The organism is Mesorhizobium sp. M1365 (assembly GCF_040317865.1).
Classification (GTDB): Bacteria; Pseudomonadota; Alphaproteobacteria; order Rhizobiales; family Rhizobiaceae; genus Mesorhizobium.
Genome location: NZ_JAMYLG010000006.1, coordinates 55,925 through 110,980 on the forward strand (window position 1 = coordinate 55,925; position 55,056 = coordinate 110,980).

The 55,056-nt window shown below is 62.4% G+C and carries 56 protein-coding genes and 1 tRNA gene (2 of these 57 only partly in view); 35 read left to right on the plus strand and 22 right to left on the minus strand.

Annotation, left to right across the window (positions count from 1 at the left end):
* The 3 genes in view from NKH04_RS09625 to NKH04_RS09635 are tightly spaced (at most 40 nt apart) and all read right to left on the minus strand, a layout consistent with a single transcriptional unit that may run on beyond the window.
* Positions 1–224: the start of an NAD(P)/FAD-dependent oxidoreductase gene (locus tag NKH04_RS09625; protein WP_353044336.1), read on the minus strand. The gene continues 1,006 nt to the left of window position 1, outside the view; only the first 224 of its 1,230 coding nucleotides appear in the window; it begins with the start codon at positions 222–224; the stop codon falls past the left edge of the window.
* A gap of 2 nt (positions 225–226) precedes the next feature.
* The gene (locus NKH04_RS09630; RefSeq protein ID WP_352472320.1) at positions 227–541 is read right to left on the minus strand and encodes a MocE family 2Fe-2S type ferredoxin; all 315 of its coding nucleotides are present in this window, start codon (positions 539–541) and stop codon (positions 227–229) included.
* Positions 542–581: 40 nt separating this feature from the next.
* Complete coding sequence (locus NKH04_RS09635) at positions 582–1,730, minus strand: fatty acid desaturase family protein (protein ID WP_502907883.1); 1,149 nt, start codon at positions 1,728–1,730, stop codon at positions 582–584.
* 116 nt (positions 1,731–1,846) lie between these two features.
* On the opposite strand from NKH04_RS09635, the gene NKH04_RS09640 reads away from it, so the two are divergent.
* From NKH04_RS09640 to NKH04_RS09670, 7 genes are all read left to right on the plus strand, one after another.
* Complete coding sequence (locus tag NKH04_RS09640; RefSeq protein ID WP_023677522.1) at positions 1,847–2,878, plus strand: LacI family DNA-binding transcriptional regulator; 1,032 nt, start codon at positions 1,847–1,849, stop codon at positions 2,876–2,878.
* A 309-nt stretch (positions 2,879–3,187) separates the two neighbouring features.
* Positions 3,188–4,129, plus strand: a complete 942-nt coding sequence (locus NKH04_RS09645; RefSeq protein WP_352614967.1) for a sugar ABC transporter substrate-binding protein — start codon at positions 3,188–3,190, stop codon at positions 4,127–4,129.
* Between the two features lie 113 nt (positions 4,130–4,242).
* The gene (locus NKH04_RS09650; protein WP_353044273.1) at positions 4,243–5,319 is read left to right on the plus strand and encodes an ABC transporter permease; all 1,077 of its coding nucleotides are present in this window, start codon (positions 4,243–4,245) and stop codon (positions 5,317–5,319) included.
* Positions 5,320–5,321: 2 nt separating this feature from the next.
* Positions 5,322–6,089 carry an ATP-binding cassette domain-containing protein gene (locus NKH04_RS09655; protein ID WP_023677519.1) on the plus strand — a complete coding sequence of 256 codons (768 nt, stop codon included), beginning with the start codon at positions 5,322–5,324 and terminating at the stop codon, positions 6,087–6,089.
* Positions 6,090–6,157: 68 nt separating this feature from the next.
* The gene (iolG, locus tag NKH04_RS09660; protein ID WP_353044274.1) at positions 6,158–7,159 is read left to right on the plus strand and encodes an inositol 2-dehydrogenase; all 1,002 of its coding nucleotides are present in this window, start codon (positions 6,158–6,160) and stop codon (positions 7,157–7,159) included.
* A 23-nt stretch (positions 7,160–7,182) separates the two neighbouring features.
* Complete coding sequence (locus NKH04_RS09665; RefSeq protein ID WP_353044275.1) at positions 7,183–7,977, plus strand: SDR family oxidoreductase; 795 nt, start codon at positions 7,183–7,185, stop codon at positions 7,975–7,977.
* A 339-nt stretch (positions 7,978–8,316) separates the two neighbouring features.
* Positions 8,317–9,408 carry a 3-deoxy-7-phosphoheptulonate synthase gene (locus tag NKH04_RS09670; protein WP_353044276.1) on the plus strand — a complete coding sequence of 364 codons (1,092 nt, stop codon included), beginning with the start codon at positions 8,317–8,319 and terminating at the stop codon, positions 9,406–9,408.
* A gap of 211 nt (positions 9,409–9,619) precedes the next feature.
* Here NKH04_RS09670 and NKH04_RS09675 read toward each other — a convergent pair whose 3' ends face one another.
* The gene (locus NKH04_RS09675) at positions 9,620–10,729 is read right to left on the minus strand and encodes a Gfo/Idh/MocA family protein (RefSeq protein WP_353044277.1); all 1,110 of its coding nucleotides are present in this window, start codon (positions 10,727–10,729) and stop codon (positions 9,620–9,622) included.
* Between the two features lie 153 nt (positions 10,730–10,882).
* Between NKH04_RS09675 and NKH04_RS09680 the strand changes: the two genes are divergently transcribed.
* On the plus strand, positions 10,883–11,728 hold the full coding sequence (locus NKH04_RS09680) for a MurR/RpiR family transcriptional regulator (protein WP_353044337.1): 846 nt from the start codon (positions 10,883–10,885) through the stop codon (positions 11,726–11,728).
* Here the strand turns inward: NKH04_RS09680 and NKH04_RS09685 are convergent.
* Positions 11,725–12,615 (minus strand): AraC family transcriptional regulator, encoded by an 891-nt coding sequence (locus NKH04_RS09685; RefSeq protein WP_353044278.1) that lies wholly within the window; start codon positions 12,613–12,615, stop codon positions 11,725–11,727. The two genes, NKH04_RS09680 and NKH04_RS09685, sit on opposite strands and share 4 nt — an antisense overlap.
* Positions 12,616–12,752: 137 nt before the next feature.
* Here NKH04_RS09685 and NKH04_RS09690 point away from each other — a divergent pair, with 137 nt between their 5' ends.
* From NKH04_RS09690 to phnN, 9 genes are all read left to right on the plus strand, one after another.
* Positions 12,753–13,481 carry an SDR family oxidoreductase gene (locus NKH04_RS09690; protein ID WP_353044279.1) on the plus strand — a complete coding sequence of 243 codons (729 nt, stop codon included), beginning with the start codon at positions 12,753–12,755 and terminating at the stop codon, positions 13,479–13,481.
* A 200-nt stretch (positions 13,482–13,681) separates the two neighbouring features.
* Positions 13,682–15,616: a bifunctional 5-dehydro-2-deoxygluconokinase/5-dehydro-2-deoxyphosphogluconate aldolase gene (locus NKH04_RS09695; RefSeq protein WP_352453012.1), complete on the plus strand. Its 1,935-nt coding sequence runs from the start codon at positions 13,682–13,684 to the stop codon at positions 15,614–15,616.
* Between the two features lie 34 nt (positions 15,617–15,650).
* Complete coding sequence (gene iolD, locus NKH04_RS09700) at positions 15,651–17,495, plus strand: 3D-(3,5/4)-trihydroxycyclohexane-1,2-dione acylhydrolase (decyclizing) (protein WP_353044280.1); 1,845 nt, start codon at positions 15,651–15,653, stop codon at positions 17,493–17,495.
* Between the two features lie 44 nt (positions 17,496–17,539).
* Entirely contained in the window at positions 17,540–18,457 is a 918-nt protein-coding gene (gene iolE / locus NKH04_RS09705; RefSeq protein WP_352472331.1) for a myo-inosose-2 dehydratase, read from the plus strand.
* Between the two features lie 41 nt (positions 18,458–18,498).
* Positions 18,499–18,717 (plus strand): hypothetical protein, encoded by a 219-nt coding sequence (locus tag NKH04_RS09710; protein ID WP_023677508.1) that lies wholly within the window; start codon positions 18,499–18,501, stop codon positions 18,715–18,717.
* A gap of 2 nt (positions 18,718–18,719) precedes the next feature.
* A complete protein-coding gene (iolB, locus tag NKH04_RS09715) occupies positions 18,720–19,532 on the plus strand; it encodes a 5-deoxy-glucuronate isomerase (protein WP_353044281.1) in 813 nt (270 codons plus the stop codon).
* 148 nt (positions 19,533–19,680) lie between these two features.
* Positions 19,681–20,388: a DUF1045 domain-containing protein gene (locus tag NKH04_RS09720; protein WP_353044282.1), complete on the plus strand. Its 708-nt coding sequence runs from the start codon at positions 19,681–19,683 to the stop codon at positions 20,386–20,388.
* Between the two features lie 96 nt (positions 20,389–20,484).
* Positions 20,485–21,624: an alpha-D-ribose 1-methylphosphonate 5-triphosphate diphosphatase gene (locus tag NKH04_RS09725; RefSeq protein WP_353044283.1), complete on the plus strand. Its 1,140-nt coding sequence runs from the start codon at positions 20,485–20,487 to the stop codon at positions 21,622–21,624.
* Positions 21,621–22,250: a phosphonate metabolism protein/1,5-bisphosphokinase (PRPP-forming) PhnN gene (gene phnN, locus NKH04_RS09730; protein WP_352614989.1), complete on the plus strand. Its 630-nt coding sequence runs from the start codon at positions 21,621–21,623 to the stop codon at positions 22,248–22,250. The genes NKH04_RS09725 and phnN overlap by 4 nt, the downstream gene beginning before the upstream one ends.
* A gap of 91 nt (positions 22,251–22,341) precedes the next feature.
* On the opposite strand, the gene NKH04_RS09735 is transcribed toward phnN, so the two are convergent.
* The 4 genes from NKH04_RS09735 to NKH04_RS09750 all read right to left on the minus strand — a co-directional run bounded on the left by NKH04_RS09735 (position 22,342) and on the right by NKH04_RS09750 (position 26,664).
* Positions 22,342–22,872 carry a DUF2231 domain-containing protein gene (locus tag NKH04_RS09735; RefSeq protein ID WP_352472336.1) on the minus strand — a complete coding sequence of 177 codons (531 nt, stop codon included), beginning with the start codon at positions 22,870–22,872 and terminating at the stop codon, positions 22,342–22,344.
* A 153-nt stretch (positions 22,873–23,025) separates the two neighbouring features.
* Positions 23,026–24,021 (minus strand): ABC transporter permease, encoded by a 996-nt coding sequence (locus NKH04_RS09740; RefSeq protein WP_023677502.1) that lies wholly within the window; start codon positions 24,019–24,021, stop codon positions 23,026–23,028.
* 23 nt (positions 24,022–24,044) lie between these two features.
* On the minus strand, positions 24,045–25,589 hold the full coding sequence (locus NKH04_RS09745; RefSeq protein ID WP_352614992.1) for a sugar ABC transporter ATP-binding protein: 1,545 nt from the start codon (positions 25,587–25,589) through the stop codon (positions 24,045–24,047).
* Between the two features lie 112 nt (positions 25,590–25,701).
* Positions 25,702–26,664: a sugar-binding protein gene (locus NKH04_RS09750; protein ID WP_352819570.1), complete on the minus strand. Its 963-nt coding sequence runs from the start codon at positions 26,662–26,664 to the stop codon at positions 25,702–25,704.
* Positions 26,665–27,123: 459 nt separating this feature from the next.
* On the opposite strand from NKH04_RS09750, the gene NKH04_RS09755 reads away from it, so the two are divergent.
* Together NKH04_RS09755 and NKH04_RS09760 are read left to right on the plus strand one after the other, a co-directional pair.
* Entirely contained in the window at positions 27,124–28,230 is a 1,107-nt protein-coding gene (locus tag NKH04_RS09755) for a LacI family DNA-binding transcriptional regulator (RefSeq protein WP_352819572.1), read from the plus strand.
* Positions 28,231–28,299: 69 nt separating this feature from the next.
* Complete coding sequence (locus NKH04_RS09760; RefSeq protein ID WP_352472339.1) at positions 28,300–29,442, plus strand: alpha-hydroxy acid oxidase; 1,143 nt, start codon at positions 28,300–28,302, stop codon at positions 29,440–29,442.
* A 46-nt stretch (positions 29,443–29,488) separates the two neighbouring features.
* Here the strand turns inward: NKH04_RS09760 and NKH04_RS09765 are convergent, their stop codons facing one another.
* The 3 genes from NKH04_RS09765 to NKH04_RS09775 all read right to left on the minus strand — a co-directional run bounded on the left by NKH04_RS09765 (position 29,489) and on the right by NKH04_RS09775 (position 32,315).
* Positions 29,489–29,803, minus strand: a complete 315-nt coding sequence (locus NKH04_RS09765; RefSeq protein WP_352472340.1) for a DUF718 domain-containing protein — start codon at positions 29,801–29,803, stop codon at positions 29,489–29,491.
* A gap of 647 nt (positions 29,804–30,450) precedes the next feature.
* A tRNA-Arg gene (locus tag NKH04_RS09770) sits at positions 30,451–30,527 on the minus strand.
* A 300-nt stretch (positions 30,528–30,827) separates the two neighbouring features.
* Positions 30,828–32,315, minus strand: coding sequence for an ATP-binding protein (locus NKH04_RS09775; protein WP_352455990.1), 1,488 nt, complete (start codon positions 32,313–32,315; stop codon positions 30,828–30,830).
* A 335-nt stretch (positions 32,316–32,650) separates the two neighbouring features.
* On the opposite strand from NKH04_RS09775, the gene rpmH reads away from it, so the two are divergent.
* The 5 genes from rpmH to yihA all read left to right on the plus strand — a co-directional run bounded on the left by rpmH (position 32,651) and on the right by yihA (position 36,426).
* Positions 32,651–32,785: a 50S ribosomal protein L34 gene (gene rpmH / locus NKH04_RS09780; protein WP_008833937.1), complete on the plus strand. Its 135-nt coding sequence runs from the start codon at positions 32,651–32,653 to the stop codon at positions 32,783–32,785.
* Between the two features lie 23 nt (positions 32,786–32,808).
* Entirely contained in the window at positions 32,809–33,162 is a 354-nt protein-coding gene (gene rnpA, locus NKH04_RS09785) for a ribonuclease P protein component (RefSeq protein ID WP_352769640.1), read from the plus strand.
* A 13-nt stretch (positions 33,163–33,175) separates the two neighbouring features.
* On the plus strand, positions 33,176–34,987 hold the full coding sequence (gene yidC / locus NKH04_RS09790; protein ID WP_353012358.1) for a membrane protein insertase YidC: 1,812 nt from the start codon (positions 33,176–33,178) through the stop codon (positions 34,985–34,987).
* A gap of 144 nt (positions 34,988–35,131) precedes the next feature.
* Positions 35,132–35,770, plus strand: coding sequence for a CatB-related O-acetyltransferase (locus tag NKH04_RS09795; RefSeq protein ID WP_353044284.1), 639 nt, complete (start codon positions 35,132–35,134; stop codon positions 35,768–35,770).
* Entirely contained in the window at positions 35,767–36,426 is a 660-nt protein-coding gene (yihA, locus tag NKH04_RS09800) for a ribosome biogenesis GTP-binding protein YihA/YsxC (protein WP_352472343.1), read from the plus strand. Before NKH04_RS09795 ends, yihA begins: the two co-directional genes overlap by 4 nt.
* Positions 36,427–36,447: 21 nt before the next feature.
* On the opposite strand, the gene NKH04_RS09805 is transcribed toward yihA, so the two are convergent.
* The gene (locus NKH04_RS09805; RefSeq protein ID WP_352539958.1) at positions 36,448–37,197 is read right to left on the minus strand and encodes a TetR/AcrR family transcriptional regulator; all 750 of its coding nucleotides are present in this window, start codon (positions 37,195–37,197) and stop codon (positions 36,448–36,450) included.
* Positions 37,198–37,340: 143 nt separating this feature from the next.
* Here NKH04_RS09805 and NKH04_RS09810 point away from each other — a divergent pair, with 143 nt between their 5' ends.
* Both NKH04_RS09810 and NKH04_RS09815 read left to right on the plus strand, forming a co-directional pair.
* Positions 37,341–38,519 carry an HlyD family secretion protein gene (locus tag NKH04_RS09810; RefSeq protein ID WP_352819580.1) on the plus strand — a complete coding sequence of 393 codons (1,179 nt, stop codon included), beginning with the start codon at positions 37,341–37,343 and terminating at the stop codon, positions 38,517–38,519.
* Positions 38,520–38,586: 67 nt separating this feature from the next.
* Positions 38,587–40,140, plus strand: coding sequence for a DHA2 family efflux MFS transporter permease subunit (locus NKH04_RS09815; protein WP_245274730.1), 1,554 nt, complete (start codon positions 38,587–38,589; stop codon positions 40,138–40,140).
* 126 nt (positions 40,141–40,266) lie between these two features.
* Here the strand turns inward: NKH04_RS09815 and msrB are convergent, their stop codons facing one another.
* The 4 genes from msrB to NKH04_RS09835 all read right to left on the minus strand — a co-directional run bounded on the left by msrB (position 40,267) and on the right by NKH04_RS09835 (position 42,944).
* Positions 40,267–40,767 (minus strand): peptide-methionine (R)-S-oxide reductase MsrB, encoded by a 501-nt coding sequence (msrB, locus tag NKH04_RS09820; protein ID WP_023677487.1) that lies wholly within the window; start codon positions 40,765–40,767, stop codon positions 40,267–40,269.
* Between the two features lie 174 nt (positions 40,768–40,941).
* Positions 40,942–41,499 (minus strand): fasciclin domain-containing protein, encoded by a 558-nt coding sequence (locus NKH04_RS09825; protein WP_023677486.1) that lies wholly within the window; start codon positions 41,497–41,499, stop codon positions 40,942–40,944.
* 204 nt (positions 41,500–41,703) lie between these two features.
* Positions 41,704–42,408 carry an anti-sigma factor gene (locus tag NKH04_RS09830; RefSeq protein ID WP_352769632.1) on the minus strand — a complete coding sequence of 235 codons (705 nt, stop codon included), beginning with the start codon at positions 42,406–42,408 and terminating at the stop codon, positions 41,704–41,706.
* Positions 42,405–42,944 (minus strand): sigma-70 family RNA polymerase sigma factor, encoded by a 540-nt coding sequence (locus tag NKH04_RS09835; protein WP_352501141.1) that lies wholly within the window; start codon positions 42,942–42,944, stop codon positions 42,405–42,407. Before NKH04_RS09835 ends, NKH04_RS09830 begins: the two co-directional genes overlap by 4 nt.
* Positions 42,945–43,070: 126 nt before the next feature.
* Here NKH04_RS09835 and NKH04_RS09840 point away from each other — a divergent pair, with 126 nt between their 5' ends.
* Together NKH04_RS09840 and argB are read left to right on the plus strand one after the other, a co-directional pair.
* Entirely contained in the window at positions 43,071–44,567 is a 1,497-nt protein-coding gene (locus tag NKH04_RS09840) for an amidase (protein ID WP_352472349.1), read from the plus strand.
* A 96-nt stretch (positions 44,568–44,663) separates the two neighbouring features.
* Positions 44,664–45,557 carry an acetylglutamate kinase gene (gene argB, locus NKH04_RS09845; RefSeq protein WP_352472350.1) on the plus strand — a complete coding sequence of 298 codons (894 nt, stop codon included), beginning with the start codon at positions 44,664–44,666 and terminating at the stop codon, positions 45,555–45,557.
* A gap of 19 nt (positions 45,558–45,576) precedes the next feature.
* On the opposite strand, the gene bchE is transcribed toward argB, so the two are convergent.
* Both bchE and NKH04_RS09855 read right to left on the minus strand, forming a co-directional pair.
* Positions 45,577–47,115 (minus strand): magnesium-protoporphyrin IX monomethyl ester anaerobic oxidative cyclase, encoded by a 1,539-nt coding sequence (gene bchE, locus NKH04_RS09850; protein WP_353044285.1) that lies wholly within the window; start codon positions 47,113–47,115, stop codon positions 45,577–45,579.
* Between the two features lie 102 nt (positions 47,116–47,217).
* Entirely contained in the window at positions 47,218–47,694 is a 477-nt protein-coding gene (locus NKH04_RS09855; RefSeq protein ID WP_352455982.1) for an Lrp/AsnC family transcriptional regulator, read from the minus strand.
* 140 nt (positions 47,695–47,834) lie between these two features.
* Between NKH04_RS09855 and phhA the strand changes: the two genes are divergently transcribed.
* On the plus strand, positions 47,835–48,668 hold the full coding sequence (gene phhA, locus NKH04_RS09860; protein WP_352455981.1) for a phenylalanine 4-monooxygenase: 834 nt from the start codon (positions 47,835–47,837) through the stop codon (positions 48,666–48,668).
* A gap of 8 nt (positions 48,669–48,676) precedes the next feature.
* Here the strand turns inward: phhA and NKH04_RS09865 are convergent, their stop codons facing one another.
* The gene (locus tag NKH04_RS09865; RefSeq protein ID WP_352455980.1) at positions 48,677–49,162 is read right to left on the minus strand and encodes a MarR family winged helix-turn-helix transcriptional regulator; all 486 of its coding nucleotides are present in this window, start codon (positions 49,160–49,162) and stop codon (positions 48,677–48,679) included.
* A gap of 93 nt (positions 49,163–49,255) precedes the next feature.
* Here NKH04_RS09865 and NKH04_RS09870 point away from each other — a divergent pair, with 93 nt between their 5' ends.
* Positions 49,256–49,423: a hypothetical protein gene (locus NKH04_RS09870; protein WP_353044286.1), complete on the plus strand. Its 168-nt coding sequence runs from the start codon at positions 49,256–49,258 to the stop codon at positions 49,421–49,423.
* A 49-nt stretch (positions 49,424–49,472) separates the two neighbouring features.
* Here the strand turns inward: NKH04_RS09870 and NKH04_RS09875 are convergent, their stop codons facing one another.
* Positions 49,473–50,234, minus strand: coding sequence for a GGDEF domain-containing protein (locus NKH04_RS09875; RefSeq protein ID WP_353044287.1), 762 nt, complete (start codon positions 50,232–50,234; stop codon positions 49,473–49,475).
* Positions 50,235–50,395: 161 nt separating this feature from the next.
* On the opposite strand from NKH04_RS09875, the gene NKH04_RS09880 reads away from it, so the two are divergent.
* On the plus strand, positions 50,396–51,103 hold the full coding sequence (locus tag NKH04_RS09880) for a pyrimidine 5'-nucleotidase (RefSeq protein WP_352455977.1): 708 nt from the start codon (positions 50,396–50,398) through the stop codon (positions 51,101–51,103).
* A 34-nt stretch (positions 51,104–51,137) separates the two neighbouring features.
* Here NKH04_RS09880 and NKH04_RS09885 read toward each other — a convergent pair whose 3' ends face one another.
* Entirely contained in the window at positions 51,138–51,977 is an 840-nt protein-coding gene (locus NKH04_RS09885; protein ID WP_352455976.1) for an LOG family protein, read from the minus strand.
* A 145-nt stretch (positions 51,978–52,122) separates the two neighbouring features.
* Here NKH04_RS09885 and dapD point away from each other — a divergent pair, with 145 nt between their 5' ends.
* The 4 genes from dapD to NKH04_RS09905 form a co-directional block, all read left to right on the plus strand.
* Positions 52,123–52,977 carry a 2,3,4,5-tetrahydropyridine-2,6-dicarboxylate N-succinyltransferase gene (gene dapD / locus NKH04_RS09890; RefSeq protein WP_352455975.1) on the plus strand — a complete coding sequence of 285 codons (855 nt, stop codon included), beginning with the start codon at positions 52,123–52,125 and terminating at the stop codon, positions 52,975–52,977.
* A gap of 30 nt (positions 52,978–53,007) precedes the next feature.
* Positions 53,008–53,385 (plus strand): DUF805 domain-containing protein, encoded by a 378-nt coding sequence (locus NKH04_RS09895; RefSeq protein WP_352539950.1) that lies wholly within the window; start codon positions 53,008–53,010, stop codon positions 53,383–53,385.
* A gap of 21 nt (positions 53,386–53,406) precedes the next feature.
* Complete coding sequence (locus NKH04_RS09900; protein ID WP_352769612.1) at positions 53,407–54,195, plus strand: hypothetical protein; 789 nt, start codon at positions 53,407–53,409, stop codon at positions 54,193–54,195.
* A gap of 335 nt (positions 54,196–54,530) precedes the next feature.
* Positions 54,531–55,056, plus strand: partial view of a GGDEF domain-containing protein gene (locus NKH04_RS09905; RefSeq protein ID WP_352813998.1) — the beginning only. Its footprint extends 575 nt past the window's final position; 526 of the gene's 1,101 nt are visible here — the first part of the coding sequence; the start codon lies at positions 54,531–54,533; its stop codon lies beyond the right edge, outside the window.

A 55,056-nucleotide genomic window follows, 5' to 3' on the forward strand; every position in this document is an offset into this window, starting at 1 on the left:
ATATGCCTGATCGATCTTTCGGCCAGAACCGCCTCACTGGCGATCGCCTTGATCAGGGGCGCGTCGGCAACCATCGCGTCTTTCGACAGCGGCGGGCGCTCATAGGGCAGATGCGGCTCGTCGCCGACCAGCGTCACCGGGCCATCATAGCCGAGCTCGCGCAGCGCAAGGGCGGCGCGCCCGCCGCATTCGCCGGCGCCGATGATGACCATTCCCTTCGTCATCATCAACCGATCCGGACAAGGACTTTGCCGGCGTCGACTTTGACCGGATAAGTTCTTAGATCGACGCAGACCGGCGCGCCCCTGGCAGCCCCTGTCTTGTAGTTGAAGCGGCCATTATGCTTCGGGCACTCGATGACGTCGTCCATGACCAGCCCGTCCGCCAGATGCACCTTCTCATGCGTGCAAAGCCCGTCGGTGGCGAAATACCCGTCGTCGGGGCTGCGATAGATGGCAAAGGTGCGGCCGCCATGGTCGAAGCGCATCACGTCTTCTTCGTCGATGTCCTCGGCGTCACAGGCCTCGACCCAGTCGCTCATTTACGGGTCCCTCGATGTTTGGTGCGTTGGCATGGGCTTGTCATTCAGCAGCCACCGCAACAGCAGCGTTATCGCTGTGGAAATCCTCGCGATAGGGCCGCGCCGTCGGCGGCAGTTCGCGCTTGATGAAATAATCCTCATTGCGCAGCTGGCGCAGGAAAGCCGGTATCATCTCGCGGTAGCCGGCCAGGATGGATGGTGTCGGCGCCGGCAGATCGTGCTTGATCAGTTCGTGCAGCCTGGGCAGCGCGTGATAGGGCACCATGGGAAACATGTGATGCTCGACGTGGTAGTTCATGTTCCAGTAGATGAAGCGGCTTATCGGGTTCATGTAGACGGTGCGGCTGTTGAGCCGGTGATCGGTGACGTTTTCAGCCAGGCCGCCATGCTGCAGCAGGCCGACCATGACATGGTGCCAGGCACCGTAAAGCCTGGGCAGACCGACCAGCATCAGCGGCAGGAACGAGCCGGTATAGAGCGCCAGCGCAATGGTCGCGGCATAGATTGTCGTCCAGATGCGGGCAATGCGAATTGCCTTCGGCTGCTCCTGGTCGGGAATGAAGGTTCTTTCGGCCGGACTGACGATACCGGCTGCATTGCGCAGCATGTCGCTCATCGCATGCCAGGCGTCGAGAATGCCGACGAAGTTGAGCACCACGCGCAGCAGATCGGGCGGACGCATCACCGAGATCTCCGGATCGCGGCCGACTATGATGGTATCGGTATGATGTCGCGTGTGGCTCCAGCGCCAGGTCACCGGGTTGCGCATGATCATGAAGCAGGCGACCTGATAGACCACGTCGTTCATCCACTGCGTCCTGAAAGCGGTGCCGTGGCCGCATTCGTGCCAGCGTGAGTCGGTGGAGGAACCGTAGAGGACGCCGTAGACGAAGAAGAACGGCACGCACCACCAGCTGCCCCAGAACCAGGCGGCGCCGGCGCCGCTGAGGATCATGGTGCCGAGCCAGATGATGGTGTCGCGGATCGCCGGGCCGTCGGAGCGCTGCATCAGCTCCTTCATCTGCTTGCGCGGCACGTCGGTGTGATACCACTCGGCCGCCGCCAGCCCGCTCTCGACGGCAAGCTTCGCGTCGCGGCCGATCAGGCTGTAGTCGCGTCGGGACGCTGCTGCGGAGCTCGTATTCCCGGTTCGGAGTCCAATATCCACCATAGCGGAGGCCTCGATCATATTCGGTCAGCGTTCAAAATAACGCCGAGCCCTGACAGGCTCAATATCACAAAGATAGTTTCTATCATTTTCCATCAGAATGGTGTAAAAGGGCCAAACAGTGGAATGAGGCAGCGATGGCGAAACGGCCGACGATCACCGACCTGGCGCGCATTTCGGGGGTCAGCGTTGCCACCGTCGACCGGGTGCTGAACAACCGCTTGCCGGTGCGCGAGGAAACCGCGCGCCGCGTCTATGAGGCCGCGACCAGCATCGGCTATCACGCAGCCGGATTGATCAAGCAGCGGATGCGCCATGAATTGCCCGAATACCGGCTCGGCTTCCTGCTGTTGAGGCGGGAGGACGTCTTCTACAGCGAATTTGCCCGCGAGCTTGAACTGGCGGTATCGCAGTCGCCGCGCTTTCGCGGCGTGGCCACCATCGACTTCGCCGCTTCGCTGGCGCCGGACGAGATCGTCGAGCGGATGCGCAAGCTGGCCGCCAAATCCAGGGCCGTCGCCCTGGTCGGGCCTGATCACCCGACGCTGACGGTCGCCGTCGAGGCTCTCAAAGCCAATGGCGTACCGGTGTTCTCCCTGCTTTCCGACTTTGCGTCCGGTATTCGCGAGGGCTATGTTGGCCTGGACAATCGCAAGGTCGGCCGCACCGCTGCCTGGATGATCTCGAAGGCCGCGAAGAGACCTGGCAAGGTTGCCCTCTTCGTCGGCAGCCATCGCTTCCATGGCCATGAGCTTCGCGAGATCGGTTTTCGCTCCTTCTTTCGAGAGCAGGCGCCGGAATTCACTCTCCTCGAGACGTTGGTCAATCTGGAAGCGAACCAGATCACGCATGATGCAATGATCGAGCTTCTGGCCCGCCACCCTGATCTCGCCGGTTGCTATGTCGCCGGTGGCGGCATGGAAGGCGCGATCTCGGCGCTGAGGGAGGCAAAGCCGGCTGAGATGCCGGCGGTCGTCTGCAACGAGATCACGCCCGACTCCCGCGCGGCGCTGGCGGATAATTTCCTGACCATGGTGATCTCGACGCCACTGGCGGCGCTTTGCCGCGAGCTTGTCGGGCTGATGGCGCATGCCATTGAGACCGGCGCTGCGAATGCGCCGGGCCAGACCTTTCTGCCCTTCGACATTTATCTGCCAGAAAACATCTGACGTCGCGGTCATCGGCGGCAGACATGATGTAATCTATCAGAATGCTTTCAGGCCTCGCTTGCCTGAGCGTCCGTCCAAAAGCGCTCGAAATGCCGAAAATCCATTCCTCATGGCGAAATCTCGCTTGACGCCCACGCGAAATGGAATAAATATTTCACCATCTGAGCATTTTGGTTCTTTCGTTCCGGAAGATCTGTTTCAGGCAAATGCCTCTGGAACCAAAAATGGCAATCGGGAGAGAATTCCCTGCGAGATCGGGGATTCCGGGTAGATCGGTGCAGCCGGACACCAATGTGGAGGAGAAATAAAATGAAAAAACTGCTTTTGGGCGTCGCGTTCGCGGCGCTGATGAGTTCGTCCGCCTTTGCCGCCAAGATCGGCGTGTCGATGGCGTTGTTCGACGACAATTTTCTCACCGTGCTGCGCAACGGCATGATTGAACAGGCTAAAGGCATGGACGGCGTCGAGCTGCAGGTGGAGGATGCGCAGAACGACGTCGCCAAGCAACTCGACCAGATCAAGAACTTCGCCGCCTCAGGCGTCGACGCCATCATCGTCAACCCGGTCGACACCTCGGCGACCCAGGCAATGTCGGACGCAGCCGCCGCTGCCAAGATTCCACTGGTCTATGTCAATCGCGAGCCGGTCAACGTCGACAAGCTGCCCGAAAACCAGGCCTTCGTCGCCTCGAACGAAGCCGATTCCGGCACGCTCGAGACCAAGGAGGTCTGCCGCCTGTTCAAGGAGGCCGGCAAGACTGAAGCCAACGTCTATGTGATCATGGGCGAGCTGTCGAACCAGGCAGCGGTGCAGCGCACCAAGGACATTGACGACGTGATCGCCACGCCGGAGTGCAGCTTCATCAAGATCATCGACAAGCAGACGTCGAACTGGAAGCGCGAAGAAGCGCAGAACCTGATGACCAACTGGCTGTCGACCGGCAAGCCGTTCGACGGCGTCATCGCCAATAATGACGAAAGCGCCATCGGCGCCATCCAGGCGATGAAGGCCGCCAACATCGACATGAAGTCGGTTGTCGTCGGCGGGGTCGACGCTACCCAGGATGCGCTTGCCGCGATGCAGGCGGGCGACCTCGATGCGACGGTGTTCCAGGACGCGGCCGGCCAGGGTGCCGGCGCGCTTGACGCGGCGCTCAAGCTGGCGAAGGGCGAGAAGGTCGAGCACAAGGTCTACATCCCGTTCCAGCTGGTCACGCCGGCAAATATCGACAAGTTCCTGAAGAAGAACTGAGGCGGACCTGTCCGATACGGAGCGGCGCGCCAAAGTAAGACAGCGCCGCTCTGCTTTTCCCTCTCGGCCTGAACAGCGCCGAGTGGAGACCGTGGCTGACGGAGGAAGCACGATTGGCACAGACATCTCACGGCGTCGGCGGGCTCAGCTATGATGCGAAACGGCGCGCATGGCCGGCCGAATTCAACGTCTTCCTGGCGCTCGTCATCCTGGTCGGCGCTTTCGAGCTGATCGGCCGGGTTTTCCTGGGCGACAGCTTCCTTTTCAATACCCGCAACAATATCGATGCGATCTTCAACGAAGCGCGCCTGCAGATCATCATCCTGCAGGTGTCGATCGTCGGCATTATTGCCATCGGCGTGACGCAGGTGATCATTACCGGCGGCATCGACCTGTCCTCAGGTTCGATCGTCGGCGCCACGGCGATGATAGCCATGAGCTTCGCCCAGGTAGCGACGGTCAACGGCAACCCGAACCCCAAGGCGATGTTCATCGCCCAGGGCTGGACCGACCTGCCGGTGATCGTGCCCGTGCTGGTCGCGATCGGCTGCGGCCTGCTGGCCGGCCTGGTCAACGGCGCTTTGATCGCCTACACGCGCATCCCACCGTTCATCGCCACGCTCGGCATGATGGTCACCGCGCGCGGCATCGCCAAATGGTGGTCAAAGGGGCAGCCGATCTCGTTTCCGACCGAGAGTTTCGCCGCCATCGGCAAGGGGCTGATGCCGGTCATCATTTTCATATCGCTCGCAGTGCTGTTCCAGCTGATCCTGAGTTACACCAAATATGGCAAGCACTGCTATGCGATCGGCTCCAATGAGGACGCCGCGCGCATGTCCGGCATCAACATCGCCAACCACAAGATCCTCGTCTACGTCATTGCCGGCGTCCTCGCCGCGCTCGCCGCCGTGGTGCTGAGCTCCAAGAATCTCACCGCCCAAGCCGGCATGGGTGTAATGTACGAGCTCGATGCGATCGCCATGGCGGTTATCGGCGGTGTCTCGCTGTCGGGCGGCCGCGGCTCGATCATCGGAACGGTGATCGGCTCGCTGATCTTCGGCGTGATCATCTCCGGCTTCACCTTTCTGCGCCTCGACGCCTATTATCAGGAGATGGTCAAAGGCGTGATCATCGTCGGCGCAGTCGTTCTCGACCAGTGGCGCCAACGCCTGCGGGCAATGAGGGCTTGATCATGTCGGACATCGTCCTGAAGACCGAAAACCTGACCAAGTATTATGGCGGCGTCCATGCGCTGGAGGGTGCCGACTTCGAGCTGCGCAAGGGCGAGCATGTCGCTATCATGGGCGACAACGGCGCGGGGAAATCGACCTTCGTACGCCAGATCACCGGCGTCGAGCAGCGCACCAGTGGCAGGATGTGGTTCGACGGCAAGGAAGTGAATTTTGCCGGCCCCATCGAAGCCCGCGAGGCAGGCATCGAGACGGTGTTCCAGAACCTGGCGCTCGCCGACGACCTCGACGTGCCGTCGAACCTGTTCCTCGGCCGCGAGCGGGTGCTGTTCAATCTCGGGCCCTTCTCGATCCTCGATCGCAAGTTCATGCGCAAGGCGACCGAGGCAGCCTTGGTCCGCACAGCGGTCAAGATCCCCAATCTTTCCAACACTATCCGCCACATGTCGGGCGGCCAGCGCCAGTGCGTAGCAATTGCCAGAACCGCGACCTTTGCTTCCAAGCTCATCATCATGGATGAGCCGACGGCGGCACTCGGCGTGCAGGAGACGATGCAGGTCGAAAACATCATCCGCACGCTGAAGGAGAATGGCGAACCGCTGATCCTGATCTCTCACAACATGCGCCAGGTGTTCGACCTGGTCGACCGCATCGTCGTTTTCCGGCGCGGCCGCATCGTCGCCAATTTGCGCAAGCAGGACACCGACGGCAACGATATCGTCTCCTACATCACCGGCGCCAAGACCGGGCAGGCGGAACTTGCGGCGTAACGGCCAACGCCGAGCCACAGGCGCTGACACGCCCTCCCTTCCGAACCATCCTCAAAGGAAAACTCTTCATGCCTCTTCGCTTTGCTCTTCTCGGTGCCGGCCGTATCGGCAAGGTCCATGCTCGCGCCGTCGGTTCCAATCCTGAGGCCAGGCTGGTCGCAGTTGCCGACGCCTTCGAGAAGGCGGCGACCGATCTGGCCTCTGCCTACGGCGCCGAAGTGCGCAGCATCGATGCCATCGAGAAGGCCGGCGATATCGATGCGGTCGTCATCTGCACGCCGACCGATACCCATGCCGATCTGATCGAACGCTTCGCCAAAGCGGGCAAGGCGATTTTCTGCGAAAAGCCGATCGATCTCGACGCCGGCAGAGTGGAAGAATGCCTGGCCATCGTCGACAAGGCCGGCGCCACCCTGATGGTCGGCTTCAACCGCCGCTTCGATCCGCATTTTGCCGCCGTGCGCAAGGCGATCGACGACGGCGCCATCGGCACTGTCGAAATGGTGACAATCACCTCGCGCGATCCCGGCCCGCCGCCGCTCGACTATATCGGCCGCTCGGGCGGCATCTTCCGCGACATGACCATTCATGATTTCGACATGGCGCGCTTCCTGCTCGGCGAGGAGCCGGTGGCGGTCAGCGCGCATGCTTCGGTGCTGGTCGACAAGAAGATCGGCGGGGCCGGCGACTTCGACAGCGTCAGCGTCATCCTCGAAACTGCCTCCGGCAAGCAATGCGTTATCTCCAACTCGCGCCGCGCCACCTACGGCTACGACCAGCGCATCGAGGTGCATGGCTCGAAAGGCATGATTGCGGCCGAGAACCAGCGGCCGGTGTCGATCGAACTGGCCAATGAGAAAGGCTATACGCGGCCGCCGCTGCACGATTTCTTCATGACCCGTTATCTCGACGCTTATGCCAACGAGATCGCTGCCTTCATCGCGGCAGCGACGTCAGGCAAGAAGGCGGCGCCGAGCGGCAAGGACGGGCTGGTGGCGCTCAGGCTGGCGGATGCGGCGCTGAAATCGGCCAAGGAAGGCAAGACCGTCCGCCTCGACAAAACAATCTGACTATCAAGCACAGGAGCAAGGCGATGAACGGTTCCGCCGGTCGCAATTCCGAAACACGCGCCATCGTCACCGGCGGCGCACAAGGCATCGGCTTTGCCGTCGCCGAAGCGCTGGCCGATGAGGGTTGCCGGGCGCTGGCGCTGATCGGCCGCTCGCAGGAGAAGGGCGACAAGGCTGTCGCCATCCTCAAGGGGGCAGGCGTCGATGCCATCTTCATCAGCGCCGACGTCTCAAAAGTGGCCGACTGCAAGCGTGCGGTCGAAACGGCGATTGGCCATTTTGGTACCGTCAACGCGCTGGTCAACGCCGCTGCCACCTCGGCTCGCGGCTCGCTGGTCGAGACCTCCGAGGATCTGTTCGACCAGATATTCCAGACCAATGTGCGCGGCCCGTTTTTCCTGATGCAGGGCGTGGTGGCGCATTTGCTGGCGCGCCAGGCACCGGGCTCGATCGTCAACGTGCTGTCGATGTCGGCGCATTGCGGCCAGTCGTTCCTGGCGCCTTATTCGTCAAGCAAGGGAGCGCTGGCGACACTCACCAAGAATGTCGCCAATGCCTATCGCGGCAATCGCATCCGCTGCAATGCGGTGCTGCCCGGCTGGATGGACACCGAGGGCGAGGCGATCGTGCAGAAGAAATGGCACGACGCGCCGGACGACTGGCTGGAAAGGGCCGAGGCCGCGCAGCCGATGGGTCAATTGGTGAAGCCGGCACAGCTTGCCCGGTTGATCAGCTATATGATCAGCCCGCAGTCCGGCGTCATGACCGGGTCGCTGGTCGATTACGACCAGAGCGTCGCCGGGGCGTCACCGGAATAACGCCGGCAAGTCTAGCGGAACGCTTCGTCATCCACGGGCGGAGCAAGGAGCGCAGCGACGCGGCGCAGACCCGAGGATGACGAAGTTCGGGGGGCTTCAGCCAATCGCGAATGGGCTGGAGTAAACCTCCTCCTCACCAGACACGTGACAAGCGCCTACGCTTCGACTATATGAACCGGATGATCCACCTGACCGCCTCGTTTTGGTACTTTAGCTACTCGCTGGCGGCGGGAGGATTGCGCTCGATCTGAAGATTGCAGCAACAATATCCGAACAGCCGCCAGACCTGGCGGCTTTTTTGTTTCAGCCGGCAGGTCTCCCCAATCAGGAGCATAAGCCGTGTTGACGACCACAGACGATCTTCGGGTCAAGGAAATCAGAGAACTGAGCACACCCGACGAGGTGATGCGGGAAATACCGCGCACGCTGACGGCGACGCGCACCGTTGCCGCGTCACGCAATGCGATCCACGCGGTGCTGACCGGCACCGACGATCGGCTGGTGGTCGTCGTCGGCCCCTGTTCAATCCACGACCCGGCCGCCGCCGTAGACTATGCCAGCCGTTTGGCATCGCTGCGTGAAAACCTGTCGGACCGGCTGGAGATCGTGATGCGGGTTTATTTCGAGAAGCCGCGCACGACGATCGGCTGGAAGGGCCTGATCAACGATCCCGACCTCGACGGCAGCTTCAACATCGACAAGGGTCTGCGGATGGCCCGCAACGTGCTCTCGGCGGTCAACAATCTCGGCCTTCCCTCAGCGACCGAGTTCCTCGACATGACAACTCCGCAATACATTGCCGACCTCGTCGCCTGGGGCGCGATCGGCGCGCGCACGACCGAGAGCCAGATCCACCGCGAACTCGCATCAGGCCTGTCCTGCCCGGTCGGCTTCAAGAACGGCACCGACGGCAATTTGCGGATCGCGGCCGAGGCGGTGAAATCCGCCGCCCAGCCGCACCATTTCATGGCGGTGACGAAAGGTGGGCGCAGCGCCATCGCGACGACCACCGGCAACGAGGACTGCCACGTCATCCTGCGCGGCGGCATTGTGCCCAACTACGACGCGGCAAGCATAGCTGCTGCCTCCGCTGAGCTCGGCCGGATCGGCGTGGCACCTCGGCTGATGATCGATGTCAGTCATGCCAACAGCAACAAGAAGCCGGAAAACCAGCCGCTGGTGGCGGCTGACGTGGCGGGCCAGATCGCGGCAGGCGACGAGCGCATCATCGGCGTCATGATCGAGAGCAATCTGGTCGCCGGCCGGCAGGACGTCATGCCCGGCAAGCCGCTCGTCTATGGCCAGAGCATCACCGATGGCTGTATCGACTGGGAAACCACCGAAACGGTGCTGCACGGCCTTGCCGACGCCGTCGAGCAGCGCCGGTCGGCGCGACGCGCCATGATCGCTGGCCGTCCGGGAGCCGCCTGAGCACCTCCTTCTCCCCTTGTGGGAGAAGGTGGATCGGCGGGCAGCGCCGAGCCGGATGAGGGGTGCTGGAAGAAACTTGGCGTAAAATATTGAGGGATTTTAAGCGGTTATTTCTTCGCTGTAGCGATCCGTCCAACACCCCTCATCCGACCGAGCTTCGCTCGGTCTCCCCTTCTCCCACAAGGGGGAAGGGGAGACCAGCGCGGGCTTACTACCGCACCTCCATCCAGCGCTGTTCCGCGAACGAGCGCGCCATCGCGTGCACCGTGCGCTCGATCTCCAGGCCTTCGTCGAAATCGATGATCCGCGCCGGCTTGCCGGCAAGTCGCGTCAACAGTTCCCGGCATTCGATAATCTTGAGGTCATTAAAGCCAAGGCCGTGGCCGGGCGCCGGCAGGAAGGCGTCATAAGGCTTATGATGCGGCGCCACCAGGATGGTGCGGTAGCCTTGCTCGGTCGGTCGGTCGGCCGTCAGATAGAGCTGGAACTCATTCATCCGCTCCTGGTCGTACAGGATCGAGCCCTTCGAGCCAAAAATCTGGATGGCGATCCGGCCTTTGCGGCCCCAGGCCGAACGGTTGACCAGCAGCGTGCCGGCGATGCCGTTTTCGAGATGCATCAGGATGCTGGCGATGTCGTAGGTCTCGACCGCGCGGCGCCCGCCCGAGGCGACGCGGCGGTCGGCATAGGGTTTGGCCATGTCGCACATGACGCGGGCAACGCGGCCGAACAGTACGGCGATGAGCGACAGCGGGTGCACGGCGAAATCGTCGAGCGCGCCGTAGCCGGACGCCGCCTCGTGCTTCCAGAAGAACAGCGCCTCCGGATCGGCCATGAAGTCCTCGTCCATCTCGATACGCAGATGGTTGACCTCGCCGATGATCTTTTCGTCGAGCAGCGCGCCGATATGGCGGATCGCTGGGTTCTGAATATAGTTATAGCCAAGCGCGGCCACCTTGCCGGACTTTTGGGCCGCCACAGCCATTGCTTGCGCCTCCGCAAAACTCGGCGCCATCGGTTTTTCACACCACAGATGCTTGCCGGCTTCGAGGATGGCGATGGCCATTTCCGGGTGGAACTGGTTCGGCGTGGTCAGCGAGATGACATCGACATCCGGGTCGTCGACGACGGCGCGCCAGTCACCGGACGCCTTGGCGAAGCCGAATTCGCTGGCACGGCGTTTGGCAAGATCCTCGTTGACCTCGCCCAGATGGACCAGCCTTGGCTTGGCCACATCGGGAAAGACGGTGCCGACCGCGTTCCAGGCAATGGCGTGGCACTTGCCCATGAAACCCGTGCCGATAAGACCTACCCCGACCATCCGCTTGCCTCCCTGTGCGCAAAATTTGTGTGGATGAATTAGTCCATTTTGTCTGCAGATGGAACGCTTGTCTCATTTTTTATGGTGTTCTTGCACAGGCCCGCTATGATGGGCCACAGAGGGAACCAGACGATGAGCCTGGGCGGAGCGACGATGGACGAACGGGTGCCGCGCGATTTCGAGACGCTGCGGGCGACGATACTGGAGCGGCGTCAGAGCCTGCCGAAACGTATCGCCCAGATCGCCGCCTATGCGCTCGACAACCCAGACGATATCGCCTTCGGCACCGCTGCCAGCATCGCCGCTTCCGCCGGTGTCCAGCCTTCGACCCTGATCCGCTTTGCCCAGCAGCTTGGTTTTGATGGTTTCACCAGCCTGCAGTTGGTGTTTCGCGAGCGCCTGCGCGAGCGCAACTCATCCTATGATGAAAGGCTGGCGGCATTGCGCGCCAAGGCCGAGGAAGGCGCCGGCCACCGCGCGATTTTCGACGGTTTTGTTGCCGCAGCCAGTACCTCGCTCAACGACATTTCGCACACGCTGAATGAAGACCATTTCGAAGATGCGATCACCGTGCTGGCCAAGGCCGAAACCATTTACGTGCTGGCCAAGCGGCGCTCCTACCCGGTCGCCTCCTATATCGCCTATGCATTGGGCAAGCTCAAGATCCGCAACCAGCTGATCGAATCGGCCGCCGGCCTCAATGCAGAGATGATCGGCTTTGCCTCTCCAAGGGACGCCGTGATCGCCATCAGCTTTTCGCCCTATGCCCCGGCCACCATCGAGGAGGCGCGCGTTATTTCGGAGCAAGGCGTGCCGATCGTGGCGATTACCGACAGCTCCTTTTCGCCACTCGCCCAATTCGCCAGGGTCTGGTTCGAGGTCGCCGAGGCCGATTTCGCCGGCTTCCGCTCGCTGTCGGCGACGATGGCTTTGGCTATGGCGCTGACCGTCGCGGTCGGCGAGAAGCGGCGCGACAGCGGCCGCAAGCGCAAGCCTTAGATCACCTCTATTGCCGTTTCGCCTTCTGCCGAAAGCCGCGCTGCGTCGCGTGCGGGCGGCGACCCGAACTGGCGGGCATACTCCCGGCTGAACTGGGAAGCACTCTCATAGCCGACGGCGAAGGCGACACGTGCGACGTTGCCCGGCTGGGCAATCAGCAGATGGCGGGCTTCCAGCAAGCGGATTTGCTTTTGATACTGGATTGGGCTCATGGCCGTCGCCGCCTTGAAGTGACGATAAAACGCAGCACTGCTCATACGGGCAATCTCGGCCAGATCGCCGACCCGGACCGGCTGATGGGGATGCGAACGGATCCAGGCGATCGCCCGGCCAATCCGGGACAGATGGCCATCGGCGCGCGCAAGTTCACGGAGCTTTCCGCCTTGGGGGCCTTGCAGGAGCCGAAACAGCATCTCTCGCTCGATCATGGTCGCGAGCACGGGAATCTCCGCTGGCCGGTCAAGCAGCCGCATCATTCGACGCAACGCGTCGAGCAGGTCGTCATCAGCGGGAGAGGTGGAGAAACTGTCGCCACTGAGGGCCGGCGCGTGCTCGACGAGGAGCGCGGCGACGGCCTGCAGGTCAAGGGTCAAGCCAATGGCCAGGTAAGGACGCGCCGCGCTCGCTTCGAGTATCTGGCTGATGTTGGGCGTCTCGACAGTATAGATGAAATAGCTGGCCGGATTGTAACGAAGAGCCCGGTCGCCGATCAGAACCGTCTTCGCGCCCTGCAGTACGAATAAGATCCCCGACCCCCACACCCCTGGTATTGGCGCCGTGGCGACTTCGCTGCGGCCGATCGAAACGCGGGGAATCGCCGTTCTTGTTCTTCGCCCGCGCGCATGGCGGCTGGCGATCTCGATCAACTCCTGCAGCGCTTCGCTCATTGCGCCAGCATCGCGCATTCGCACCGGCTGCGCAACAGCGTGAGAGGATTAGGCAAGAACCGGAGAATTTCCGGCGCGCGGCGCGCGCTGTCTCGCGCCATTTGTGGGTCTTCCACAGCAAACATAGAGACACCGATATGATGACATCGAAAAGCGCGCTGGTGACCGGCGCCAACAAGGGTATAGGCCGTGAAGTCGCCCGGCAACTGGCGACCAAGGGCTTCAAGGTCTGGCTCGGCGCCAGGAGCGCCGAACGCGGCATGGCGGCGGCGCAGGCATTGCGCGCCGAAGGCCTCGACGTGGAGTGGCTTGAGCTGGACGTCACGCGGGATGACAGTGTGAAGGCGGCAGCCGAGGCATTCAGGCAGGCCAGCCCCTGCCTCGACGTGCTGGTGAACAACGCCGGCGTCGCCATCAATTACGACCTGCCGCCGAGCCAGCAGCGGATCGCCGACATCCAGGCCACCTACGACGTCAATGTCTTCGGCCCGATCCGCGTGACCCAGGCATTCCTGTCGCTGCTGCTGGCAGCACCTGCTGCCCGGATCGTGATGGTGAGCAGCTCCACCGGGTCCATCGGCCGGGCGCTCGATCCCGCTACTGCGAACCACGCCGTCAACATGGTGGGCTACGGCAGCTCCAAGACAGCCTTGAACGCCATCACCGTCGCCTTCGCCAGGGAGCTCGCGCCGCAAGGCATCAAGGTCAACGCCGCGGCGCCCGGCTACACTGCCACCGATCTCAACGGGTATAAAGGTCACCGCACGGTGCAGCAGGCGGCCGAGATCGTCATTCACCTGGCGACCCTGGACGCCGATGGCCCGACCGCCGGGTTCTTCAACGATGATGGCCCGCTTCCTTGGTAAATCAGCTGGTTTCAGTGGTAGACACTTGACGTTCGTCTGACTTCAAAGTTTCTGAACGCGCGAGCCTTGCACAGCACTTTTCAGCCTTGGGAATGCTCGTTCCATATTGACTATGGATTGGAATTATTATTTCATATTGCCGGCGCCACGCTGCCGCTCGCGCGTGTTACCCAAAACAACAAAGCCGATGGGAGGTTCGAATGGGCGAAGCCGTGGAAGCGAGACATGCGCCGCTCGACATCATCACCATCGGCCGCGCTTCCGTCGATCTCTATGGTCAGCAGATCGGCTCGCGCCTCGAGGACATTACTTCCTTTGCCAAGTCAGTCGGCGGCTGTCCGGCCAATATCGCGGTCGGTACTGCCAGGCTCGGCCTGCGCTCGGCGCTGCTCACCCGCGTCGGCAATGAGCAGATGGGCCGCTTCATCCGCGAGCAGCTGACCCGCGAGGGCGTTTCGGTCCAAGGCCTCAAGACCGATCCGGAGCGGCTGACCGCCCTGGTGCTGCTGTCGGTCGAGGATGAAGGCGTCTCGCCGATGATCTTCTATCGCAGCGATTGCGCCGACATGGCGCTTTCGAAAGACGATATCGATGAGGCGTTTATCGCTTCGGCACGCGCGGTCGTCGTCACCGGCACGCATTTTTCACGGCCCAACAGCGACGCCGCCCAGCGTAAGGCGATCCGTGTCATGAAAGCCAAGGGCGGCAAGGTGGTGTTCGACATCGACTACCGCCCCAACCTCTGGGGTCTCGCCGGCCACGCCGAAGGCTTCGAGCGCTATGTGAAATCCGACCGCGTCTCGGCGCAGTTGAAGACGGTGCTGCCCGATTGCGATCTCATCGTCGGCACCGAAGAGGAAATCATGATCGCCTCGGGTGCAGACGATTGCCTGAGCGCGCTGAAAACCATCCGCTCGCTGTCGGCGGCAACCATCGTGCTGAAACGCGGCGCCATGGGCTGCATCGTCTATGACGGGCCGATCAGCGACGACCTCGAGGACGGTATCGTCGGCAAGGGATTTCCAATCGAGGTCTACAATGTGCTCGGCGCCGGCGACGCCTTCATGTCGGGCTTCCTGCGCGGCTGGCTCGGCGAGGAAGGCCTGGCGACGGCGGCGACCTGGGCCAATGCCTGCGGCGCCTTTGCCGTGTCGCGGCTGCTCTGCGCACCGGAATACCCGACTTTCGAGGAATTGCAGTTCTTCCTGAAAAACGGCAGCAAGCATCTGGCGCTGCGCAAGGACGAGGCGATCAATCACATCCATTGGGCGACCACGCGCCGGCGCGACATCCCCTCGCTGATGGCGTTCGCCTGCGACCACCGCGTCCAGCTGGAGGATGTCGCGGCAAAAGCCGGCGCCGATCCGTCGCGAATCCCAGCTTTCAAGGTGCTGACGGTCAAGGCTGCGGCCAAGGTCGCGGCTGGCCGCGCCGGCTACGGCATGCTGCTCGACGAAAAATACGGACGCGAGGCGATGTTCGAATTCGCCCACCATTCCTTCGCCTGGCTCGGCCGGCCGGTCGAGTTGCCGGGTTCGCGGCCGCTTCGCTTCGAGTTCTCGCAAGACATAGGTTCGCAACTGACCGAATGGCCGGTCGACCACTGCATCAAGTGCCTGTGCTTCTATCATCCCGACGATCCCGCGGCGCTGAAGAGCGAACAGCAGCAGAAACTGCGCGCTTTGTTCGAGGCCGCGCGGAAAGTGGGCAGAGAACTTCTGGTCGAGATCATCGCCGGCAAGCACGGCAGGCTCGACGACATGACCATCCCGCGCGCGCTCGAGGAACTCTACGCACTCGGCATCAAGCCCGATTGGTGGAAGCTCGAACCGCAGGCATCGGCCGGCGCATGGGCAAAGATCGAGGCGGTGATCCTGAAGAACGATCCGTGGTGCCGCGGGATTGTGCTGCTTGGCCTGGAAGCGCCGCAGGACGAATTGGAAGCGGCCTTTGCTGCCACCGCCAAGGCGTCTATCGTCAAGGGCTTTGCCGTCGGCCGCACCATCTTCATCAACGCGGCCGAACAATGGCTTGCCGGCAAGATGTCAGACGATGAAGCGGTGGCCGACATGGCATCTCGCTTCGAGAGACTGACCGAGGCATGGCTTGCGGCGCGCGGCCGCAAAGCAGCATAAGAAGGCGCGGCATAAGGACTGCGGAGGAACCGACATGACCAAGACAATCCGCCTGACGATGGCGCAGGCGCTGACCCGCTTTCTTGCTCGACAGATGACCGAGATGGACGGGAAGAAAGTGCCGATCTTCGGCGGCGTCTGGGCGATCTTCGGCCACGGCAATGTCGCCGGCGTCGGCGAGGCGCTCTACCAGGTTCGCGACGAACTGCCGACCTTCCGTGCCCATAACGAGCAGGCAATGGGGCATGCGGCGATCGCCTACGCCAAGGCCAATTTCCGCCGTCGCTTCATGGCCGCGACCAGTTCGATCGGCCCCGGCGCGCTCAACATGGTGACCGCTGCGGCACTTGCGCATGTAAACAGGTTGCCTGTCCTGTTTCTGCCCGGCGACGTCTTCGCCAATCGCATTCCCGATCCCGTCCTGCAGCAGGCCGAGGATTTTTCCGACGGCACGGCGACGGTCAATGACTGCCTCCGCCCGGTGTCGCGCTATTTCGACCGCATCACGCGGCCGGAGCAGATCATGCCGGCGCTCAACCGCGCCATGCAGGTGCTGACCGATCCCGCCGAATGCGGCCCGGTGACGCTGGCGCTGTGCCAGGACGTGCAGGCCGAGGCCTATGACTACCCCGAGAGTTTCTTTGCCGAGCGACTCTGGACGCCGCGACGGCAGCGCCCGGACCGCAACGAACTGGCGGCCGCAGTCGCGGTACTCAAAGCGGCGAAAAAGCCGCTGGTGATCGCGGGCGGCGGCGTACTCTATTCGCAGGCATCCGAGGAGCTGGCAAAACTGGTGCAAGGCGCCGGCATTCCAGGTTGTGAGACGCAAGGCGGCAAATCCTCGCTCCCGGACGATCATCCGTTGAACATGGGCGCGGTCGGCGTTACCGGCACTTCGGCGGCCAACAGGCTGGCCGAAGAGGCCGACGTCGTGCTTGCCGTCGGCACCAGACTGCAGGATTTCACCACCGGCTCCTGGGCATTGTTCAAGCATGCCGGCAGGACCATCATCGGGCTCAACGTGCAGCCTTTTGACGCCGGAAAGCACCAGGCGCTGCCGCTGGTCGCCGATGCGGCGGAAGGGCTCGCCGAACTCGCTGCGGCGCTGAAAGGCTGGAAAGCCCCTTCAGGCTGGACCGACAATGCGATCGCGGGCAAGAAGAACTGGCAAGCGGATGCCGACAAGGTGACGGCGTCGACCAATGCCGCCTATCCGTCCGACGCGCAAGTGATCGGCGCAGTACAGCGCGCCATGGGCTCCGGCGTGGTACTGCTTCATGCCGCCGGCGGCTTGCCCGGCGAATTGCACAAGCTATGGCAGGCGGGTGCCCCCGGCTCCTACCACGCAGAATACGGCTTCTCGACAATGGGCTATGAAATCGCCGGCGGGCTTGGCGTCAAGATGGCCAAGCCGGACGAAGAGGTCGTGGTGATGATCGGCGACGGCTCTTACCTGATGCTCAATTCCGAGATCGCGACCTCGGTGATGCTCGGCCTCAAGCTGACCATCGTGCTGCTCGACAACCGCGGCTATGGCTGCATCAACCGGTTGCAGATGGCGACCGGCGGCGCCAACTTCAACAATCTGCTGAAGGACGCCCGTCACGAAGCCTTGCCCGAGATCGACTTCGCCGCGCATGCTGCGAGCATGGGTGCGATTGCCGAAAAAGTGCCATCGATCGCCGGGCTGGAAACGGCGTTGGCGCAAGCGAAGAAGAACACGCGAACGACGGTGCTGGTCATCGACACCGACCCGCTGGTTTCGACCGAGGCTGGTGGAAGCTGGTGGGATGTCGCAGTGCCGGAAGTCTCGGCACGGCCGCAAGTGAATGCGGCGCGCAAGAAATATGAGGAAGCGCTGAGCGGGCGGGTTCTTTAGCCATCCGCGAACGCGCCTCGAATGTCTGAAACTGGAGTGACCACTTGAAAGCCAAACTGGGCATGTCCCCCATTGCATGGTGGAACGACGATCTTGCCGAACTCAGCGATGATGTGTCGCTGGAGGAGTGCCTGCGCCAGTCGCGCTCGGCTGGCTTTACCGGAATGGAAATGGGCCGCCGCTTTCCCAACGATCCGCAAATCATGCTGCCGATCCTGAAAGAGGCCGACGTGACGCTTTGCGGCGGCTGGTTCTCGGGGACGCTGGTCGACGAAGACATGGCGAAGAACAAGGATCGTATCCAGCCGATGATCGACCTGTTCAAGGCGGTGAACGCGCCATGCATCGTCTATGGTGAAGTCGGCCGCTCCATCCAGGGCGACCGCTCGAAGCCGCTCGCCAGCAAGCCCAGGCTTTCGGACGAGGAAATGAAAGCCTACGCCCGGCGGCTCACGCAGTTCGGCGAATGGTGTGCAGAGCAAGGCATGCCGCTCTCCTACCATCATCATATGGCGGCAGTAGTTGAGACCGAGCCAGAGCTAGATGCCTTCATGCGCTATTCGGGAGAAGGCATTCCATTGCTGCTCGACGCGGGTCACCTGGCCTTTGCCGGCGGCGATGTGCTGCGCGCTATTGATAACCACCACCGGCGCATCAACCACGTGCATGTGAAAGACGTACGCATGGAGGTGATCAACAAGCTGGATCGTAGCAGGCAATCCTTTCTCGATGCGGTGGCGCTTGGTGCCTTCACCGTGCCGGGAGATGGCTCCTTGGACTTTGGCGCCATCGTCCAGAGGCTCGCCGACCATGGCTATGAGGGCTGGTTCGTGGTCGAGGCCGAGCAGGATCCGAAGAAGAACCCGCCGCTCAAGATGGCGCAGGTCGGCTACAAGGAATTGATGCGGGTGATGACAGCGGCCGGCTATACGGTGGAGACAAAAGGCTTTCCCAATGCTTGAGGCTCGCGAGGAAGGGCTGATCCGATGCCGGGGGTGATCCGATGAAAGACTCCGAGCACCCGTTTTTCCGGCCGCTGTGGCGGCGCGTCGCCGTTGTCGCGGTCTGCCTGGTCTGGTCGGTAATCGAATTCGCCACCGGCACGCCGTTCTGGGGCGTGATCGCGCTCGGCTTCGCCGGCTATGCCGTCTGGCAGTTTTTCTACCTCTACAAGCCGGCTGACGAGGACGAGCCATCGGCAGACGCCAAACCGAAGGAATGACCATGTCTAAGCTGCTCGTCAAAGCCAATAAGGGCCACGGCCGCATCGCTCATGTGACGCCGCAAAACGCCGGCTGGACCTATGTCGGCTTCGATCTGCATCGGCTCAGGCCCGGCGAGAGCGCTTCCGGGCAAACCGCGGATCGTGAGGTCTGCCTGGTGTTCGTCACCGGCAAGGGCAAGGCCAAGGCCGGCGGCAAGGATCTCGGCTTGCTGGGCGAACGCATGTCGCCGTTCGAAGGCAAGCCTTGGTCGGTCTATGTGCCGCAGGGGTCGGAGTGGTCGGTGAGCGCCGATACCGATCTCGAACTTGCCGTCTGTTCGGCGCCAGGACTGGGCGGCGGTCTGCCGGTCCGTGTCATCGGGCCCGACGATCTCGGCCAGGAGGTTCGCGGCAAAGGCACCAACACGCGCTACGTCACCAACATCCTGCCGGAGGGCAAGCCGGCCGATTCCTTGCTGGTGGTTGAAGTCATCACACCCGGCGGCCACACATCGAGCTATCCGCCGCACAAGCACGACCAGGACAATCTGCCGGCCGAATCCTATCTCGAGGAGACCTATTACCACCGTCTCAACCCGCCACAGGGCTTTGCTTTCCAGCGCGTCTACACCGATGCCGACCAGAACGGTGCTCGTTCGCTCGACGAGGCGATGGCGATCGAGGACGGCGACGTCGTGCTGGTCCCCAAGGGTTATCACCCCTGCGCCGCCTGCCACGGCTATGATCTCTATTATCTCAACGTCATGGCCGGACCGAAGCGGACGTGGAAATTCCACAACGCGCCCGAGCACGAATGGCTGATGAAGGCCTAACCACTTCCCCTTCGCCCCAACCGCTGGTCCAAGCGAAAAATCGTCGGCTAACGACCCGGCTGTGTGGTTTTGTTACCGAAAACGCCGCAAAGCTTCGTCAATTCGTCATGGAAATCACCTATGGCAGCGGGGCTGACGAGGACTTTCGATGCGCTACGCGATCTATTTCACCCCCCGACAGGACGAACCGCTGGCACGGATCGCTGCCGACTGGCTCGCCCGCGACCCATTCGGTGCCGCCACAAAGCCGGTCGAGGCTGCGGGCGAGTTGTCGGCGGCAGAAGTTGCCTTCCATACCGCCTCGGCGCGCCGCTATGGCTTTCATGCGACACTGAAGGCGCCCTTCCGACTGGCCTCCAACGAGACGGAAACGTCGTTTCGTGCAGCACTCGACGATTTTGCCGAGGCGACGCCGCTGGTTACGATCCCGCGCCTCGTCGTCAGCCAGATCGACGGCTTCTTCGCGCTGTTGCCGGAAGCACCGCTGCCGGCGCTCAACCGCTTCGCCGACGACGTGGTGCGCGACTTCGACCGCTTCCGCGCGCCGTTGACGGAAGCCGAGATCGAACGGCGCAGCCCCGATTCGCTGAAGCCCGACGAGTTCCGCAATCTGTGCCAGTGGGGCTATCCCTATGTCTTCGAGACGTTTCGCTTCCATATGACGCTGTCCGGCCGGGTGTCGTCACAGGAAAGCCCTCGTCTTCGCCTAGCAATCGACAGCCTGTTTGCGGACGTGCTGCAACGGCCGGTGGCGGTGGACGCGCTGACGCTGTTTGTGGAAACTGAACCGGGTGCGCCGTTCATGGTGCTGTCCCATCACGCGCTCGGGCGCCGCCCGGCCAGAAGAACTGCCTGATCAGAAGAACTGCCTAAATGACTATTTGTTCTAACCGCATTTGAACGACGCCAATTGGTTCCAGTTGGCTGCAAAATCCTGCAAGGACTGCTTGAAATGACCGCCGAGACTGTTCTTGACAACGCCCGGATCGTGCTCGCCGACCAGATCGTCGAAGGGTCGATCGTGCTGCGCGACGGCATGATCGCCGCCATCGATGCCGGACCCGGCCGCAGCGGCGAGGACATGGGCGGCGACTTCATCATCCCTGGCCTGGTCGAGCTCCACACCGACCATCTGGAAGGCCATTACGCGCCGCGGCCGAAAGTGCGCTGGAACCCGATCGCCGCGGTTCTCGCGCATGACGCCCAGGTGGCGACGGCCGGCATCACCACCGTGCTCGACGCCTTGCGCGTCGGCATGGACGAGGACGCCGACCTGACGGCCGCCGACATACGCAAACTGGCCGACGCGATCGAGGACAGCGTGCAGCAGGACCGGCTCAGGGCCGACCATTTCATCCATTTGCGCTGCGAGGTTTCGGCGCCGGACTGCCTCACAGCCTTCGCCAATTTCGAAGGCGACGAGCGGGTCAGGCTGGCGTCGCTGATGGACCATGCGCCGGGACAGCGCCAATTCGTCGATCTCGAAACCTATGCCTATTATTACCAGCGCAAGCTGAAGCTGACCGATCGCGATTTCCAGAAATTCTGCGAAAAGCGGATGGCTGAATCGGCGAGGAATTCGAGCCCGAACCGCAGCTTCATCGCCGCGGCTTGTCATGAGCGCAGCATCGTGCTCGCCAGCCATGACGACGCGACCGTCGGCCATGTCGACGAAGCGATCGAGCAAGGTGTGCGCGTCGCCGAGTTCCCGACCACCGAGGAGGCAGCACGGGCTTCGAAAAAGGCAGGGCTCGGCGTATTGATGGGCGCGCCGAACGTCATGCGCGGCGCGTCCCATTCGGGCAATGTCTCGGCCCGCACGCTGGCCGGCGATGGCCTGCTCGATATCCTGTCGTCGGACTACATTCCCTTCAGTCTGATCCAGTCAGCCTTCTTCCTCGGCGACGTGGTCGAGGGCATTTCCTTGCCACAGGCGGTGGCGATGGTCTCGAAGAACCCGGCCGAGGCGGTCGGCCTCACCGATCGCGGTGTCATCGAGCCCGGCCGGCGCGCCGATCTGGTTCGCGTGCGCGTCGACGACCATGTCCCGGACGTCCGCACGGTCTGGCGGCAGGGACGCCGGGTCGCATGATGGTGTCGGCATCGGTCGAGCGTGAATTGTCCGCCGCGAGATTTCCGATCCGCGACGGTGTCTTCGTCGCCGTCGTCGGGCCGAGCGGTGCCGGCAAGGACACGGTGATCGGCTATGCGCGCGCCGTGTTTGCCGACGAGAGCCGGCTGGAGTTCGTGCGCCGGGTGATCACCCGGCCGAGCGATGCGGCCACCGAGGATCACGATACGCTCGCCGATGCTGCCTTCGTCGAGGCCGAAGCGGATGGTGCCTTCGCCATTTCCTGGGAGGCGCATGGCCTGCGCTATGGCATCCCGGCCGAAGTCGACTGGTCGGTCTCAAACGGCCGTGTCGCGATCGCCAACGTCTCGCGCGCGATCATCCCGGCGCTGCGGGAGCGCTACGCCAATCTGGCGGTCGTCGAGATCACGGCTACACCGGATATCCTGGCCGAGCGGCTGGCATTGCGGGGTCGCGAATCGCGCGGCGAAGTGCTGGCACGGCTGGCGCGCAGTGCCAATGTGGCGCTGTCCGGACCGGGTGTCACCTCGATCGACAATAGCGGCCCTCGTGAAGCCGCCGGCGAGCGCTTCGCCGAGGTGCTGCGCAAGGCCATGGCCTTCTCCGACATGTCGGGCCTTATCTGAAGTAGAGCCCATCCGATGCATTCGGTATGGGCGCTACTTGTCTAACCGATATCTTTTTGGAAATCGGTATCCAGTTTTCGGGATTATGGCCTCATGCGGCGTGCCGGTCCCGACCAGCGTGACGAGTATCCGTGGCAGTGGTTGTCGAAGGCTTCGCTGGCGCATCCGCTGGTGTATCCAGAACTGCAACGTGGTGCCGATACACCATCTCCCAGCCCTTCCAGCCGGTGAACAGCAGTATGCAGACCACTATGAACGACAAGAGCGCACCCCATGGGCGGACCGCGGCTTCGGCGCCTTGCGCATAGCGAAGGTAGAAATTGATCAGTGCCACAACGACCGCGGTCAAGTTGCCCAGCATGTGGTACCAAGCGTCGGACAAGGCGCGAATGCGCGGCTCGTTGAGGAAGTCGATAAAACCGGCTGTCGCAGCGAGAAGGGCCATTACTATGGCTGCCCCGATCAGCCACATCGATGCTCGTGCCCAGAAGGCATCGGCAGTCCCCCAGAAAACCAGGTCGGTGACAAACGCACCGACAAGAAACGCGACAGGAAAAGGTATCAGCATCGGGTGGAGGGGGTGAGTTCCTACTTTGGCGGTACTAACTGGATTCGTGGGCATGGAGCGCCTCCGCGTAGCAAAGCTTAAATAAACGCTCAGATACGGGTTTCGTTCCAAATAGAGACCGACCTGAACTGCTGTCGCGAAGCGCCGGCTGACTCTTTCACGCCACCTGCCATGGCAGTCGGCGAATTTCATCCAGCTATTTTTGCGTCACTCAGCGGCAGCACCCGCCACGCCCTTGCGTGTGGCTTCCAGCATCCGCCGCCGCGCCCTGAACACGCCCCATTGCTGGTCGACCAGCACGCCGATGAGGATCACCCCGCCCATGACGGCGAAGTTGAGCGAGGACGGGATGCCGAGCAGGTTGACGAGGTTCTGCAGCTCCTGCAGCAGCACGGTGCCGAGCAGGACGCCGATCAGCGAGCCTTCGCCACCACGCAGCGAGAAGCCGCCGAGCACCGCGGCCGCGATGGCATAGAGCTCGTAGAACTGGCCGTGGCTCGCCGGCGAGATCGAGCGTGTGTACATGGCGAAATAGATAGCTGACAGCGCCGTCAGCACGCCGCAGATGACATAGGCGGCCATGACGATGCGGCCGGTGCGGATGCCGGAATATTTTGCTGCTTCCTCGTTCTTGCCGATGGCATAGAGATAGCGCCCGAACACCGACCGGTGCAACACCACCCACATGACGACGGCGATGACGATCAGCGCGATGAAGCTGTTCGGCACGCCCCAGGACCGCCCCGCCGTCAGGAACTCGAGTTCCGGGAAGTTCTGTCCGAAGGCAAAGCCGGCGGTGCCGTCGGCGGTGTAGAAGCGCGCCACGCCGCGATAGATCAACAGGCCGCACAAAGTCACCACGAAAGGCTGCAATTTGAGCCGGGTGATCAGCCAGCCATGCGCCAGCCCGATGATGCCGCCGAGCACCAGGATCAGCGGCAGGGCGACCGGCCAGGCCATGCCGCGCGTGGCGATGAAGTCAATGAACAGCACGCCGAGCAGCGCAACCACCGAGCCGACCGACAATTCGATGCCACCGGTGATGATGACGAAGGCTTGGCCAATCGACAGGATGCCGAACAACCCGATCAGGTTCGAGGTGTTGGCGAGATTGATCGGCAGCAGGAAGCGTGGGTTGATGATTGCCACCACCGCGCCGACCACCAGGATCAGGATCAGCAGGCCGAGATCTTTCTTGCTCATCGTCTTCTCCCAGTGCCTGCGAACTACTTCGGCTGCTTGCCGACCGCCAGCAGCAGCACGTTTTCCTGGCTGAACCGGTCCTTGTCGAGAATGCCCGAGATCTGGCCTTCATGCATGACGGCAATGCGGTCGGAAACGCCGATCACCTCCTCCATGTCGCTGGAGATCATCAGCACGGCGACGCCGGCATCGGCCAGCGCCCGCATCAGCCCGTAGATCTCGGCCTTGGCGCCGATGTCGATACCGCGGGTCGGTTCGTCAAGAATCATCACCTTCGGCTTCATCGCCAGCCATTTGGCCAGCACGACCTTTTGCTGGTTGCCGCCGGACAGCGTGCCGGTGCGCGTCTGGACGGAGGGCGCCCTGATGCCGAGATCGGTCTTCTGCTTCTCGGCGGTGGCGGATTCCGCGCCGGCCGAGACCAGCGAGCGCCGCGAATGCGCCGGCAGATTGGGCAGCGAAATGTTCTGGGCAATCGACAGGTCGAGCAGGATGCCGGTCAGCTTGCGATCCTCGGGGACGAGGAAAATACCGTTGGCCACTGCGTCCGCGGCCGAACCAAGAACCAGATCTTTTCCGTCAAGCTGGAACGAGCCGCCAAAGCTCTTGTCGATGCCGAACAGGACGCGCGCCAGCTCCGTCCGGCCGGAGCCGACGAGACCGGCGAGGCCGAGGATCTCGCCATGCCTGACATCGAGGTCGACGGGCCGGTCGGGATAGGCAGCGGTGCGAATGGCCTTGACCGACAGCGCGACAGAGCCCGGCGGGCGCGCCGATTCCGCGGCCTTCTCGCGCTCCTTCAGCATGCGGCCGATCATCAGCTTGACCATCTGGTCGTGATTGATCGCGCTCTTCGGCAAGGTTCCGGCGAGCATTCCGTCCCTGAGCACGACGACGCGGTCGGCGACGCGCTCGACCTCGTGAAGGCGGTGCGAGATGAAAATGACACTGATGCCGTCTGCCTTCAGCGCCTTGATGACGCCGAGCAGCTTGTCGGTTTCGGCGATCGGCAGGCTCGAGGTCGGTTCGTCGAGGATAACCAGCCTTGCCTCGATCGACAGCGCCTTGGCGATCTCGACCATTTGCTGCTGCGCCAGCGACAGCGCCGACACCGGCGTATCGGCCGAGAAATTGGCGCCCACGCGTTTGAGCAGCGGCGCCGCCTGCGCTCGCAGCCTGGCGCGGTCGACGAGCTTGAGCGGCCCGGCGCGCAGCGGTTCGCGGCCAAAGAAGATATTGGCGGCCACGTCGAGGTTTTCGAACAGGTTGAGTTCCTGGTGGACGAAAGCGATGCCCGAGCCGATGCTTGCCTCGACAGTCAGCCCGTCATGGGCGACGCCATCGACGGTGATGGTGCCGGTGTCCGGCCTGGTCACGCCCCCGAGGATCTTCATCAGCGTCGATTTGCCGGCGCCGTTTTCGCCGACCAGGCCGATGACCTCGCCGGGCCTTACGTCCATCGAGAATCCGTCCAGCGCGACGACACCGGGATAGGTCTTGCGCACACCGTCGAGGCTCAGGAACGGAGCGGCCGTGGATGCAACGATGGATGGGTCGGAATAATTCATCACGCCTGACAGCAGCCGGTGAGCCGTTTGGTCTCAGACTGACGGGCCTCGCGAGGCCCGTCAATAGAACGCCGGCTCAAGACGAACCTTGAGCCGGCGCAACCTAATTTGCTCAGTTTCCAGACATCGCCTTGAGGCTGGCGGCGTAGGCGTCGACATCGTCCTTGCCGATGATCTTGGTCGGGATGATGATCAGGCCATCGGCGGGAATGCCCGACTTATCGCCCTCGAGATAGGCAGCCATCAGCTTCATGCCCTGATATGCCCATTCGAAGGGCTGCTGCACGACGGTGGCGGCGACGGTGCCTTCCTTGACGCCGCCCAGCGTGATCGGATCGTCGTCGAAGCCGACGACGGTGATCTGGCCGAGCTTGCCGGCATCGCGCAGCGCTTCATAGATGCGCGGCGTGTTGTAGGAATAGAAGCCGACCATGCAGGTGACGTCAGGGCTGGCGACCAGCGCGTCCTCGACGTTCTTCTTGGCGCGAGCCTGATCGATGTCGTCGCCACGCACGTCGACCAATTCGATCTTGGTGCCCGCGAGACCTTCCTTCATGCCCTGGATACGTTCCTTGGCATTGTCGGCGCCGAGCAGGCCGACGAAGCCGAGGCACTTGCCGCCGTCAGGCATTGCCTTCTTGGCGATCTCTGCCGCCTGCTTGCCGGCATCGACATTGGAAGAGCCGATATAGGCGACACGCTTGGTCTGTGGTGCGTCGCTGTCGGTGGTGAACAACGCCGTTTCCGAGGCGATCTTGTTCAGCCCGTCGGTCGACGTCTTGGGATCGACGGCCGAGACCATGATCGCCTTCACGCCGGCCGTCACCAGATCGTCCATCAGGCGCTGCTGGATGGCGACCGAGGACTGCTCCGGATATTTGAGCTCCAGATTGTATTTGGGCAGTTCGCCTTGAGCCTTCTTGACGCCGGCTTCGGCCGCCTTCCAGAAATCGGAAGCGCCGTTGACGACGAAGGCCAGAGTCGGCTTGTCGTCGGCCCGCGCAATTGCGCTGGCGGAAAGGCCGAGCAGCAGGGCCGCAGCGGCGACGGACGCATTTCGTATCGCAGATTTCATATTCAACCTCCCATTTGACTCAGTAATTTTCGCTGATGATGAACGTGCCGGCGCGGCTTGGACGCCCTCCTCCTCAAGGGTTTCCGGCAGCGAAGAACGACGCCATTCCAGCCGCTATCGTCGACTTTAGAGACTCATTCGCCGTTCGTAAATAGTCCGATTTGTCTGACATTTCCCGGAGCGGCAGGCAAGCTTCGACTGACGGGAACCGTCCGATACCAGGCTGACTTGCGTTCCGAACATGCGCGGTCCGACGTCGTCCGGGCATGATGGATTGACGTTATAGGGATGCCAGATATTAGTAAAGAGTATTAGTTTGGTCGGGATTCTCGCCCACAAACAAGTGAGGCCTCCCCAGTCGCAACCGTTTTGGATCGGGGACTAAATCGCCTAAGAGAGTCGATTATATCTATTAGTATCGCTTCGCCCTATAAATGCGAGATTCGCGGGACCAATGACATGAACGAACCACTGCGTGATCCCGTCCTTGAGGGTACCAGGCGGCGCAAGCTGTCCGGGAAAAAACCCAAGGGCCGCGTTACCATGACCGACATCGCCAGGGCGGCAGGCTGTTCGCAGGCGACGGTTTCGTTCGTGCTCAACAACACGCCGGGCATCAGGCTGTCGCAGCAAACCCGAGAGCGGGTGATCGAGACGGCGCGAACGCTGGGCTATTCGCCGCCCGTGTTTTCTGCCTTGCGAGCCCCGGTTGCCGCATTCGACGGGCTGGATGGCGTGATCGGCTTCGCCGTCGACCAGTTGGCGACCAGCCCGGAGGCGGTCGTCGCCATTGAAGGGGCGCGGCAAGCCTCATGGAACGCCGGCAATGTGCTTTTGGTGGCGCAGACCATGGGCGACGAGGTGATGGAGCCTCGCGCCATCGCGGCGCTGACCAAGCGGGGCATTTCGGCGCTGATCTACATGACCATCTTCACCCGCGAGATCGTCGCGCCGGACTATCTCTACGGCCTCGACATTCCGGTCATCCTGCTCAACTGCTACACCGCCGACTATGCCTTCCCCGCCGTGGTGCCGAGCGAGATCGCCGGCGGCCAGAGCTCCACCCGCCACTTGATCGGCCATGGCCACCGGCGCATCGCCACCATTACCGGCGAGCCCTGGATGCAAGCGGCGCAGGACCGCCTGAAGGGTTACCGCCGGGCGCTGGCGACGGCCGACATCCCCTTCGACCCGGCGCTGGTCGTCGAAGGCGACTGGTCGGCGAGCGCCGGCTATGCCGCGACCGTCAAGCTCTTGGCGCTGAAGGACCGGCCGACCGCCATCTTCTGCCAGAACGACCGCACCGCGATCGGCTGCTACGAGGCGCTAAAGGAGGCCGGCCTGCACATCCCCCGGGATATTTCGGTGATCGGTTATGACGACGAGGAGATCGCGCGGCATCTGTTCCCGCCGCTGACGACGTCGATCCTGCCGCATATGGCGATGGGACAATGGGCGATCGAGCAGCTCGAAGTCCCCGCTGCTCCCGGTCGTGGCCGCTATCCCATCACCAAGCTCGAATGCCCGCTGGTGGAGCGGGAGTCGGTTGGCGCTCTGGCGGGCTGAGGCGAGAGCGCCGGCGATCGACAATGGCACAGGCTTGACATCGGGCCCGGCATATACCCGATTGATTTCATGAGATTGCAAAGCTGCTACAATTTTCAGGACTTCCGCCGGCTGGCAAAACAGCGCCTGCCAGGTCCGATCTTCAATTATATCGATGGCGGCGCGGACGACGAGACGACGCTGCGGCGCAACACGGCGGCGTTCGAGGACTGCGATCTCGTCCCCAACGTCCTTGCCGGCGTCGGACAGGTCGACATGTCGGTCACCGTCATGGGCCAGAAGCTGGCGATGCCGGTCTATTGTTCGCCGACGGCTCTCCAGCGACTGTTTCACCATAGCGGCGAGCGCGCCGTCGCCGCGGCGGCGGAGAAGTTCGGCACGATGTTCGGCGTCTCGTCGCTCGGCACGGTCAGCCTGGAGGAAGTCCGCAAGCACAGGACGCCGCAGGTCTATCAGTTCTATTTCCATAGGGATCGCGGCCTGAACCGCGCCATGATGGAGCGCGCCAAGGCGTCCGGCGTCGAGGTGATGATGCTGACGGTCGACAGCGTCACCGGCGGAAACCGCGAGCGTGACCTGCGGACCGGCTTTTCCATCCCATTTCGGCTTACGCCCGGCGGCATGATGCAGTTCGCGATCAAGCCGAGATGGGCTATCGACTATTTGACACACGAAAAGTTCAGCCTGCCGCAGTTGGACGGCCATATCGATCTCGGTGGCGGAGCGCTTTCCATCAGCCGCTATTTCACCGAGATCCTCGATCCATCGCTGGATTGGAAGGACGTCGAAGACATGGTCCACTTCTGGAACGGCCAGTTCTGCCTGAAGGGGATCATGAGCGTCGCCGATGCCAGAAAAGCCGTCGACATCGGCTGCACCGGTATCGTTCTGTCAAATCATGGCGGCAGGCAGCTGGACGGCTCGCGCAGCCCCTTCGACCAGCTGTCGGAGATCGTTGACGCGGTGGGCGACAAGATAGACGTCATCATCGACAGCGGCGTCCAGCGCGGCACGCATGTGCTGAAAGCCCTGTCGTTGGGCGCCAAGGCCGTCGGCGTCGGGCGCTACTATCTCTTCCCGCTGGCAGCCGCCGGACAGGCCGGCGTCGAACGGGCGCTCGGCCTGATGCGAACCGAGATCGAACGCGACATGCGGCTGATGGGATGCAGGTCGGTGGCAGAGCTTTCCAGGGGGAATGTGCGGTTTAGGTGATAGAGCCGGGAAGTGGCGCACGGCATAAGCTTTTCGAAGTGCGAAGCTATACCGACCTGCCGCCGCTGCTGCCGTCCGTTTCGAAGACAGCCTCGCCGGAAACAGCATCCGTATATCCGCCCTCAAGCTGCTGCAACGTATGCCGGAACCGATCAGGATTGCCTAGCATTTTGGGCCTGGCATCGACCATGTGCTGGAACGTGTCACACTCTCCAATCGAGAAGAAGGCGCCGTCTCCCGATTTGATGAGAGCCATTTTTCGCAATCCCTCGAAGTTGCGCGGAGCGCTGCTGAACAGTTCGACGAATTCGTCTTCACTACCCGGCTTGACCCGGAAGCGGACGCTGTTGAATGCTGTCATGTACGTTCCCCCGTGAAAGAACTGAAAACCTCGAATATGCGAGGCCCTAACGCACCTCGAACCCTTCGAACAGGTGTACAGAAAAATCGGAAGGTTGGCCTCAGTCACCTCTGGCCGAAAGCTCCGTTTCTGGCGCTATTTTGCCAGGAAGAGGATGACGCTCGATCTCAATCGGTACGCCCTTCCGACCGGCAATGAAACGCACTGTTAACGCCGTTCGCGGGTGACAGGATGTTGGCCGCAGTTCGAAGATATAATCTGCGTCTCGCTGTCAGTTGCGGAGGCGAAAATGAACTTGCTTCGGATTGCGCTCTTGTGCACGGCCGTGATCGACCTTGGAATGCCGGCCGTTCGCGCTGAGGATCGGCCTGTGCCGCAGAACAATAAAGCCGCAACAGCGCAGCCGCCCGTTCATTGTGAAGGCCAAAATTGTCTCCCGCCGGCGAAAGATCCGGTGCAGGAATGCACCGGCCAGGATTGCACGCCGGGCCCGCCGACTGAACCGGCCCCGGAGATTAAGCAGGCCGACTGAGTAGCATCAGCGGACCATCCGGCTCTTTGCAAGGACGGCGCTCACTCAAGGCAACCTTCCGGCCAGTGGCGGCAGATTCTGTTACCTATGTCCCCGGGCCGTACATTGAGTTTAATGGCGCGCCCGAAGAGATTCGAACTCCTGACCCCCAGATTCGTAGTCTGGTGCTCTATCCAGCTGAGCTACGGGCGCGCAACAGGCCATGCTTTGCATAGCCCCGCGATCCGATCCTGGTGACCGGCCGCGATGTGACGTGTTCCCTAGCGACTGAATTTACGAAAAGCAAGCCGATCCTGGCCAAAAGTTTTGCCGTCATGTTTTGCCGTCATGCGCCGGCCGGCGAACGCAAGATCGCGTCACGCGGCGGCCGAGCCGATAGGTCGTCGTCTTGGAAAGGCATTTGCCAATCGGAACGGCCCGTAACGAAACACGCCGTTGCACGGCGGCCGAGCCACCCTTTGTGATTGAAACGATCCGTAACGAAACGGTTCGTTACGCCGGGCGGCGCAGCCCGTTGCGGGCCTGGTCGAGCCGGACCGGCTGGTCGGGAATGGTGACCGCGAATGTGGTGCGGCCGCCGATCGATTCGACCAGCTCCACCGTGCCGCCATGGGCGCGGATCAATTCATGGGCGATCGCCAGGCCAAGGCCGGTGCCACCGCTGCGGGCCGAGCCGCGAAATGCCGCGAACAGGTTTTCGCGCGCCTTTGGCGGCAGGCCGGGGCCGGTGTCGGTGACGACGATGCGGCTGACGCTGCCGATGCGCTCGGCCGATATGGTCAGGCGGCGCACCACGGCGCTCTCGGTGTCGGCCGCCATCGCCTGCACGGCGTTGCGGCTAAGATTGGTGAGCACGCGGAACAGCTGGTCGGAATCGGCGTCGACCTCGAGCACCGGATCGACGGCGTTGACGAATTCGATGCCGCATTCGATGTCGAGCAGGCCCTGGACGTCCTCGACCAGCTGGCGCAGCCGCAGCCTGCGGCGCGACGGCGGCGGCTCCTGGGTGCGGCCATAGGCCAGCACGCCCTCCGAGTAGGACACCGCACGGTCGAGCGCGCGCAGCAGTTTTGGTGCGAAGGCCTGCACGGTCGGGTCCTTGACCTGGCGCAGGCGGTCCGACATCAGTTGCGCCGAGGCGAGGATGTTGCGCATGTCGTGGTTGATCTTCGACACGGCCAGGCCGAGATCGGCCAGGTGCTTCTGCTCGGTCAGCATCTTCTGCAGCCGCTCCTGCATCTGCGACAGCTCGCGTTCGGCGACGCCGATCTCGTCGGCCCGGGCGGCGGGGTGAATGATGCGGCCGGGATCGTCGGGCGCCTCGGAAAAGGACAGCATCGAGCGTGTCATTGTCCTGATCGGGCCGATCATGATCAGGTCTATCGCGGCGTAGACCAGCATGGCGGTGAACAGCGAGATCAGCAGCGAGACGAAGGCGACGTTGCGCGAATAGATCAGCATGGCATTGCGCAGGCGGTGGTCGGGCATGATCAGCTCGAATTCTTTGTCGCTGTCGCCGACCGGCCCGAAAACGCGCAGCATCCGCTTGCCGCCGAAAAACAGCGTGTCCAGCGCGCCGGTCATACCCTCGATCATGCCGACATTGGCGATATCGATATGCTCGTCGACCTGCGGCGGCATTTCGGCCACGACCAGAAGCCGCGAGACGCCGCCGTCGCGCACGGCGATCGCCTTGGCGCCGATCGCCATCAGTACGTCGTTCTGGGCGGCACGCGACAGCGAGGCAGGTTCGCCCTGTACCAGGACGATCGACACCGCGGCGGCGGTGCTCAGCCTCTCCTTCAGCCAGCTCAGCCTGTAGCTGGCGATCCAGGGCACGAAGATGAGGATTTCGGCCAACAGCACGAAGACGATGGTGAGCAGCAGCAACTTGGTCGACAGGCCGCGCGCCAGCGGCACCCTGCGGGTGGCGGCCTTCGCCTGGGCGATGCTTTCGTCGGTTGCTGGGACTTCACTCATGCTCGTCGTCACGGCTGCCTGTCATCACGGCTGCTTGTCTTAGGGACTGCTCGTCTTCACGATCGCTTGATCGGGCAAGATTAGGCGATTGCGGCTTTTTTGCCAAATTCATCCTTGGTCGAAGCCGGACAAAGGGCCGCAAGGACTTCCCTGCCGGTCCGACAACGCCGGCCCGACACGCTGGATTGACTTCCAAAACCCTTCTTTCTATAAGCCCGCTCACGCTCGGGCCATTCGTCCCGGCGCGGTTTCGATCGCGCCAAAACCGGCCCGGCAAAGCTCCTGTTACAAAGTGACAGAATCAAGAAGGGCCGCACCCCGCGGTATTTAAACAAATGAAGCGTACTTACCAGCCGTCCAAACTCGTCCGCAAACGCAGGCACGGTTTCCGCGCCCGCATGGCCACCAAAGGTGGCCGCGGCGTCGTCGCAGCCCGCCGCAACCGCGGCCGCAAGCGTCTCAGCGCCTGAGCACCAAGCGAGAGACAAGATCGTTGCCCGCAACCGGCAAGCCAACGGGTGCCCATCCCAAGCGGCTTCTGAAGCGCGCGGAATTCCTGGCTGTCCGCCGCGGCGAAAAGCGCCGCGGGCGGCTTTTCCTCGTCGAGGTCCTGGGCCGCGGCGACAGCGAGGCGCCGCGCGTCGGCTACACCGTCACCAGGAAGGTCGGCAACGCCGTCGTTCGCAACCGCGTCCGGCGGCGGCTGAGAGAAGCCGTGCGCACGCATGCCGCCGATGACATGGCGCCCGGCAATGATTATGTCATCGTCGGGCGCGAAGACGTGCTTACCACTCCGTTCGGCCAGTTGAAGGCCGAACTCTCCCGCAGATTGCGTGGAACACGATAGGCCAAGGGCTTCGATGGAAAACAACCGCAACTTCTTCATCACCATCGCACTGTCGGTGCTGATCCTGGCGCTTTGGCAATATTTCTATGTGATGCCGCGCAGCGAGATGCAGCGCGAAGCCGCCCGCATCGAAGAGCAGCGCGTGGCGGAGCAGAAGAAGGCCGCCCAAGGCACCAGCCCGGGCGCCAGCGAAACACCGGTGCAGCCGGGCGCCATTCCGAACGCGCCTGGCGGCAACGCGGTGACGCCGGCCGGCCGCGAGCAGGCGATTGCCTCGACCCGCCGCGTCAAGATCGACACGCCGAGCCTCGAAGGCTCGATCAACCTCACCGGCGCGCGTCTCGATGATCTCAAGCTCAAGCACTACACGGAGACGGTCGACAAAAACTCACCCAAGATCGCGCTGCTCAATCCGGAGTCGCTGCCGAACGGATATTTCGCCGAGATCGGCTTTGTTGGCGAAGACAAGGTGGGAACGCTGCCGGGACCCAAGACCGTTTGGAACGTCGACGGCAATCCGACGCTAACGCCGGCTACACCAGTGACGCTCACCTTCACCAACGATAAGGGCCTGACTTTCAAACGCACATTCTCGGTCGACAACGACTACATGTTCACCGTTTCCGACATCGTGCAGAATTCCGGCAGCAGCCCTGTCTCGCTGTTCAATTATGGCCGCATCACCCGCTTCGACAAGCCGGCGGTCGCCAGCACCTATGTGTTGCACGAAGGCCTGATCGGCGTCACCGGCAGCGAAGGCCTGCAGGAACACAAATACGCCGATCTCGAGAAAAACAAGCAGTACACACCGAGCAAGTCCAAGGACGGTTGGCTGGGCATCACCGACAAATACTGGGCGGCGACGCTGGTGCCGACAGAAGCGCAGGAGTTTCAGCCAAACTTCGCTTATTACGAGGACGGCCGTCATCGCTATCAAGCCGACTTCCGCACGGACGCGATTGCGCTGCAGCCCGGCGAATCCAAGACCATTGAATCGGAGATCTTTGCCGGCGCAAAGGAAGTCAACAAGATCAATGCTTACGAGAAAGATCGCAAGATAAGGCTTTTCGAAAAGCTGATCGATTGGGGCTGGTTCTGGTTCATAACTCAGCCGATGTTCTCGCTGATCGACACGCTTTACAAATTCTTCGGCAATTTCGGTCTGGCGATCCTCGCCACCACCGTCATCGTCAAGGCGCTGTTCTTCCCGCTCGCCAACAAGTCCTATGCGTCGATGGCGAACATGAAGAAGGTGCAGCCCAAGATGCTCGAGATCCGCGAGAAATACGCGGACGACAAGATGAAGCAGCAGCAGGCGATGATGGAGCTCTACAAGACCGAGAAGATCAATCCGCTCGCCGGCTGCTGGCCGGTGGCATTGCAGATCCCGGTGTTCTTCTCGCTCTACAAGGTGCTCTACATCACCATCGAGATGCGGCACGCGCCGTTCTTCGGCTGGATCCAGGATCTGGCGGCGCCGGACCCGACATCGATTTTCAACCTGTTCGGGCTGATCCCCGTTACCTTGCCGCACATGCTGATGATCGGCGTCTGGCCGCTGATCATGGGCGTGACGATGTTCCTGCAGATGCGCATGAACCCGACGCCGCCGGACCCGACGCAGGCGGCGATCTTCACGTGGATGCCCGTGATCTTCACCTTCATGATGGCGGGTTTTCCGGCCGGCCTCGTTATCTACTGGGCCTGGAACAACACGCTGTCGATCCTGCAGCAGGGCGTGATCATGAAGCGGCAGGGCGCCAAGATCGAATTGTGGGACAATCTGGTCGCGCTGTTCCGCAAGAAACCGTCGCCGGCGGAATAGCCGGCACTCCGACGATGCGAGACCAAAAAGCCCCGGTTCGTCCGGGGCTTTTTGCACAAGCTGCCCGCCTGGATTAAGCGATTGGTACTGCCGGACGGATCGCGCTATTTTGACCTGCCTGGCAGTTGCTCGACGGAGCTCGATATGACCGGACCCAATCCATCGATCAAGCATCCGATCCCGTTGCACACACGCGTCGGCTTTCTGAAACCGCTGGTGACGGCGCCGAATATCGAGATCGGCGACTTCACCTATTATGACGACCCTGACGGACCCGACAAATTCGCCGAAAAATGCGTGCTGCATCATTATCCGTTCATCGGCGACAGGCTGATCATCGGCAAGTTCTGCGCCATTGCCGAAGGCGCGCGCTTCATCATGAACGGCGCCAATCACGCCATGTCCGGCTTTTCGACCTATCCGTTCAACATCTTTGGTCACGGCTGGGAGGAAGGCTTCGACCCGGCGACATGGTCGAAGGAGGTGCGTGGCGACACAATCGTCGGCAACGACGTCTGGATCGGCATGGAAGCGGTTATGCTGCCGGGCGTGAAGATCGGCGACGGCGCCATCGTCGCGGCAAAGTCGGTGGTGACGCACGATGTGCCGGCCTATGCGATCGTCGCCGGTAATCCGGCCAAAGTGGTGAAGATGCGCTTCGATGACAGGACCATCCGGCGGCTGCTGGCGCTAGCGTGGTGGCACTGGCCGGTGGAAAAGATCAGCCGCAATCTCAATGCCATTCGTGGCAGCAACATTTTTCTTCTGGAGGCAGCGGTTTGAACGCGTTGAACAAGACGACGATCGGCATCGAATTGTTCACGCGAGCCTGGATATTCATCCGCGGCGTGCCGGCGATGAAATTCCTGCCGCCGGAGGGTCCGCCCGAGATCGCCTTTGCCGGCCGCTCCAATGTCGGCAAATCGTCGCTGATCAACGCGCTGGTCAACCAGAAGGGGCTGGCGCGCACCTCCAACACACCGGGCCGCACGCAAGAGCTCAACTATTTCGTGCCGGGCGGATTTTCGGGAGAGGGCGCCGACCTGCCGCCGATGGCGCTGGTCGACATGCCGGGCTATGGCTACGCCACGGCGCCGAAGGAAAAGGTCGACGAGTGGACGAAGCTCGTGTTCGACTATCTCAAGGGCCGGGTGACGCTGAAGCGCGTCTACGTGCTGATCGATGCCCGCCATGGCATCAAGGCCAAGGACGACGAGGTGCTGTCGTTGCTCGACAAGGCGGCGGTGTCGTATCAGATCGTGCTGACCAAGACCGACAAGATCAAGGCGGCGGGGGTACCGCGACTGGTCGAGGAAACGCTCCAGAAGATCAAGAAACGCCCGGCGGCCTTCCCCTTCGTGCTCGCCACGTCGTCGGAAAAGAGCGAGGGCCTCGAGGAATTGCGTGCGGCGATCGTGCTCGCCGCCAATGGCGGATAGGCCACCGACCCTGGCAGCCTGTCAGGCGGGGCTGGAGGCCCGTTCCTGCTCTGCAAGCTGTTCGGTGCCGTAGGCCTTCAGGAACACATCGACGCCCGACCTGACGATGTGTTCGATCTCGGCCACACTTGGCGCCTTGGTGCGATAGGCGAAAATGCACTGGCGGAAAAGACCGGCCAGACACAGCTCGGTGAACTGATAGGCGGCAAGCTCGACGTCGTCGATCTTCAGCAGGCCGCGTTCGATAGCCATGTTGAGGAAAACGACGACCCTGTCATGGCCACGCTTCGGGCCGCGTTCGTAGAACCGGGCACCAAGCTCCGGGATGCGTTCCGACGCGCCGATCACCGTCCGCTGCGCCAGGATGACCCTCGCGGAAGTGATCTTCATGGACAGCACGATGCCGAACTTCACCAACGTCTGGCGAAGGTCGCCGATCTGGTCGAGCACCTCATACATGTTCTTGAAAATCGTGCCGCGCTCTTCCTCGATCAGCGCTTCGAAGAGCTCTTCCTTGTTGGCGAAGTAGACATAGATGGTGCCCTTGGACACGCCGGCCTCGCGCGTAATGTCGTTCATCGACGCGGCTTCGAAGCCCTTTTCGATGAAGACACGGCGCGCACCGTCGATGATCTGGCTGCGCTTGACCGGGTCTTGACCCGCGGCCGGGCGGCCGCGCGGCAGGCTGTCCAGCAGATCGCACTGGTCCTTGCCAGCGCTGGGCAATGGGCCTGAATCAGGCAAAGGAGCGGCCTTGGGGGCTTCGGCCATAATGTCACACCTCGTAAAATAATTCGAACCATCCGGTTCGATTGCTCTTGATATGGTCCTCTTTAAGCGCTAAGTCAACGTCGAGATCGAACCGAACGGTTCAGTCTGACAAAATTCAGCGCCAGTTAATTTAGAGAGATATCATGTCCTCGAACGCGCCCACCAGTGCCGAAGTCCGCCCCTTCCCCAGTGCCAAGGTCCAGCCTGCGATCGAAGCGCCGGAAACCCCTCTCAAGCCCGCCGACGTCACCCCGCTGGCTCCCGCCAAGAAGAAGCGCTCGACGCGCTCGATGTTGTTGCCCATCATCGGCCTGGCCCTGCTGGGCGCCGGCGCCTGGTATGGCTATGATTACTGGACCGACGGGCGCTTCATGATCACGACTGACGATGCCTATGTCCAGGCCGACACCGCGTTCATCTCGCCAAAAATCTCGGGTTATGTCGATCAGGTCAAAGTGACCGAGAACCAGCAGGTGAAGGCCGGCGACCCGCTGCTGATCGTCGATGACGGTGACTACAAGATAGCCGTTGCTCAGGCCGAGGCGCAGATCGCCACGTTGAGCAAGACGCTCGACCGCATCGATGCCCAGACCGAGGCGGCGCGCGCCTCGCTCAAGCAGGCGCAGGCGCAGAAGACCGCCGACCAGGCCGCGGCCGATAATGCGAAGCGAGCTCAGGTTCGTGCCGCCCAGTTGCTCAAGACCCGCGTCGGTACCCAGGCCCAGTTGGACGATGCCCAGACGGCGGTCGAGCAAGCCAATGCCGCACTAGCCGGCGCCGACGCGCAGATCGCGGCGGCTCAGGCGAATATCGGCGTGCTCCAGGCGCAGCGGGCGGAATCGGCAAGCACGCTGGGCTCGCTGCAGCTTGCCCACGACAAGGCGGTGCGGGATCTGTCCTTCACCGTGCTGCGCGCACCCTATGACGGCGTGGTCGGCAACCGCTCGGTCGAGCAGGGCGACCTGATCAGCCCCGGACAGAAGCTCGCCGTCATCGTGCCAATGGACAAGCTCTACATCGTCGCCAACTTCAAGGAGACCCAGCTTGCCCGGCTGGTGCCTGGTGAAAAGGTCAGAGTGTCGGTCGACGCGATCGACGGTCAGGACATCGAGGGTACCGTGTCGTCGCTGGCCCCGGCTTCGGGAGCAGTGTTCTCGCTGCTGCCGCCGGAAAACGCCACAGGCAATTTCACCAAGGTGGTGCAGCGCGTTCCGGTTCGCATCGACGTGCCCGCGGATGTGCTGAAGACGGGCAAGCTGCGCGCCGGCCTGAGCGTCGTCGTCGCCGTCGACAGCCGCACCGCGCCTTCGGCATCGAAGTAAAGCGGAACCGGGAGCAAGGGTCATGGCGACCGCAACCCTAACTGCAGGATCGGCGCCGGCGCCAGCCATGCCGGTGCCGGTCGACCACATCTCGACGCGCCGCGTCATCGCCTTCCTGGCAATGGTGTTCGGCATGTTCATGGCCATCCTGGATATCCAGATCGTCTCGGCCTCGCTGGCCGAGATCCAGGCGGGCCTGAGCGCCAGTTCGGACGAGATTCCGTGGGTGCAGACGGCGTATCTGATTGCCGAGGTGGTAATGATCCCGCTGTCGGGCTTCCTCAGCCGGATGCTGTCGACGCGGGTGCTGTTCACAATCTCGGCGGCAGGTTTCACCGCGGCCAGCGCGCTGGCGGCGACCGCAACCAATATCGACCAGATGATCGTCTACCGCGCCGTGCAGGGCTTCATCGGCGGCGGCATGATCCCGAGCGTCTTTGCAGCCGCCTTCACCATCTTCCCGCCGTCGCGTCGCGCCATCGTCTCGCCGATGATCGGTCTGGTGGCGACGCTGGCGCCAACCATCGGCCCGACCGTCGGCGGCTATATCAGCCATGCCATGTCCTGGCACTGGCTGTTCCTGGTCAACGTCGTGCCCGGCATTCTGGTGACGACGGCCGCCTGGTCGCTGATCGACTTCGACAAACCCAATCTCAAGCTGTTCAGCAAGTTCGACTGGTGGGGGCTTGCCGGCATGGCCGCCTTCCTGGGCTGCATGGAATATGTGCTGGAGGAAGGTCCCAACAACGACTGGCTGCAGGATCAGGCGGTGTTCATCTGCGCCGTCATCATGACTTTCGGCGCGGTGCTGTTCTTCTGGCGCGTGTTCACCGCCGAGGAGCCGATTGTCGACCTGAGGGCTTTCAGCAATATCAATTTTGCCTTCGGCTCGTTGTTCTCCTTCGTCGTCGGCATCGGCCTCTACGGTCTGACCTATCTTTATCCGGTGTTCCTGGGGCGGATCCGCGGCTACGATTCGATGATGATCGGCGAGGCGCTGTTCGTCAGCGGCCTGGCCATGTTCTTCACTGCGCCGATCTCCGGCATCCTGTCGAACAAGATGGACCCGCGCATCATGATGATGATCGGCTTCTTCGGCTTCGCCACGGGGACCTGGTGGATGACGCATCTCACCGCCGACTGGGATTTCTATGAACTGCTGATCCCGCAGATCCTGCGCGGCTGCTCGATGATGCTTTGCATGGTGCCAATCAACAACATTGCGCTCGGAACCTTGCCGCCGGAGCGGCTGAAGAATGCGTCTGGCCTGTTCAACCTGACCCGCAATCTCGGCGGCGCCGTCGGCCTGGCAGTCATCAACACCGTGCTGATCGACCGCAATGCCTTCCACTACGCCAGGCTCTCCGAGCACGTGCAATGGGGAAGTGCCGCTGCGCAGCAGAAGCTGCAGAACATGACGCTCAACTTCGAGCAGACCGCCGGGCTCGACGCCTCCAAGGCGGCCATCTCCAAACTGTCAGGCATGGTCCAGCAGCAGGCGTCGCTGCTGTCGTTCATGGACGTATTCTTCATGCTGACGGTTTTGTTCGCGACGCTTGGGCTCTTCACCCTGGTGATCCGCAAGCCAGCCGCTCAAGGCGGCGGTGGCGGAGGCCATTGAGGCGCGCTGGATCCCCCGCCTGGCGCCCTCGCGCATGACCCCGAAAAGCGATTTTCGGGGTCATGCGCAAAATCAACCATTACGAAGTCCTCTCGCGCTCCGACAAAGTCAGGGTCGCAGCCGTCCTCACGCCGTCGCCGGCTTGAAGGTCAAGGCAACGCCATTGATGCAGTGTCGCAACCCGGTCGGCGGCGGACCGTCGTCGAATACGTGGCCGAGATGGCCGCCGCAGCGGCGACAATGGACCTCCGTGCGGGTCATGCCCAAAGACCTGTCCACGGTCTTGCCGACGGAATTCGGGATTTCCTGCCAGAAGCTCGGCCAGCCTGTGCCGGAATCGAACTTGGTCTCTGACGAATAGACCGGCAGGCCGCAGCCGGCGCAAGCGAAGATGCCTTTGCGGTGCTCGTTGAGCAGCGGACTGGTGCCCGGGTATTCCGTGCCCTCCTTGCGCAGCACATTGAAGGCCGCGTCGGACAGGATGGCGCGCCACTCGGCTTCGGTCTTGGTAACCTCGAAAGTCTCAGCCGCGCGTGCATCCTGGGCTCCGCCCATGCGCAGCGCGGTGGCGCCTGCGACAACGCCAATGGCTGCCGCACCACTCAAAAGAAGCTCGCGACGGTTCATGGCCATTCCTCCTGTCATTGCTTGTGCCAAATTCGACCGCCACACGGAAATCAAAAGCCGGTGACGATCGCTGTCCTCAAAGCGGGACTCCGCGCCTATCCACATCTTGCGTGAACGGCGCGGAGCGTGCGCAGGGAGGCCCTTAGCGATATCTTCGCCGGCAGCGTGCGTTTGTTACATCTTCGGCAGGAGAACCTTGTCGACGACGTGGATGACGCCGTTGGACTGCTCGACATCGGCGATCGTCACATTGGCGACGTTGCCGTTCTCGTCGGTCACGGTGACCTTGCCGCCGTCGGCCTTGAGCGACAGTTCGCAACCACCGACCGTCTTCACCTTGTGGGTGCCGCCGTCGTTCTTGACCATCTTGGCGACGTCGGCGGCCATCGCTTTGGCGCCGATGACATGGCAAGTCAGGATCTTGACGAGCTTGTCCTTGTTTTCAGGCCTGAGCAGCGTCTCCACCGTGCCGGCTGGAAGTGCCGCAAAGGCCTCGTTGGTCGGCGCGAACACAGTGAAGGGGCCAGCGCTTTGCAGTGTATCGACCAGGCCGCCTGCCTTGACGGCAGCGACCAGCGTCGTGTGGTCCTTCGAGTTGACAGCATTTTCGACGATGTTTTTCTGGGCATACATGGCGGCGCCGCCGACCATCGGATTTTGAGCATAGGCAATGGTGGCGAGCGCGGAAATGGCGACCGTGCCGGCAAGCAAAAGGGTGGCGAATTTACGCATGATTTCAATCTCCTCTGGTTATCGTTCCCCTCATTTGGGAACGCGAGGAGATACGCGATAGAAATGCTGGAGTTTCGCCCTCTCCGCAAAAAAATATTTGCCGCTGCAATTTGCCGGGCTCGGATCGACAGCCGCCAACAAGCTTTGCAGGCGTCTACATCGCGGGAGATAGATTTCAGGTCTGCTTCCAGAGATGAGAAGTGGTCAGATGCTCTTCAGATCGCCCGCTGCGACCACCGGTCCAGTCGGCGCGCCGGTCGGTGAACCGCCGGCAGGCTCAACGCTGACCGCAAGCACGGCGCCTTGCGCCAATTTCTCCTGGACGGCGGGCGGGATGGCCAAATGCGCGGTCGCACCGGCCGGGATGACGCCCATCGACACCGGCGCCTTCTTGCCTTCTATCATCCACAGTTCGAAGTCCTTGCCGGCGGCCCGCTCGCCGGAAACGTGAGAAAGACCGACCTCGTGACGGGCGGCATCGTAGACGACGAGATATTTGACGTCGCTGCCTTCGGCCGCCAGCGAGGCGACAAGCCGCGCCTGCGGCGGTTCGGTGGACGGGCGGAGGTAAGGCACGGCGATGTAGATCGCCAGCGCCGCAATGGCGGCGGCGGCAAGACCGCGCCAGAAGCCAAGGCTCGACCACAGGCCGGCGCGCGGCTCTGCAGCGAAAAGCCGGCGGTCCAATGCTTCCTTGACCCTGATCGGAGGCTCTGTCTCCGGATAGGCGGCGGCCATCGGCGAAAGATGCGCCTCCCAGGCATCGACAAGGCGCGCGAAGGCGGCGTCCGCATCGATGCGGCGCGACGCGATCTCGCGTTCATCGGCGGCCAGAACGCCAAGAACGTATTCGGCGGCGAACAGGTCGTCGCCCCCACGTTCCGGTCCATTGTCGTCAGCCAGCGTCATCTTTCCAGGCATTCTCTCAGTTTCAACAGGCTGCGCCGCAGCCAGGTCCGCATCGTGTTCAGCGGTACGCCATAGCGCTCCGCCAGTTCGGCATAGCTTTTGCCATCCAGATAGGCGCCCCGGACGGCCGCCGCCCGGTCCTTCTCCAATTCCTCGAGACAATGGTAGATGCGTTCGGACTCACCGCCCGCCACGGCCATGGCCTCCGGCCCCGGCGCCGGATCGGCCACGTCGAGCGCGGCATCGATATAGGCGGCAGGCTCTCGCCGCGCCCTGATCCGATCGATCGCATGATTGCGCGCAATGGCCACCAGCCAGGAGATCGGGCTCAGATCCGAAACGGCGAAACGGTCCGCCTTCGTCCATATCTTGACGAAGACCTCTTGAAGCGCTTCTTCAGCATCTCCCCGATCCTTCAATACACGAAGGCAGACGCCGAAAAGTTTCGCGCTGGTCTGCCGGTAGAGCAGATCGAACGCAGCCCGGTCCTTCATCGAAGTCCGGACAATCAGGTTGCTGATGTCCTGCGGCGTCATCCGCCGCCAAATTAGGCGATTGCAATGCATTTGCAACGACTGAAATGGTCTTGCGCACCGGCAGCGCCAGCGTCGATTGCCAATGAAATCGCCGCCCGCTAGCTTGCAATGAGCGGGAGGGCGACCATGTCGATCGAGCGGGTTCTGTGGGAGCATGACGCAACCGGCCAGGCCGCACTCGTGCACAAGGGAGAGATCACACCGCAAGATCTCGTCGATGCGGCGATCGCCCGGGCCGAGGCCACCCTGCCCGAGATCAACGCCATCGCCGAACCGCTTTTTGAGGCGGCGCGGGCGCGAGCGAAAACCGTCGACCACAAGCTGCCGCTTGCCGGAGTGCCCTTTGCGCTGAAGGACCTCGGCATCGCCATGAAAGGCGTGCCGACGCATGGCGGCAGCCGCATCCCAGCTTTCACCCCCGATTTCAGTTCGGTGATGACGGAACGCTATCTGGCCGCCGGCCTGATCCCGATCGCCACCAGCACCGCACCCGAACACGGGCTGAGGCTGGTGACCGAGTCGGTGGCTTACGGCGTCACCCGCAATCCATGGAACACCGCGCATACGACCGGCGGTTCCTCGGGCGGTGCGGCTGCGCTGGTCGCGGCCGGCGTCGTGCCGGTGGCGCATGCCTCGGATGGCGGCGGCTCGATCAGGGTGCCTGCCGCTTGCACCGGGCTGGTCGGGCTGAAAACCTCGCGCGGCCGCGTACCCTTGACGCCGCTCGTCACCGAAAGCTGGTACGGCTTCGTCGTCGACCATGCGTTGGCCCGCTCCGTGCGCGATACGGCCCTGCTGCTCGACCTGACCCACGGGCCCGACCCGCTGTCGCCCTACGCGGCACCCTCGCCGAACGGCAGTTTCACTGCGGCCGCCGGGCGCGATCCGGGCAAGCTCAAGCTCGCCTTCTATCGAAAATCGCCGCTCGGCTTGCCGATATCCGAAGAGACGTTGAAAGCTCTGGATGCGGCGATTGCGCTGGCGCGCGAAGGCGGGCACGGCGTCGAGGAGATCGACCTGCCCTATATCGATCGTGATTTCATCGCCGATTTCGCCAGAACCGTCGCCGCGGCGGTGGCCGGCACGATGCGTGGCGAGGCCTTGCGCGTCGGCCGCTCCATCTCAGGCGACATCGAACGCGCCACGCGCGTGATGAGCCGGTTCGGTGAAATCCTCTCGGCCGGCGAAATCTATGCCGGCCTGCAGCGGCTGCACGCAACCTCGCGCCGGCTTATCACCGAAACCGCGCACTATGATGCAGTGCTGATGCCTGTCATCGCGCACCCGCCGCTCGCCTGCGGCACCATGGACCCGAAAGGCGCCGACGAATTCATCGAGAATGTCCTGGACAGACTGCGCCTCGCCGGCCTGCTGAAGTTCAAGCCGCTATTCGGCCAGCTGATGGACAAGAGCCTGTGGTTCACCCACTGGCCGGCGATCCAGAACGTCAGCGGGCAACCGTCGATCACGCTTCCGGTTTACGTCACCGATGCCGGCCTGCCGCTCGGCGTCCAGGCCGCCGGCCGCCCCGGCGACGAGGAAACGCTTTTGTCGTTCGCCGCGCAGATGGAAAGGATCTCGGGCTGGCTGGGCCGACGGGCGCCGCTGCAGCGGCCGGCATAGGCGGTGATTTGATCGATCGTGACAGCAAAGCCGTTTGCCCCGTCGTCTAATTCCCGCTAAGACGCCGCCGTTCATGCCAAGCTGGGAACCACGCCGATGACGGATGTCGCCGCCACCGCCGAAATGCAGGCCGCGCTGCTTTCAAGGGCGCTGCCCTACATGCAGCGCTACGAGAACAAGACGGTCGTGGTGAAATATGGCGGCCACGCGATGGGCGACATCGCGCTCGGCAAGGCTTTCGCCCGCGACATCGCACTTTTGAAACAATCCGGCGTCAACCCGATCGTCGTGCATGGCGGCGGGCCGCAGATCGGCGCCATGCTCGCCAAGATGGGCATCGAATCCAAATTCGAGGGCGGCTTGCGCGTCACCGACCAGAAAACCGTCGAGATTGTCGAGATGGTGCTGGCCGGGTCGATCAACAAGGAGATCGTCGCGCTGATCAATGCCGAGGGCGAGTGGGCGATCGGCCTGTGCGGCAAGGACGGCAACATGGTGTTTGCCGAAAAGGCACGAAAGACCATGATCGATCCGGATTCCAACATCGAACGGGTGCTCGACCTGGGCTTCGTTGGTGAGCCTGTCGAGGTCGACCGCACATTGCTCGACCTCCTGGCGCGGTCCGAAATGATCCCGGTGCTGGCGCCGGTGGCGCCCGGCCGCGACGGCCATACCTACAACATCAACGCCGACACTTTTGCCGGCGCCATCGCCGGCGCCTGCCAGGCGACGCGCCTGCTGTTCCTTACCGACGTGCCCGGCGTGCTCGACAAGGACAAGAAGCTGATCGACGAGCTGACCGTGGCCGAGGCCAAGGCCCTGATCAAGGATGGCACGGTCTCGGGCGGCATGATCCCCAAAGTCGAGACCTGCATCGAGGCAATCGAGCGCGGCGTCGCAGGCGTCGTCATCCTCAACGGCAAGACGCCGCATGCGGTGCTGCTCGAGCTGTTCACCGAACACGGCGCCGGCACGCTGATCGTGCCGTGAGGCCGGGTGTCTGAGGGGCTCAAGCGTTTGGCGAAATAGCGGTCACGGACTTACGCGGCAGGCGTTCGACAACCATCGATTCCTCTTCCTCGTCTTGCGGCGCGCCCCAGAATTCGGCGAGCGTCGGGCCATTTTTGAGGCGGCGGTCGCGGACCAGAAAGCCCCAGACTTCGCGAAACCAGACGCGGCGGCCCATTCTGGTGTACCAGCGCATCGAATGCCTTTGCTCCGGATCCTTGTGGAACAGGATGCGCGCCAAGGCCTTGGGCCGCGACTGCACCGCCAGTTCGATCAGCTTGACGGCGAAGAACAGCATCCACGGCTTGAGGCGGGTCATCCGCAGGACCTGATGCTTGTAGTCCCACAGGCGGGCGTCCAGCTGGATCACCTTGCGGTCCCTGGCAATCCTGAAGAACGGCGTCCAGCGATGCGGCGTCACATAGAGCGCCTGGATCTGGTCGGGGTCATAAGCGATCAGCTGGCGGAAGCCGCGCCAGAGGTCGCGCAAGCCTTCGTCCTCGAAACCGGCCACCCAGGTCGCCATCGACAAGATGCCGTTGAGGCGCAGCAGCCGTATCGCCTCGCGGTCGGATGAGGTGCTGCCGCCCTTGCGGATCAATGCAAGCGTCTGCTCGTCGGTGTTTTCCATGCCAAGCAGCCAGCGGATGACGCCGGCCTGGCGATAAAGATGCAGGCTCTCGGCGTCGCGGACGATGTCGTCGGCGCGGGTGGAGCCGACGATCAGCACCGGCACATTCTCGGCGATCATCGCATCGAGAAAGGCGCGCCAGGCTTTTTTGGACGACGTCGGGTTCTCGTCGGCAAGGTTGATCAGCTCGACGCCATGCTCGCGGTATAGCCAGGCAATCTCCCGCGCGAACTTCCCGGGGTCGCGGTGCCGCCAGCGCGTCCAGAAGCCGCGCTGGCCGCAATAGTTGCACAGATGCGGACAGCCTCGCGAGAACTGCATGACCACCGCGCGCTTGCCTCCCCAATAGCTGTAGCGACTGAAATCGATCAGTTCCCAGCCGATGCGGTAGTCGTCTAGGTTGGCGATCGTTCTTGCCGGCTTGGTGGCAAAGGGCTGGCGCAAATCGTCAGGAAAGGCGATGCCCGCCACATCCGACAGCGGCTTGCGTTTCTCCAGCGCTTCGGCAAGCGCCACTATGGTCGCCTCGCCCTCGCCACGAACGATGACATCGAAGGCATCCGTTTCGGCCAGTATGTCGCGCCAGTGATAGGTCGGAAACACGCCGCCATAAATCAGGATTGCCGCCGGATCGATGTGCTTGACCATGCCGGCGATCAGCAGGGCTGTCGGATGCGCAGACGTCGAGCCGGAATGGCCGATCAGAATGCAGTGGGGATGGTCGCTCAAGGCGTCCCGGACCAGCGTGGCAAGCGCCATCGGCCCGAATTCGGCGTCCACAAGCCGCACTTGATGTCCCGCGTCGATCAGCGGACCGCCCAGTGCCAGCAAACCGAGCGGCGGCAGATGGTCGTCCGGGACGCGGCTGCCGATAGCTGTATGTGGCGGATTGATCAGGACGATTTTCATGGCGGACCTTATGCAATGGCGGTCCGCATGTCGTAGTCGGCGATCTAGCTCTGGAGATTGGCTCGATTCAGCAGTTCGTGTGCAGCTTTTCCGCAGAAATGCCTATCGTCTGAGATGTGCAAGCGGGACATGGCCTGGCCCCTTGATGTTCTGCAGCACAAGCTGCGTGTGTACGTCGCGCACGCCTTCGAGCCGCATCAGCCGGTGCATGACGAAGGCATTGAGTTCGTCGACCGACGGCACCATGACATGCAGCAGGAAATCGTAGTCTCCAGTCATCGTCCAGCACGACGACACCTCGTCCATGCGCTGCACGGCGGCGATAAAGTTTTCGGGCGAGCCGTCGCTGTGGGTTACGAGGCGCACCTGGATGAACACCTCGACCATCAGACCGACGGCGCGGCGGCTGAGCACCGCAGCGAAGCCCTTTATGATGCCCGCCTGCTGAAGGGCCTCGAAGCGCCGCGCGCAAGGTGTCGTCGACAGGCCGATCTCCTGCGCCAATTCGGAGACCGGCTTGCGCCCGTCGCGCTGCAGGATGTCGAGCATCTTGATCTCGAATTCGTCAAACTGAGGCATTTTCACTCTCCCAAAGCTCGATCGTGCAGCCTTTTACCTCCAACCCTGCGTTTGAGCCACCATCAAAGCTGATTTGCCTCGCGCGATCCGGCTAGAATTTCCGGCAATTGGCTGGTCATGATTTCCAGGGAGAGCAAGCCATGACAATGAACGTTGCCGACTATGCCCGCGAATGCGCGGCGCGAGGCCTTCGCGGCGATTATTCGGTCTGCCGTGCCGATTTCACCGTGGCGCAGGGCTACAATTATAGCGACGAAGAACAGGCGGTGTGGCGCACGCTGTGCGACCGCCAGACGAAGCTGACCAGGAAGCTCGCCCACCATTCCTATCTCGATGGCGTTGCGGCGCTCGGCCTTCTCGACAAGATCCCGGATTTCGGTGCGGTCAGCGAGAAGCTGCGCAAGCTCACCGGCTGGGAGATCGTCGCTGTGCCGGGGCTCATCCCCGCCCAGCCGTTCTTCGACCACCTCGCCAACCGCCGCTTCCCGGTCACCAACTGGCTGCGAACCCAAAAGGAGCTCGACTACATTGTCGAGCCCGACATGTTCCACGATTTCTTCGGTCACGTGCCGATCCTGACGCAGCCGGTCTTTGCCGACTTCATGCAGATGTATGGCAAAAAGGCCGATAACGTGATTGCGCTCGGCGGCGACGAGATGATCACCAGGCTTTACTGGTACACCGTCGAATACGGGCTGATACGCGAGCCGGGCCAGCCGCTGAAGGCTTTCGGCGCCGGGCTGATGTCATCCTTCACGGAGCTTCAGTTCGCGGTCGAAGGCGGCGAGGCGCACCATGTCCCCTTCGACCTGGAAACCGTAATGCGCACCGGCTACGAGATCGACAAGTTCCAGCGTGCCTATTTCGTGCTGCCGTCGTTCAACGCCCTGCGTGATGCTTTCGAGACCGCCGATCTTGCGGCGATCGTGGCGCGCCGCAAAGGCGAGCCAGCGCTCGACCCGGCGAGCCTATAGGCTGTCGGTTATTCCAACGCCTCGGCCTTCAGCCGGGCCAGCTGGTCGCGCTGAAGGTCGAGGGACGCCGTAACGAAGCGCAGGATCGTGGCGAGCTCAGTGTCGCTGAATGTGGCGATCACCTTTTCCCCCTCCTGCGCGATCGCGCCATAATAGCGCGTCGATAGTTCTCGTGTGAGTTCCGTCGCCTCTATGACCACCTTGCGCCTGTCCTCAAGGCTGCGCGTTCGTGTCAGCAGGCCGCGTGCCTCCAGCCGGTCGATCAGCGCGGTGACCGCGGCCGGCGTCAACCCTGTTGCGGCCGCGACCTCGCCAGCCGATCGCGGGCCGCCATAGAGCAGCGCCAGGCAATGGCGTTCCGCCATACTCAGCCCAAGCCTATCGCCCACTGCCTCGTCATAAGCCTGCGTCGCGTCCTGCCAGCCCATAATGGCAAGGCTGATGGCGGTCTTCATGTCGGCCCGATTCATGCTTGACGAATTTATTTCGATCATCTAACTATCACACTGCCTAACATTATGGCTATTATAGTAATATGCTGCATCAGGCGCAAGGCAAGGCCTGTCGCAGCCTGCAAGGAGTGAAACATGAATCAGACCCAGCCGCGCGGGCCACTCACACCGGCCGAGGAGTTCAAATATGCCAAGCTGGCGATGGAGTGGTATGGCTGGGGCTCTCCCATTGGCCTTGGCATCGCTCTGGTGGCGGTGGCGGCGGCCGCCCTGCTGTTCCGCATCGCCATCTTCGGATTTTGACAGTCTGGCAGCGGCGCGGTTGAATGCAGCAGAAGGCTTAGGGCCGAGCTCAGGCGGCTTCGGAAATATCGCGGTCGATGATCGACAGATTACGGCCGCGATGCTTGACCTCGTAGAGCCGCTGGTCGGCGGCGCGCATTAGCTCCGACACTGCGGCGTCTCTGCCGCAGGTGATGCCGCCAATACTGACTGTCAGCGGAACCGTTCGTTCGTCGACGGGCCGGAAACGGATACGCTCGACTTCACGGCGGATGCGCTCGGCGATGCGCCTGGCCTCGTGTTCGGTGGCACCAATCAGAAGGGCGCAGAATTCCTCGCCGCCGATGCGGCCAAGCACGTCGCCGCTGCGCACGCCACGCTCTATCGCGTTTGCAATCAGGAGCAGCGCATCGTCGCCGATCAGATGGCCGTAGCTGTCGTTGATGGTCTTGAAATGGTCGGCATCGACGATCAGCAATGCCCCGCGATCGGATTTGCGCCGGGAGCCGTCGAGAGCGGCAAAGAAACTTTCGCGGTTGAGCATGCCGGTCATGTCGTCGCGGCTCGCCTTTTCCGCCAAGCGCCTGTGCGCGGCGGCGAGTTGGGCATGGGCGCGGGCGAGCTCGCGATGCGCGGTCTGCAACCTTTCGCCCTGCCAGAACGTATAGGCGCCGACGCTCCAGGCCAGCGCGAGCGGGCACACGGTGGATGTCAGCCAGATGGTGCGATTGATCGGAAACCCCATTGCCGGCACGACGATCAGCGTCAGCAAAAGCGAGACCGCGACGGAGGCGAAAGCGATGGCGGCAGACTTTAGAAATATGCGATTCATCGCTTGCTCCCACTGGTCCGTCTTGGTTCCAGCAAAGCGCTGAATGTCACCTTTCGGCGATGCTTAAGATTTTAATCATGGCGCCATTTTTACCACCCAGGGCGCGCATAGGTTGTGGATAAACCTCCTGTTAGAAAGATCGTTTCGTGCCATAAGGACGTATGACGACACTTCCCGACCCCGCCCGCTTTGCCCATGTCACCGACTGGGTGTTCGATCTCGACAACACGCTTTATCCGCATCATTCGAATCTGTTCTCGCAGATCGATGTGAAGATGACCGCCTACGTCGGAGAATTGCTGACGCTGCCGCGCGAGGAAGCACGCAAGCTGCAAAAGGAGCTCTACCGCGAATATGGCACGACGCTGAACGGATTGATGACGCGCCACGGCATCGACCCCGACGATTTTCTCGAGAAAGTGCACGACATCGATTATTCCTGGCTGGTTCCAGATCCCGTCCTAGGCACCGCCATTCGCCAGCTTCCCGGCCGTAAATTCATCTTCACCAACGGGGATCGCCGGCATGCCGAACGCACCGCGCGGCAGTTGGGCATTCTCGAGCATTTCGATGATATTTTCGATATCGTCGCAGCCGGACTGAACCCGAAGCCGGCGCGGCAATCCTATGAGAAATTTGCCGAACTCCACGCCGTTACCGGACAAAATGCGGTGATGTTCGAAGATCTTGCCCGCAACCTGTCGGTGCCGAAATCGCTGGGCATGACTACGGTGCTGGTGGTGCCGCGCAATTTCGAGCCGACCTTCTCGGAAATCTGGGAACGCGACCCGGCCAACGAGGACGATGTGGACTTCGTCACCGACGACCTCGCCAGCTTTCTCACGGCGATCGTGGAAGTCCCTGCTTGAGGCAGCCGGCGCGCTTCAAGTCCTTGCTTGCATGTCAAAGTTTATAGAAGCGGCTGACGATCCCCCAGGCCTCGTCAGCGGTGTCGACGAAATCGATGATATCCTGATCGCCGGGTGTGATCGTGCCTTGCTCGGCGAGGAAATCGAGGTCGATCGCCTTTGCCCAGAAAGCCTTGCCGAACAGAATGACCGGCACGCGTTCCATGCGGCCGGTCTGGATCAGGGTCAGCGTCTCGAAGAACTCGTCCATCGTGCCGAAGCCGCCTGGAAACACCGCAACGGCCTTGGCACGCATGACGAAATGCATCTTGCGGACCGCGAAATAGTGGAAGTTGAAGCAGAGTTCCGGCGTCACGTAGGCGTTTGGCGCCTGCTCGTGTGGCAGCACGATATTGAGACCGATCGACGGCGCGCCAACATCGTCGGCGCCACGATTGCCGGCCTCCATGACACCCGGCCCGCCGCCGGTCACCACGACGAATTCGCGATAGTACGAGGTGGCCGACTGCTGTGAGCAGAGGCGGGCGAATTTGCGCGCCTCCTCGTAATATTTGCTGTTTTGCTCGAGGTTCTTCTTCTGCGTCTCATTCTTGGCCGCCCAGGCTTCGCCGCCGGGCTCGGGAATGCGGGCGCCGCCGAACAGGATGACGGTCGATTGGATGCCGCGCTCGGCCAGGATCATCTCCGGTTTAAGCAGTTCGAGCTGCAGTCTGACCGCACGCAACTCGCGCCGCGTCATGAAATCGGGATCGTTCCAGGCCAGCCGATATGTCTCCGCGCGCGTTTGCGGCGTGTCCGGCACGCTTCTCGACCGCTCCAGATCCTCGTCCGAATGCGGCAGCGGCGTCCATCCCGCCTTTTCCATGGGAGTCATATTTGCTTTACCCGTCCAATCATTCACCTGCGCCGTCCCGTGACGCTGCCGCGATTGACCCTCCCCAAGCCTTCACATAGGGTCCGCGCGACTTTCAAACAGGTTAAGGCGCCGGCCCTTAACAGCTTGGTAATGGAGCGAATTCATGTCGAAGCCCGATCTCGCGAGCCTCGAGGAGATTATCGAGAACGCCTTCGAGGAACGCGACACGATTTCGACCGCAACCCGCGGCGAGACGCGCGAGGCCATCCAATCGGCGCTCGACCTGCTCGACCGGGGCGTCGCACGCGTCGCCGAGCGGCAGGCCGACGGCAAATGGCACGTCAACCAGTGGCTGAAAAAAGCGGTGCTGCTGTCCTTCCGGCTCACCCCGATGGAGATCATAGAGGGCGGTCCCGGTCAGGCGGTATGGTGGGACAAGGTGCCCTCAAAATTCGACGGCTGGAGCGCCGTCGATTTCGAGAAGGCGGGCTTCCGCGCCGTGCCGTCGTCGATCGTGCGCCGCTCCGCCTACGTCGCGCCCGGCGCCGTGCTGATGCCGTCCTTCGTCAATGTCGGCGCCTATGTCGACAGCGGCACCATGGTCGACACCTGGGCTTCGGTCGGCTCCTGTGCCCAGATCGGCAAGAATGTGCATCTGTCAGGCGGCGTCGGCATCGGCGGTGTGCTGGAGCCGATGCAGGCCGGCCCAACCATCATCGAGGACAATTGCTTCATCGGCGCCCGTTCCGAAGTGGTCGAAGGCTGCATCGTTCGCGAAGGCTCGGTGCTCGGCATGGGCGTCTTCATCGGCCAGTCGACCAAGATCGTCGACCGTGCCACCGGCGAGATCTTCTACGGCGAGGTGCCGCCTAATTCCGTCGTCGTCGCCGGCTCGCTGCCGGGCAAGCCTTTTCCAAACAACGAGCCCGGCCCCAGCCTCTACTGCGCCGTCATCGTCAAGCGGGTCGACGCCAGGACCCGGTCCAAGACCTCGATCAACGAATTGCTTCGCGATTGATGTTTCTCAACGAATACGGACGGAATTCGCTTGCCTGAAAGATCCGACCTCATCTGGCTTTTCTTCAAAGCTTCGGGCCGCGTCAGCCGCGCGGCCTATTTTCTTGGAGGACTGCTGGTGGCCATCATACAGGCCTTCCCGCTCTACCGTTTCACGCTGGTGCCGGAGGGCACCACCGAGAGCAACATGTGGTCGTTCATTTTCTTCATCGCCTTCATTGCCTCGCTTTGGTCGAACGTGGTGCTGGCGGTCAAGCGGTTGCACGACCTCGACAAGCCGGGCGTTGCGGCGCTGGTGCTGTTCGTGCCGGTTGTCTCGATCATCGCTTTCCTCGTGCTTTGCCTGTTTCCAGGGCAACCCGGCCCCAACCGCTACGGCAAGCGCACCAACGCCCCGGCCGAACCCTGAGCACCGATCGGACATTTCGTCATGCGCTACCGCTCGCTTGATCCGAAACTGATCCTCGAAACCGCCGAACGGCTGGAAGGGCGCGTCGCCGAGCGCTTTCCCGATGCAGGCTTGCGCGGCGTCGCCGCCGAGCTCGTGTCGCTGTCGCGCGATCTGGCAAAGGCAGCCAAGGCGCTGGAGGCGCCGATCTGGTGGCTGCGCGGCCTCATCATCGCCGCCTTCGTCGTCGGAGCGCTGATGTTCCTGTTCGTCGGCACAATCCTACCGCTCGGCCGCATCTCGGGAAACCACGATGCCTTCCAGTCGGTGCAAGGCATCGAAGCCTCCCTCAACATGATCATCCTCGCGGTGCTGGGCTTTCTGGCCTTGATCCGCTCCGAGGAGCGGATCAAGCGCAAGCGGGTGTTTCGCCAGCTCCACGGATTGCGTTCGCTGATCCACGTCATCGACATGCACCAGCTGACCAAGGATCCCGCCGCACTTTCAGCCAGTTTCAAGCCGACTGCGCATTCGCCAGCCCGCATCACCAACGCCGCCGACCTTGCCCGCTATCTCGACTACTGCTCCGAAATGCTGTCGATCACCGGCAAGATCGCCGCGCTGTTCGCGCAGTCGGTGAATGACGCCGTGGTCATCGACGGCGTCAACGACATCGAGAACCTGGCTTCGAACCTCTCGCGAAAGATCTGGCAGAAGATCACGCTGATCGAAACCCCTCATGGGCAGCCGGCACGTGCGGCGAAGACCGATCCCGAGCCGGGTCCGCCGCGTCGGCCTGCAGTCCGCAGACGACCGGGGCCGGCAAGCTAAAACCGGCGACCCGGCGGCAGATCGGCTAGAACGGTTCATCGTTTCGCAGAAACGCCGAACCGCTCTATCTTTTTTGTTTTGACGCAATTCCGGACGGAAAACCGCTTCACACTTTTCCTGGAATTGCTCCAGAGCGGCGGAGCGGGGAGTTCCGAAAGCCCGGTTTGCGCCGGATGCTCTAAGCGAATGTTAATCACCCTGGCCCAGCATGCCGGCGAAGACTGTGTCGACCGGCACGGAGCGCTCGACTGGCAAGCGACCTATCCCTGATCACCAAGGAGCCGCGCAAAACGTGGAGCGCCGCCGCTCGCCTGTTTGCCTGGTTCTGTTCGCCGATGAAATTGGAACCGGAAGCTGTCCGCGCCCGGCTTCTCGACACCACCTTCGACCGCAAATTCGCAGTCCTGTTCGGCACCATCAGCGTTCTGTTGGTTGCAGTCAGCGCCGCTCTTGCCACCGGGGATTGGTGGCCCTACGCCTGGATTGCCGCCGACCTGATGCTTTTCACCGTCCGCGTTCTGCTGATGCGGGAATGCGAGCAGGCCCGCAGGCGCGGCTCGAAAGGGCCGCTGGCGGGCCTGATGGCAGCCAGCGGCGTCTGGTCGGTCGTTTTCGGCCTCGGCTGCTATGGCTGTGTTGCCAGCGGGAATATGGCGCTTTCCGTACTTGCCGCCTTGAATGTCGCAGGCGTCGTCGGCGTGGTGTCGTCACGCAATGCGGCGACCCCGCGCTTCGCCATATTCGTCATGTTGGCCGTAAGCCTGCCTTACGTGGTCGGCGCATTGTTTTCTGCGGCGCCCGGAATGCCGATCGTCGGAATTCAAACGCCGTTCTATGTGGTCGGCGTCATCATCGTGCTGC

Excerpts from the sequence above, each read along its gene's own strand:
- NKH04_RS09630 (WP_352472320.1), bottom strand. The coding sequence starts at position 541 with ATGAGCGACTGGGTCGAGGCCTGTGACGCCGAGGACATCGACGAAGAA.
- NKH04_RS09635 (WP_502907883.1), bottom strand. The coding sequence starts at position 1,730 with ATGATCGAGGCCTCCGCTATGGTGGATATTGGACTCCGAACCGGGAAT.
- NKH04_RS09640 (WP_023677522.1), top strand. The coding sequence starts at position 1,847 with ATGGCGAAACGGCCGACGATCACCGACCTGGCGCGCATTTCGGGGGTC.
- NKH04_RS09645 (WP_352614967.1), top strand. The coding sequence starts at position 3,188 with ATGAAAAAACTGCTTTTGGGCGTCGCGTTCGCGGCGCTGATGAGTTCG.
- NKH04_RS09655 (WP_023677519.1), top strand. The coding sequence starts at position 5,322 with ATGTCGGACATCGTCCTGAAGACCGAAAACCTGACCAAGTATTATGGC.
- iolG (WP_353044274.1), top strand. The coding sequence starts at position 6,158 with ATGCCTCTTCGCTTTGCTCTTCTCGGTGCCGGCCGTATCGGCAAGGTC.
- NKH04_RS09665 (WP_353044275.1), top strand. The coding sequence starts at position 7,183 with ATGAACGGTTCCGCCGGTCGCAATTCCGAAACACGCGCCATCGTCACC.
- NKH04_RS09675 (WP_353044277.1), bottom strand. The coding sequence starts at position 10,729 with ATGGTCGGGGTAGGTCTTATCGGCACGGGTTTCATGGGCAAGTGCCAC.
- NKH04_RS09680 (WP_353044337.1), top strand. The coding sequence starts at position 10,883 with ATGGACGAACGGGTGCCGCGCGATTTCGAGACGCTGCGGGCGACGATA.
- NKH04_RS09685 (WP_353044278.1), bottom strand. The coding sequence starts at position 12,615 with ATGAGCGAAGCGCTGCAGGAGTTGATCGAGATCGCCAGCCGCCATGCG.
- NKH04_RS09690 (WP_353044279.1), top strand. The coding sequence starts at position 12,753 with ATGATGACATCGAAAAGCGCGCTGGTGACCGGCGCCAACAAGGGTATA.
- NKH04_RS09695 (WP_352453012.1), top strand. The coding sequence starts at position 13,682 with ATGGGCGAAGCCGTGGAAGCGAGACATGCGCCGCTCGACATCATCACC.
- iolD (WP_353044280.1), top strand. The coding sequence starts at position 15,651 with ATGACCAAGACAATCCGCCTGACGATGGCGCAGGCGCTGACCCGCTTT.
- NKH04_RS09710 (WP_023677508.1), top strand. The coding sequence starts at position 18,499 with ATGAAAGACTCCGAGCACCCGTTTTTCCGGCCGCTGTGGCGGCGCGTC.
- iolB (WP_353044281.1), top strand. The coding sequence starts at position 18,720 with ATGTCTAAGCTGCTCGTCAAAGCCAATAAGGGCCACGGCCGCATCGCT.
- NKH04_RS09720 (WP_353044282.1), top strand. The coding sequence starts at position 19,681 with ATGCGCTACGCGATCTATTTCACCCCCCGACAGGACGAACCGCTGGCA.
- NKH04_RS09725 (WP_353044283.1), top strand. The coding sequence starts at position 20,485 with ATGACCGCCGAGACTGTTCTTGACAACGCCCGGATCGTGCTCGCCGAC.
- phnN (WP_352614989.1), top strand. The coding sequence starts at position 21,621 with ATGATGGTGTCGGCATCGGTCGAGCGTGAATTGTCCGCCGCGAGATTT.
- NKH04_RS09735 (WP_352472336.1), bottom strand. The coding sequence starts at position 22,872 with ATGCCCACGAATCCAGTTAGTACCGCCAAAGTAGGAACTCACCCCCTC.
- NKH04_RS09740 (WP_023677502.1), bottom strand. The coding sequence starts at position 24,021 with ATGAGCAAGAAAGATCTCGGCCTGCTGATCCTGATCCTGGTGGTCGGC.
- NKH04_RS09745 (WP_352614992.1), bottom strand. The coding sequence starts at position 25,589 with ATGAATTATTCCGACCCATCCATCGTTGCATCCACGGCCGCTCCGTTC.
- NKH04_RS09750 (WP_352819570.1), bottom strand. The coding sequence starts at position 26,664 with ATGAAATCTGCGATACGAAATGCGTCCGTCGCCGCTGCGGCCCTGCTG.
- NKH04_RS09755 (WP_352819572.1), top strand. The coding sequence starts at position 27,124 with ATGAACGAACCACTGCGTGATCCCGTCCTTGAGGGTACCAGGCGGCGC.
- NKH04_RS09760 (WP_352472339.1), top strand. The coding sequence starts at position 28,300 with ATGAGATTGCAAAGCTGCTACAATTTTCAGGACTTCCGCCGGCTGGCA.
- NKH04_RS09765 (WP_352472340.1), bottom strand. The coding sequence starts at position 29,803 with ATGACAGCATTCAACAGCGTCCGCTTCCGGGTCAAGCCGGGTAGTGAA.
- NKH04_RS09775 (WP_352455990.1), bottom strand. The coding sequence starts at position 32,315 with ATGAGTGAAGTCCCAGCAACCGACGAAAGCATCGCCCAGGCGAAGGCC.
- rpmH (WP_008833937.1), top strand. The coding sequence starts at position 32,651 with ATGAAGCGTACTTACCAGCCGTCCAAACTCGTCCGCAAACGCAGGCAC.
- yidC (WP_353012358.1), top strand. The coding sequence starts at position 33,176 with ATGGAAAACAACCGCAACTTCTTCATCACCATCGCACTGTCGGTGCTG.
- NKH04_RS09795 (WP_353044284.1), top strand. The coding sequence starts at position 35,132 with ATGACCGGACCCAATCCATCGATCAAGCATCCGATCCCGTTGCACACA.
- NKH04_RS09805 (WP_352539958.1), bottom strand. The coding sequence starts at position 37,197 with ATGGCCGAAGCCCCCAAGGCCGCTCCTTTGCCTGATTCAGGCCCATTG.
- NKH04_RS09810 (WP_352819580.1), top strand. The coding sequence starts at position 37,341 with ATGTCCTCGAACGCGCCCACCAGTGCCGAAGTCCGCCCCTTCCCCAGT.
- NKH04_RS09815 (WP_245274730.1), top strand. The coding sequence starts at position 38,587 with ATGCCGGTGCCGGTCGACCACATCTCGACGCGCCGCGTCATCGCCTTC.
- msrB (WP_023677487.1), bottom strand. The coding sequence starts at position 40,767 with ATGAACCGTCGCGAGCTTCTTTTGAGTGGTGCGGCAGCCATTGGCGTT.
- NKH04_RS09825 (WP_023677486.1), bottom strand. The coding sequence starts at position 41,499 with ATGCGTAAATTCGCCACCCTTTTGCTTGCCGGCACGGTCGCCATTTCC.
- NKH04_RS09830 (WP_352769632.1), bottom strand. The coding sequence starts at position 42,408 with ATGACGCTGGCTGACGACAATGGACCGGAACGTGGGGGCGACGACCTG.
- NKH04_RS09835 (WP_352501141.1), bottom strand. The coding sequence starts at position 42,944 with ATGACGCCGCAGGACATCAGCAACCTGATTGTCCGGACTTCGATGAAG.
- NKH04_RS09840 (WP_352472349.1), top strand. The coding sequence starts at position 43,071 with ATGTCGATCGAGCGGGTTCTGTGGGAGCATGACGCAACCGGCCAGGCC.
- argB (WP_352472350.1), top strand. The coding sequence starts at position 44,664 with ATGACGGATGTCGCCGCCACCGCCGAAATGCAGGCCGCGCTGCTTTCA.
- bchE (WP_353044285.1), bottom strand. The coding sequence starts at position 47,115 with ATGAAAATCGTCCTGATCAATCCGCCACATACAGCTATCGGCAGCCGC.
- NKH04_RS09855 (WP_352455982.1), bottom strand. The coding sequence starts at position 47,694 with ATGCCTCAGTTTGACGAATTCGAGATCAAGATGCTCGACATCCTGCAG.
- phhA (WP_352455981.1), top strand. The coding sequence starts at position 47,835 with ATGACAATGAACGTTGCCGACTATGCCCGCGAATGCGCGGCGCGAGGC.
- NKH04_RS09865 (WP_352455980.1), bottom strand. The coding sequence starts at position 49,162 with ATGATCGAAATAAATTCGTCAAGCATGAATCGGGCCGACATGAAGACC.
- NKH04_RS09870 (WP_353044286.1), top strand. The coding sequence starts at position 49,256 with ATGAATCAGACCCAGCCGCGCGGGCCACTCACACCGGCCGAGGAGTTC.
- NKH04_RS09875 (WP_353044287.1), bottom strand. The coding sequence starts at position 50,234 with ATGAATCGCATATTTCTAAAGTCTGCCGCCATCGCTTTCGCCTCCGTC.
- NKH04_RS09880 (WP_352455977.1), top strand. The coding sequence starts at position 50,396 with ATGACGACACTTCCCGACCCCGCCCGCTTTGCCCATGTCACCGACTGG.
- NKH04_RS09885 (WP_352455976.1), bottom strand. The coding sequence starts at position 51,977 with ATGACTCCCATGGAAAAGGCGGGATGGACGCCGCTGCCGCATTCGGAC.
- dapD (WP_352455975.1), top strand. The coding sequence starts at position 52,123 with ATGTCGAAGCCCGATCTCGCGAGCCTCGAGGAGATTATCGAGAACGCC.
- NKH04_RS09900 (WP_352769612.1), top strand. The coding sequence starts at position 53,407 with ATGCGCTACCGCTCGCTTGATCCGAAACTGATCCTCGAAACCGCCGAA.